This is a genomic window from Caulobacter sp. GW821-FHT11A05 (assembly GCF_058809015.1).
Genome location: NZ_JBXASF010000006.1, coordinates 114,567 through 172,237, shown reverse-complemented (window position 1 = coordinate 172,237; position 57,671 = coordinate 114,567). Strand labels below are relative to the sequence as shown.

Annotated in this window: 45 protein-coding genes (2 of these 45 cut by a window edge); 20 read left to right on the top strand and 25 right to left on the bottom strand. The window is 69.9% G+C overall.

Annotated elements, in window-relative coordinates:
• From AC1RSK_RS10965 to uraH, 8 genes are all read right to left on the bottom strand, one after another.
• Positions 1-237, bottom strand: the beginning of a protein-coding gene (locus tag AC1RSK_RS10965; protein ID WP_492907561.1) for an acyl-CoA dehydrogenase family protein. 963 nt of this gene lie to the left of the window's left edge; only the first 237 of its 1,200 coding nucleotides appear in the window; its start codon is at positions 235-237; its stop codon lies off the left edge, out of view.
• A 139-nt stretch (positions 238-376) separates the two neighbouring features.
• Entirely contained in the window at positions 377-2,071 is a 1,695-nt protein-coding gene (locus AC1RSK_RS10960) for an alpha/beta hydrolase family protein (protein WP_492907560.1), read from the bottom strand.
• Between the two features lie 327 nt (positions 2,072-2,398).
• On the bottom strand, positions 2,399-2,896 hold the full coding sequence (locus tag AC1RSK_RS10955; RefSeq protein ID WP_492907559.1) for an ureidoglycolate lyase: 498 nt from the start codon (positions 2,894-2,896) through the stop codon (positions 2,399-2,401).
• Positions 2,893-4,074, bottom strand: coding sequence for a urate hydroxylase PuuD (locus tag AC1RSK_RS10950; RefSeq protein WP_492907558.1), 1,182 nt, complete (start codon positions 4,072-4,074; stop codon positions 2,893-2,895). Before AC1RSK_RS10950 ends, AC1RSK_RS10955 begins: the two co-directional genes overlap by 4 nt.
• A 187-nt stretch (positions 4,075-4,261) precedes the next feature.
• Positions 4,262-5,218 (bottom strand): xanthine dehydrogenase accessory protein XdhC, encoded by a 957-nt coding sequence (xdhC, locus tag AC1RSK_RS10945; protein ID WP_492907557.1) that lies wholly within the window; start codon positions 5,216-5,218, stop codon positions 4,262-4,264.
• The gene (xdhB, locus tag AC1RSK_RS10940; protein WP_492907556.1) at positions 5,215-7,533 is read right to left on the bottom strand and encodes a xanthine dehydrogenase molybdopterin binding subunit; all 2,319 of its coding nucleotides are present in this window, start codon (positions 7,531-7,533) and stop codon (positions 5,215-5,217) included. The genes xdhC and xdhB overlap by 4 nt, the downstream gene beginning before the upstream one ends.
• Positions 7,526-8,941: a xanthine dehydrogenase small subunit gene (xdhA, locus tag AC1RSK_RS10935; RefSeq protein WP_492907555.1), complete on the bottom strand. Its 1,416-nt coding sequence runs from the start codon at positions 8,939-8,941 to the stop codon at positions 7,526-7,528. The genes xdhB and xdhA overlap by 8 nt, the downstream gene beginning before the upstream one ends.
• A complete protein-coding gene (gene uraH / locus AC1RSK_RS10930; RefSeq protein WP_492907554.1) occupies positions 8,941-9,282 on the bottom strand; it encodes a hydroxyisourate hydrolase in 342 nt (113 codons plus the stop codon). The genes xdhA and uraH overlap by 1 nt, the downstream gene beginning before the upstream one ends.
• 137 nt (positions 9,283-9,419) lie before the next feature.
• On the opposite strand from uraH, the gene puuE reads away from it, so the two are divergent.
• The 5 genes from puuE to AC1RSK_RS10905 all read left to right on the top strand — a co-directional run bounded on the left by puuE (position 9,420) and on the right by AC1RSK_RS10905 (position 12,765).
• Positions 9,420-10,325 carry an allantoinase PuuE gene (gene puuE, locus AC1RSK_RS10925; protein ID WP_492907553.1) on the top strand — a complete coding sequence of 302 codons (906 nt, stop codon included), beginning with the start codon at positions 9,420-9,422 and terminating at the stop codon, positions 10,323-10,325.
• Complete coding sequence (uraD, locus tag AC1RSK_RS10920; RefSeq protein WP_492907552.1) at positions 10,318-10,797, top strand: 2-oxo-4-hydroxy-4-carboxy-5-ureidoimidazoline decarboxylase; 480 nt, start codon at positions 10,318-10,320, stop codon at positions 10,795-10,797. The genes puuE and uraD overlap by 8 nt, the downstream gene beginning before the upstream one ends.
• Positions 10,794-11,780 carry an allantoicase gene (gene alc / locus AC1RSK_RS10915; RefSeq protein ID WP_492907551.1) on the top strand — a complete coding sequence of 329 codons (987 nt, stop codon included), beginning with the start codon at positions 10,794-10,796 and terminating at the stop codon, positions 11,778-11,780. The genes uraD and alc overlap by 4 nt, the downstream gene beginning before the upstream one ends.
• A gap of 221 nt (positions 11,781-12,001) precedes the next feature.
• Positions 12,002-12,232 carry a hypothetical protein gene (locus AC1RSK_RS10910; protein WP_492907550.1) on the top strand — a complete coding sequence of 77 codons (231 nt, stop codon included), beginning with the start codon at positions 12,002-12,004 and terminating at the stop codon, positions 12,230-12,232.
• A gap of 71 nt (positions 12,233-12,303) precedes the next feature.
• Positions 12,304-12,765, top strand: coding sequence for a hypothetical protein (locus tag AC1RSK_RS10905; RefSeq protein ID WP_492907549.1), 462 nt, complete (start codon positions 12,304-12,306; stop codon positions 12,763-12,765).
• Here AC1RSK_RS10905 and AC1RSK_RS10900 read toward each other — a convergent pair whose 3' ends face one another.
• The 9 genes from AC1RSK_RS10900 to AC1RSK_RS10860 all read right to left on the bottom strand — a co-directional run bounded on the left by AC1RSK_RS10900 (position 12,766) and on the right by AC1RSK_RS10860 (position 18,522).
• Positions 12,766-13,164, bottom strand: coding sequence for a hypothetical protein (locus tag AC1RSK_RS10900; protein ID WP_492907548.1), 399 nt, complete (start codon positions 13,162-13,164; stop codon positions 12,766-12,768).
• Positions 13,165-13,226: 62 nt separating this feature from the next.
• Positions 13,227-13,853 (bottom strand): urease accessory protein UreG, encoded by a 627-nt coding sequence (gene ureG, locus AC1RSK_RS10895; protein ID WP_492907547.1) that lies wholly within the window; start codon positions 13,851-13,853, stop codon positions 13,227-13,229.
• Positions 13,850-14,515 (bottom strand): urease accessory protein UreF, encoded by a 666-nt coding sequence (locus AC1RSK_RS10890; RefSeq protein ID WP_492907546.1) that lies wholly within the window; start codon positions 14,513-14,515, stop codon positions 13,850-13,852. The genes ureG and AC1RSK_RS10890 overlap by 4 nt, the downstream gene beginning before the upstream one ends.
• Before the next feature lie 171 nt (positions 14,516-14,686).
• On the bottom strand, positions 14,687-15,139 hold the full coding sequence (locus tag AC1RSK_RS10885; RefSeq protein ID WP_492907545.1) for an urease accessory protein UreE: 453 nt from the start codon (positions 15,137-15,139) through the stop codon (positions 14,687-14,689).
• Positions 15,139-16,845, bottom strand: a complete 1,707-nt coding sequence (gene ureC, locus AC1RSK_RS10880) for an urease subunit alpha (protein ID WP_492907544.1) — start codon at positions 16,843-16,845, stop codon at positions 15,139-15,141. Before ureC ends, AC1RSK_RS10885 begins: the two co-directional genes overlap by 1 nt.
• Entirely contained in the window at positions 16,846-17,151 is a 306-nt protein-coding gene (locus AC1RSK_RS10875) for an urease subunit beta (protein WP_492907543.1), read from the bottom strand.
• The gene (locus tag AC1RSK_RS10870; protein WP_492907542.1) at positions 17,148-17,387 is read right to left on the bottom strand and encodes a hypothetical protein; all 240 of its coding nucleotides are present in this window, start codon (positions 17,385-17,387) and stop codon (positions 17,148-17,150) included. The genes AC1RSK_RS10875 and AC1RSK_RS10870 overlap by 4 nt, the downstream gene beginning before the upstream one ends.
• Before the next feature lie 8 nt (positions 17,388-17,395).
• Complete coding sequence (locus tag AC1RSK_RS10865; RefSeq protein WP_492907541.1) at positions 17,396-17,698, bottom strand: urease subunit gamma; 303 nt, start codon at positions 17,696-17,698, stop codon at positions 17,396-17,398.
• Positions 17,698-18,522, bottom strand: coding sequence for an urease accessory protein UreD (locus AC1RSK_RS10860; protein WP_492907540.1), 825 nt, complete (start codon positions 18,520-18,522; stop codon positions 17,698-17,700). The genes AC1RSK_RS10865 and AC1RSK_RS10860 overlap by 1 nt, the downstream gene beginning before the upstream one ends.
• Positions 18,523-18,696: 174 nt before the next feature.
• Between AC1RSK_RS10860 and AC1RSK_RS10855 the strand changes: the two genes are divergently transcribed.
• The 3 genes from AC1RSK_RS10855 to AC1RSK_RS10845 all read left to right on the top strand — a co-directional run bounded on the left by AC1RSK_RS10855 (position 18,697) and on the right by AC1RSK_RS10845 (position 21,898).
• A complete protein-coding gene (locus AC1RSK_RS10855) occupies positions 18,697-19,554 on the top strand; it encodes a TauD/TfdA dioxygenase family protein (RefSeq protein WP_492907539.1) in 858 nt (285 codons plus the stop codon).
• 137 nt (positions 19,555-19,691) lie between these two features.
• Entirely contained in the window at positions 19,692-20,969 is a 1,278-nt protein-coding gene (locus tag AC1RSK_RS10850) for a surface lipoprotein assembly modifier (protein ID WP_492907537.1), read from the top strand.
• Positions 20,970-20,989: 20 nt separating this feature from the next.
• A complete protein-coding gene (locus AC1RSK_RS10845) occupies positions 20,990-21,898 on the top strand; it encodes a FecR family protein (protein ID WP_492907536.1) in 909 nt (302 codons plus the stop codon).
• Positions 21,899-21,902: 4 nt separating this feature from the next.
• Here the strand turns inward: AC1RSK_RS10845 and AC1RSK_RS10840 are convergent, their stop codons facing one another.
• Positions 21,903-30,908: a cadherin domain-containing protein gene (locus AC1RSK_RS10840; protein WP_492907535.1), complete on the bottom strand. Its 9,006-nt coding sequence runs from the start codon at positions 30,906-30,908 to the stop codon at positions 21,903-21,905.
• Between the two features lie 303 nt (positions 30,909-31,211).
• Here AC1RSK_RS10840 and AC1RSK_RS10835 point away from each other — a divergent pair, with 303 nt between their 5' ends.
• From AC1RSK_RS10835 to AC1RSK_RS10805, 7 genes are all read left to right on the top strand, one after another.
• Positions 31,212-32,513 carry a multiheme c-type cytochrome gene (locus tag AC1RSK_RS10835; RefSeq protein WP_492907534.1) on the top strand — a complete coding sequence of 434 codons (1,302 nt, stop codon included), beginning with the start codon at positions 31,212-31,214 and terminating at the stop codon, positions 32,511-32,513.
• Positions 32,510-34,504, top strand: coding sequence for a heme-binding protein (locus tag AC1RSK_RS10830; protein ID WP_492907533.1), 1,995 nt, complete (start codon positions 32,510-32,512; stop codon positions 34,502-34,504). Before AC1RSK_RS10835 ends, AC1RSK_RS10830 begins: the two co-directional genes overlap by 4 nt.
• 2 nt (positions 34,505-34,506) lie before the next feature.
• Positions 34,507-36,387 (top strand): hypothetical protein, encoded by a 1,881-nt coding sequence (locus AC1RSK_RS10825; RefSeq protein ID WP_492907532.1) that lies wholly within the window; start codon positions 34,507-34,509, stop codon positions 36,385-36,387.
• Between the two features lie 4 nt (positions 36,388-36,391).
• A complete protein-coding gene (locus tag AC1RSK_RS10820) occupies positions 36,392-40,288 on the top strand; it encodes an LVIVD repeat-containing protein (protein WP_492907531.1) in 3,897 nt (1,298 codons plus the stop codon).
• 14 nt (positions 40,289-40,302) lie between these two features.
• Positions 40,303-40,743, top strand: coding sequence for a TonB family protein (locus AC1RSK_RS10815; protein ID WP_492907530.1), 441 nt, complete (start codon positions 40,303-40,305; stop codon positions 40,741-40,743).
• A 465-nt stretch (positions 40,744-41,208) separates the two neighbouring features.
• Positions 41,209-41,646, top strand: coding sequence for a CBS domain-containing protein (locus AC1RSK_RS10810; protein ID WP_492907529.1), 438 nt, complete (start codon positions 41,209-41,211; stop codon positions 41,644-41,646).
• A 50-nt stretch (positions 41,647-41,696) separates the two neighbouring features.
• Positions 41,697-41,870: a hypothetical protein gene (locus AC1RSK_RS10805; protein WP_492907528.1), complete on the top strand. Its 174-nt coding sequence runs from the start codon at positions 41,697-41,699 to the stop codon at positions 41,868-41,870.
• Positions 41,871-41,899: 29 nt separating this feature from the next.
• On the opposite strand, the gene AC1RSK_RS10800 is transcribed toward AC1RSK_RS10805, so the two are convergent.
• From AC1RSK_RS10800 to AC1RSK_RS10780, 5 genes are read right to left on the bottom strand one after another with little or no spacing between them, the layout of a single operon-like run.
• Positions 41,900-42,769, bottom strand: a complete 870-nt coding sequence (locus AC1RSK_RS10800; protein ID WP_492907527.1) for a phosphodiesterase — start codon at positions 42,767-42,769, stop codon at positions 41,900-41,902.
• 53 nt (positions 42,770-42,822) lie between these two features.
• A complete protein-coding gene (locus AC1RSK_RS10795) occupies positions 42,823-45,087 on the bottom strand; it encodes a CHASE2 domain-containing protein (RefSeq protein WP_492907526.1) in 2,265 nt (754 codons plus the stop codon).
• Positions 45,084-46,925, bottom strand: a complete 1,842-nt coding sequence (locus AC1RSK_RS10790) for a hypothetical protein (RefSeq protein WP_492907525.1) — start codon at positions 46,923-46,925, stop codon at positions 45,084-45,086. The genes AC1RSK_RS10795 and AC1RSK_RS10790 overlap by 4 nt, the downstream gene beginning before the upstream one ends.
• Before the next feature lie 7 nt (positions 46,926-46,932).
• A complete protein-coding gene (locus AC1RSK_RS10785; RefSeq protein WP_492907524.1) occupies positions 46,933-47,805 on the bottom strand; it encodes a hypothetical protein in 873 nt (290 codons plus the stop codon).
• Position 47,806: 1 nt separating this feature from the next.
• Positions 47,807-50,254: a cyclic nucleotide-binding domain-containing protein gene (locus tag AC1RSK_RS10780; protein ID WP_492907523.1), complete on the bottom strand. Its 2,448-nt coding sequence runs from the start codon at positions 50,252-50,254 to the stop codon at positions 47,807-47,809.
• 131 nt (positions 50,255-50,385) lie between these two features.
• Between AC1RSK_RS10780 and AC1RSK_RS10775 the strand changes: the two genes are divergently transcribed.
• Genes AC1RSK_RS10775 through AC1RSK_RS10755 form a run of 5 tightly spaced genes read left to right on the top strand, consistent with a single transcriptional unit; the run spans position 50,386 to position 55,745 of the window.
• Entirely contained in the window at positions 50,386-52,362 is a 1,977-nt protein-coding gene (locus AC1RSK_RS10775; RefSeq protein WP_492907522.1) for a heme lyase CcmF/NrfE family subunit, read from the top strand.
• The gene (locus AC1RSK_RS10770) at positions 52,359-52,898 is read left to right on the top strand and encodes a DsbE family thiol:disulfide interchange protein (protein WP_492907521.1); all 540 of its coding nucleotides are present in this window, start codon (positions 52,359-52,361) and stop codon (positions 52,896-52,898) included. Before AC1RSK_RS10775 ends, AC1RSK_RS10770 begins: the two co-directional genes overlap by 4 nt.
• Positions 52,895-53,353, top strand: a complete 459-nt coding sequence (locus AC1RSK_RS10765) for a cytochrome c-type biogenesis protein (RefSeq protein ID WP_492907520.1) — start codon at positions 52,895-52,897, stop codon at positions 53,351-53,353. The genes AC1RSK_RS10770 and AC1RSK_RS10765 overlap by 4 nt, the downstream gene beginning before the upstream one ends.
• A complete protein-coding gene (ccmI, locus tag AC1RSK_RS10760) occupies positions 53,350-54,546 on the top strand; it encodes a c-type cytochrome biogenesis protein CcmI (protein WP_492907519.1) in 1,197 nt (398 codons plus the stop codon). Before AC1RSK_RS10765 ends, ccmI begins: the two co-directional genes overlap by 4 nt.
• A 32-nt stretch (positions 54,547-54,578) precedes the next feature.
• The gene (locus tag AC1RSK_RS10755; protein WP_492907518.1) at positions 54,579-55,745 is read left to right on the top strand and encodes an aromatic ring-hydroxylating oxygenase subunit alpha; all 1,167 of its coding nucleotides are present in this window, start codon (positions 54,579-54,581) and stop codon (positions 55,743-55,745) included.
• A gap of 173 nt (positions 55,746-55,918) precedes the next feature.
• On the opposite strand, the gene AC1RSK_RS10750 is transcribed toward AC1RSK_RS10755, so the two are convergent.
• Both AC1RSK_RS10750 and AC1RSK_RS10745 read right to left on the bottom strand, forming a co-directional pair.
• On the bottom strand, positions 55,919-57,355 hold the full coding sequence (locus AC1RSK_RS10750; RefSeq protein ID WP_492907517.1) for an aldehyde dehydrogenase family protein: 1,437 nt from the start codon (positions 57,353-57,355) through the stop codon (positions 55,919-55,921).
• Between the two features lie 78 nt (positions 57,356-57,433).
• Positions 57,434-57,671: the end of a peptidoglycan-binding domain-containing protein gene (locus AC1RSK_RS10745; protein ID WP_492907516.1), read on the bottom strand. Its footprint extends 899 nt past the window's final position; the window shows 238 of its 1,137 coding nt (coding positions 900-1,137); its start codon lies off the right edge, out of view — the gene reads right to left on this strand; the stop codon is at positions 57,434-57,436.

Here is a 57,671-nt window from a genome sequence, read left to right as displayed (position 1 = left end):
GAAGATGTGGCGCTGCATCTCGTCCCAGCCCGTGCCGCCATGCTCGACCGGCCAGCCGGGGGCGACCCAGCTCTTGGCGTGGAGGATCTTCTGCCATTCGAGGCTGTAGCGCGGCTCGACGAAGACGCTGGTGACCAGCCTGCCGGCCTCGGCCAGGCGCGGGGTGAGAGCCTGGTCCAGGAAGGCGCGGACCTCGTCGCGGAAGGCGAGGTCGCGGGGGCTGAGGGCGAGGTCCATGCGGCGAAACTCCGGGCGATGGCGGTCACCCTCTCAGCCGGAGGCTGCGGCGGCAACCGTGACCCGACGGCAAGGCGGCTAGCTTTCTCATTGTCGCGCGTTTGTTCCGATAACCGGGTCCCACTTATCGGAACGCGCTTTAGAGCGCCTGGGTGGCGGTGCCGGCCACCACGTACCAGGTCACCACCAGGCCGCAGATGAGGGCGCCGGGGATGACGCTGCCGGTGCGCCGCCAGGTGAAGGTCGAGACGATGGCGGCGGCGGCCAGCAGCGGCAGGAACTGGATGGCGATGACCGTCGACAGCGGGTCGAAGTCGGTCGGCAGCCGGCCGGTGGCGAAGAAGACGCCGTAGTCGACGGCCAGGAACAGCAGGAAACCGCCGGCCATGGCGAAGACGGCGGTCACGTACTGCCGCAGGGCGCTGTCGTCTGGCGCGATGAGACTCCGGTGCAGGGCGGCGAAGGCGACCAGGAAGAACAGGGTGAAGGGCACGACATAGGTCAGCGCCACGACCGCCTGATGCGGGCTGAACAGTTTCAGGGCCAGGACCCAGAACCGGAAGTCGACCTTGAACAGGGCGTCGACCAGCAGCAGCGCGCCATAGCCGACGGCGACGACGAAGAGGGGGACCAGGACCTCCTGCCAGCCGGGGCGGCGGGGCTCCCGCGGTCCCTTCGGCTCGAACAGGCCGAGCAGCAGGGTGATGGCGGCGTTGATCGCCATCCAGGCCAGGACCTGGTTGCTGACGGTCTGCGGCAGGGCATGGCTGGGCGGCAGGAAGAGGGTGACCAGGATGAAGGCCGGGAAGTAGGTGAGGATGGGAATGAGGGCGGTCAGGGCCAGGGTCAGCCGCCGGCGGCCGGGGCCGTGCTGGGCGGTCGGAGCCGGGGCGCCGCGCAGGGGGGCGAACAGCGGGACCTGCAGCAGCAGGGCGAAGGTTCCGAGCAGCAGGACGACGAAGCCGACCAGGGCCAGGCCGGTGCCGGCCTCCTTCCACAGCCAGATCTGGTCGCCGGGCGGGCGGGGCGTGCCACCCTCCAGGGTCTGGCCGAACCAGTCGAGGCTGGCCGCGACGGCGGCCGGCGAGATGTGGTCGCCGGGGTGGGTGGTGGCCGGCGTGTAGAGGCGCCGGGCCGTGCCGGCGGCGATGTCGCCATAGAGGCGGCTGGTCTCGATGTTGGCGGCCGTGCCGAACAGGGTCTTGGCCTTGGGGCTGGTCCCGACGTCGGCGGCGCGGGGCGGGCCCCACATCAGCTTGGCGAACTCGTCGTACTGGCTGAACACCAGGGCGGTGTTGCGCGGCCAGGCCGGCGTGCCGTCCTTGGCGAACGGGGCGCCGGTGGAGGAGCCCTCGAGCACCACGGCCTTGTAGGCGTCCGGCATGACGGCGGCGGCGGCCAGGACCGTCCAGCCGCCCATGCTGTGGCCTTCGAGGCCGATGTTGGCCTTGTCGACGGTCGGCAGGCCGCGCAGGTAGGTCAGGCCGTCGGGGCCGCCAAAGCCGTTGGAGAAGGCCGCCCCGCCGCTGTAGCCGTGGCCGGTCTGGTCGAGGGCCAGGACGACGTAGCCGCGGCGGGCGAACTCGATGGCGAAGGCGGACTGGGTCTCGCGACTGTTGATGTAGCCGTGGACGGCGAGGACGCCGGGGGCCGGTTTGGCGGCGGTGGCGTTTGGCGGGGTGTAGAGCAGGCCGCTCATGACGACGCCGCCGGTCCCCTTGAACCGGACGTCCTCGACCTTGACGCCGCCGCCGGTCTGGATGGCCGAGGCCAGCCACGACCCGCCGAGGATCAGAAGCCAGCCGATCGCGAACAGCAGCCATGACTTGCGCATTGTCGTTTCCCGCCCCTTGCCGCCGTGCTCGGCGGTCTGTTGGGGTCAGTGTCACACCGGTTGGGCGGCGCCGCAATCGGGCGGGCGGCTATCGAAGCGGCTCCATTGTACCGCATCGGCGCCTTGGCGGCAAAAAATACTGTGCAAAATCAACGGTATAGGTCCAATCTGGAACCGCCTTGGGGACCCCCTTGCGAGGCGGATTGACCACCCTTTGCGCCCCTTCCGACCACCCTCGCACCACCCACCGGCCGGGGCGGCGGGCAGGGCGGGGTCTCGTCCGGCCTGGCCCAAGGTGAGCGGCTTTCCAATGTCGGGTATGCCGGCTCAGGTCCCTGGCGGGAGGACCTCGATCCAGTCGCCTTGCGCCAGCTCGATCTCGTCGAGGTTGGCGCCCGGGCCCTGGCGGTCGACGACGAGGAAGTCGCTGACCTCTCCGAGCGCCAGGGAGTAGTGGTGCCAGGTTCCAGCGGCGTAGTTCACGCCTTGGGCGCCGTCCGCGAGGAAGACCTCGATCCTGGCCGGGTCGAGATCGCCGGCCGGGGCGACGGCAACCAGGTAGGGGCGGCCGCTGAGGGGCATGAAGGCCTGGCTGCCGTCGGGGTGGCGTTCCATGATCTTCAGGACCAGGGCGGCCAAGGGCGTCGAGCGGAAGATGCTGAGGATGACCTCACCGTCCTTGGCGGTGGCATGGCCGAGGGCGTGGTAGCGGGTCGTGGCGCCGTAGTTGATCGGGTAGTGGTGGGCCTCGTCGCGGGCCGAGATCACCTCGCCGAAAGGGGCGAAGGCTTCGGGCGTCAGGGGGCGGGGGCGGACGGTCCTCATTTGGCGCCGGCCTTGATCCAGGCGCCGAGCCTGGCGCGCTCCTCGGGAGTCATGCCGGTCTCGTTGCCGAGCGGCATGGAATGGTTGGCGACGGCGCGCTGGTAGATGCGCGGGGCGTAGCTGCGGATCTGCTCGGGCGTGTCGTAGGCGACGCCGTTCGGCGGGGCGGTGAAGCCCTTGTGGGTCGGGTGGGCCGAGTGGCAGGCGGTGCAGTGTTTGCCGATCATCGCCTGCACCTCCGGGAAGGTGGCCGGGGTAACGCCGGCCTCGGCCGGCTTGGGCGTGGTGATCAGGGCGAAGATCATCACCCCGACGAACAGGGCGACGCCGTTGACCAGGATGATCGGCTCTTTGCGGCCGGCGTTCTTCTCGTTGAAGAAGTGGCGGATGACGGCGCCCGACAGGCCGATGCCGGCGATCAGCAGCCAGTTGAGCGGATGGTCGGTGACGATCGGATAGTGGTTGGAGATCATCAGGAAGAGGACCGCCAGGGTCATGTAGTTGTTGTGGACGCTGCGCAGCTTTCCCTTCTTGCCGAGGGCCGGATCGACGGGCTGTCCGGCCAGCATGGCGGCGACGATTCGGCGCTGGTTGGGGATGATGACGAGGAAGACGTTGCCGACCATCGCCGTGCCGATCAGCGCCCCCAGGTGGATGAAGGCGCCGCGATTGCTGAAGATGTGGGTCAGGCCCCAGGCGGCGGCGACCAGGACGGCGAACCAGACCACCGCGAACAGCCGGGTGCGGTGGGCGATGGCCTTGCAGAGGGCGTCGTAGACCAGCCAGCCGCCGACCAGGAAGCCCGTGCCGAGGGCTATGGCCTGCCAGGGGGTGAGGGGGAGTTTGGCCGGATCGATCAGGTAGATGGAGGCGCCGGCGTAGTAGATCAGGGTCAGCAGCAGGATGCCGGAGAGCCAGGTGGTGTAGGCCTCCCATTTGAACCAGTGCAGCTCGGCCGGCATGTCCGGCGGGACCGAGAGGTACTTGCGCTTGTGGTAGAAGCCGCCGCCGTGCACGGCCCACAGGTCGCCCTGCACGCCCTTGGGGGTCTCAGGGCCGGCCCGCAGGCTGGCGTCCAGCCACATGAAGTAGAAGGACGAGCCGATCCAGGCGATGCCGGCGATGACGTGCAGCCAGCGGGTGGCCATGTTGGCCCAGGCCAGGAGGTCAGCGAGCATCAGTGGACCTGAGGGTTAGAGGCGGAGGGCTTCACCCCAAAATCCGATCTCCCCGACGAAAGTCGGGGCCCAGTGTCCACCTGGTATGAGGGACAGCTCTGATCAGCGCCAAGGCCTTTGCCGGCTTGCCAGCTGGGCCCCGACTTTCGTCGGGGAGATCGGAGGGAGGGGGGCGAGGTTTTCAGGGTCAGGCCTCGATGATCTCAAGAAGCTGGGCCGCCACGCTGACCGCAATCACCTCCGGCGCCTTGCTCTTCAGGCCCGGGATGCCGATCGGGCAGGTCAGGCCCTCGGCGCCGACACCCTCGTCCCTCAGCCTGCGGAGGAAGCGGGCCTTCTTGGTCTCGGAGCCGATCAGACCGACGTAGGCCGGGGCGGCAGACAGGGCCGCGCGAGTCAGCAGGTAGTCGAGGTCGTGGTTGTGGGTGAGGATCAGGACGAGGTCGTCGGGGCCGGCCTGGGCGGCCAGTTCGATGAGGCGGGCTTCGTCCTGGATGGCGACGCCGGGGGCGGCGGCCTCGGGACGGCTGTCATGCCAGTCGAGGCGCAAGGGCAGGGGGGCGAAGGCGCGGGCGATGGCCTGGCCGACGTGGCCGGCGCCGAAGAGGAGGAGGCGCGGACGGCTGGTGTCGATGCGTTCGATGAGGGCGTCGCCTTCGGAAAGGGTCGGGCGGCGGCCGGCGAGCGGGGCGCCGGCGGCGTCGACCATGGCGATCGCACCGACCCATTGGGTCTCGTCGGTGAAGAAGGCGCGGTGCAGGTGGGTTCCGCAGACGCGGGCCTGCAGGGCGTAGGGCTGGCCAGCGGCTTCGGCGCGGGCGGCGGGTTCGAGCCAGGCGCGGGCGTCGGCGTCCAGCCGTTCCAGCAGCAGGCGGACGTGGCCGCCGCAGCACTGTTGCAGGAAGGGGCCGAGGGGGTAGTCCTGCATCGCCCAGGCGCGGTCCGACTGGAGCAGGCGGCGGGCCTGCTGTGTGGCGCGGTATTCGAGATTGCCGCCGCCGATGGTGCCGGACTGGCTTAGCCGCGTGACCAGCATGCGGGTCCCGGCCTCGCGCGGGGTCGAGCCCTCGGCGGCCACGACGGTGACCAGGGCGAGCGGTTCGCCGCGCGTGACGGCGCTCAAGGCTTGGGCGGCCCAGGTCATTGCGCGCCTGCCCGGCGACGGACCTCGGCCACAGCCATGAGGATGCGCTCGGGCGTGGCCGGGGCGTCGAGGTTGGGCATGACCTTGCGGTCGACGACAGCGGCCACGGCGTCGGTCAGGGCGCTGAACACGCTGATCGCCAGCATCAGCGGCGGCTCGCCAACCGCCTTGGCGCGGTGGATGGTGTTTTCCGGGTTGGGCTGGTCCCATAGGTCGATGTTGAGCACCGGCGGGCGGTCCGAGCAGGCCGGGATCTTGTAGGTCGAGGGGGCGTGGGTCTTGAGGGCGCCGTGTGCGTCCCAGACCAGTTCCTCGGTGGTCAGCCAGCCCATGCCCTGGATGAAGCCGCCCTCGATCTGGCCAAGGTCGATGGCCGGGTTCAGGGAGGCGCCGCAGTCGTGCAGGATGTCGGCGCGCAAGACACGGTTCTCGCCGGTCAGGGTGTCGATGGCGACCTCGGCGCAGGCGGCGCCCCAGGCGTAGTAGAAGAACGGCCGGCCCTGGTGGCGGCTGCGGTCGTAGTGGATCTTCGGCGTGCGGTAGAAGCCGGCGGCCGACAGGCTGATGCGGTTGAACCAGGCGCGGCGGGCCAGTTCAGTGAAGGTCAGGACCTGGTCGCCGGCGTGGACATTGCCGTTCTCGAAGCGGACGACGGCGGCATCGACCTTGAACTCCGTCGCCATGAAGGCGGCGAGGCGGGCCTTGATCTGGTTGGCGGCGTCGAGCGCCGCCATGCCGTTGAGGTCGCTGCCCGAACTGGCGGCGGTGGCGCTGGTGTTGGGCACCTTGTCGGTGGCCGTGGCGGTGATCTTCACCCGCTCGATGCCGATGCCGAAGGCCTGGGCCACGACCTGGGCGACCTTCTGGTAGAGGCCCTGGCCCATCTCCGTGCCGCCGTGGTTCAGCATCACCGAGCCGTCGGTATAGACGTGAATCAGAGCCCCGGCCTGGTTGAGGTGGGTGGCGGTGAAGCTGATGCCGAACTTGACGGGGGTCAGGGCGAGACCGCGCTTGAGGTGCGGCGAGGTCGCGTTCCAGGCGTCGATGGCGGCGCGGCGGCGGCGGTAGTCGCTGGTTGCCTCGAGGCGTTCGATCAGGGCCAGGGCGGGGGAGTGGTCGACGGTCTGGCCGTAGGGGGTCTGGTCGCCGGCGACGCCGTAGAGGTTGGCCTTGCGGACGTCGAGCGGGTCCTTGCCCAGCTCAAGCGCAATGGCGTCCATGGCCCGCTCGATGCCGACCATGCCCTGTGGACCGCCGAAGCCGCGGAAGGCGGTGTTGGAGACGGTGTGGGTCCGGCATCGGTGCGAGATGATATGCGCTGTTTGCAAAGCATAGGCATTGTCGCTGTGGAACATCGCCCGGTCGTTGATGGCCATGGAGAGGTCGGCGCTGTAGCCGCAGCGGCTGGCGTGCTCGACGGCGTAGCCGGCCAGGCGGCCCTCGGCGTCGAAGCCGACCTGCCAGCCGGTCTCGAAGTCGTGGCGCTTGCCGGTCATCACCATGTCGTCGTCGCGGTCGAGGCGGACCTTGGCCGGGCGCCCCGTGCGGCTGGCGATCAGGGCGGCGGCGGCGGCGAACAGGGCCGGCTGGCTCTCCTTGCCGCCGAAGCCGCCGCCCATGCGGCGGACGCTGACGGTGACGCTGTGGTCGGGGACGCCCAGCACCTTGGCGACGTTGTGCTGCACCTCGGTCGGGTGCTGGGTCGAGCACCAGACATGGACGTCGCCGTCCTCGCCGGGGGTGGCGATGGAGATCTGGCCCTCGAGGTAGAAATGGTCCTGGCCGCCGATGGCGACCTGGCCCGCCAGGCGATGCGGCGCGGCGGCGATGGCGGCGGGGGCGTCGCCCAGCGTCATGACCTGGGCGTCCTCGATGACGCTGCCGGCGGCGCGGGCGGCGGCGATGTCGAGGAGGGGGGTGAGGTCTTCGTATCTAATTTGGGCGAGGGCGGCGGCGGCGCGGGCCTGGGCAAGGGTCTCGGCGGCGACGGCGAACAGGGACTGGCCGACGTATTGCACCAGGCCGTCGGCGAAAAGCGGGTCGTCGCCGACCACCGGGCTGACATCGTTCTTGCCGGGGATGTCGGCGGCGCAGACGACATCGACGACGCCGGGGGCGGCGCGGACGTCCCACAGGTCCATCTCGAGGATGCGGGCATGGGCGCGGGGGCTCATGGCCATGAAGACGTGCAGCAGATCCACGGGCTCGGGCAGGTCGTCGATGTAGGTGGCCGAGCCGGCGACATGCTTTTCGGCGCTGTCGTGCTTGAGGGGGCGGTGGACCACACCGGGGAGAGGCGCGCCGGCGTCAGGCATCGACAGGCTCCAGGCTCAGGACGCTGGGGCTTTCGACGAGCAGCTTGCGCAGCAGGTTCTGGGCGGCGGCCAGGCGGTAGGCGGCGCTGGCCCGCATGTCGTCGATGGGCTGGAAGTCCTGCGCCAAGGCGTCGGCGGCGGCCTCGACGGTTTGATCCGTCCACGGACGGCCGGTGAGGGCGGCTTCGCAGGCCGCGGCGCGCTTGGGCGTGGCGGCCATGCCGCCGAAGGCGATGCGGGCCTCGGTGACGACGCCGTCCTCGATCTTCAGGGAGAAGGCGCCGCAGACGGCGGAGATGTCCTGGTCGAAGCGCTTGGAGAGCTTGAAGATGGCCACCCGGCGGCCAGGGTCCGGGCGCGGGATGGTGATGGTCTCGATGAACTCACCCGGGCGGCGGTCCTGTTTGCCGTAGGCGAGGAAGTAGTCCTCCAGCGGCAGGACACGGACGCTGTCCAGGGACCGCAGGGTGATGCTGGCCCCCAGCGCGATCAGGGCCGGCGGCATGTCGCCGATCGGCGAGCCGTTGCCGATGTTGCCGCCGACCGTGCCGCTGTTGCGAACCTGGACCGAGCCCAGGCGGCGGAGCAGTTCGCCGAGGTCGGGATGCAGGCGGCTGAGGGCCGGCAGGGCGTCGCTGTAGCGGACGGCCGAACCGATGGTCAGGGCCTCGTCGGTTTCGGTGATGGTTTGAAGCTCGGGTATGGCGCCCAGCCAGACGACGATCGGCAGCTGGCGGTGCTGCTTGGTGACCCACAGGCCAACGTCGGTGGCCCCGGCCAGCAGGGTGACGGCGCCGCTGTCGCCGGCCATCTTCAGGTCGGCGGCCAGCTGCTGGACGGTGCGCGGCGCGAACCAGTGGAGGTTCTTGCGCTGGATGATGAGGGGTTCGTCCTGGGCCAGCTCGCGCAGGGCGGCGATGAGATCGGCTTCATCCTCGGGCGGAGCGGCGGCCGCGTTTGCCGCGGCGACGATGGGGCCGTAGCCGGTGCAGCGGCAGAGATTGCCGGCCAGGCTGTCGTTGACCGGCGGCGGGGCGGCCTCGCGGCCGCGCACCCACAGGCTCATGACGAAGCCCGGCGTGCAGAAACCGCACTGGCTGGCGTGATGCTCGACCATGGCGGTCTGCACCGGGTGATGGTCGCCGAGGCTTTCGACGGTCTTCAGCGCCTTGCCGTCCAGCATGGGGGCGAACAGGATGCAGGCGTTGACGGCCCGCCATCTGACCTGCTCGCCCTCGAGCTCGCCGAGCGCCACGGTGCAGGCCCCGCAGTCGCCCTCGGCGCAGCCTTCCTTCGTGCCGGTGCGGCGCAGGTCGTAGCGCAGCAGGTTGAGCACGGTGGTGGTCGGGTCGATGTCCTTCAGCTCGACCGTCTCGCCGTCCAGGATGAAGCGGACCGTATCGCGCATCAGCTGCCCCGGTAGGTGGAATAGCCGAACGGCGAGACCAGCAGCGGCACATGGTAGTGGGCAGCCGGATCGGCGACGCAGAAGTCGAGGCCGACGGTCTCCAGGAAGGCGGGGTCAGGCAGGGTCAAGCCGAGGCTGCGGAAATAGGCGCCGATCTCGAATTCCAGGCGATAGGGGCCGACCGTCATGGTTTCGGCGGTGAGCAGGGGCGCGTCGCAGCGGCCGTCGGCGTTGGTGCGGGTGTGGGCCAGGACCTGGCCGTCGCGGATCAGGCGCAGGGCCACTCCGGCGGCCGGGCGGCCGTGGGTGGTGTCGAGGACGTGGGTCGTCAGACCGGTCATTGGCGCTCCAATCGCCGCCGAAACGCGGCGGAGCAGTCCAGAATTCTCTCTTGAGGCGCCGAATGCAACCGTTGTGGCCCGCGACATGACGCCAAGCCTTGACGTTGGGCGCCCACAGCGCTCCGAATGGGCGTCCCATGAGCGACAGCTATTCCAGAAACCTGATCGGCTACGGCCGAAACCCACCGCACGCGGGCTGGCCCGGCGGGGCGCGGATCGCGGTGCAGATCGTGCTGAACTACGAGGAGGGCGGCGAGCGCTGCATCCTGCACGGCGACGCCGGGGCCGAGACCTTCCTGTCGGACATGATCTTCCCCGGCCCGGTCGAGGCGGCCGAGCATATGAGCATGCAGTCGATCTATGAGTACGGCTCCCGGGCCGGGGTCTGGCGGCTGCTGCGGCTGTTCGAGAAATACGACGTGCCGCTGACGGTGTTCGGGGTGGCGATGGCCATGGAGCGCAATCCGGCCGTGGTCGAAGCCTTCCTCGAGGCCGGGCACGAGATCGCCAGCCACGGCTGGCGTTGGATCAACTACCAGGACATCCCCGAGGCCATCGAGCGCCAGCACATGGCGCGGGCCATTGAGATCCACACACGCCTGACCGGGGAGCGGCCACTGGGCTGGTATACCGGGCGCACCAGCCCCAACAGCCGGCGCCTCGCGGCGGAGGAAGGCGGTTTCCTCTACGACGCCGACGACTACAGCGACGACCTGCCGTTCTGGACGACCGAGGCCGGGCGGCCGCACCTGATCGTGCCCTACACCCTGGAGGCCAACGACATGCGGTTCTCCGGCACCGGGCTGAACACCGGCGACCAGTTCTTCAGCTATCTGAAGGATGCCTTCGATGTGCTCTACGCCGAGGGGGAGGAAAGCCCGAAGATGATGTCGGTCGGCCTGCACTGCCGGCTGGCCGGGCGGCCCGGCAAGATGCTCGGGCTGGAGAAGTTCCTGCGCTATGCGCTGGGCCATAAGGATGTCTGGTTCGCCCGCCGGATCGAGATCGCCCGCCACTGGCGCGAGCGGCATCCGCATGGCTGAGCCCGATTTCACGACGCGGTTTGGGGCGATCTACGAGGACAGCCCCTGGGTCGCCGACGGGGTCTGGGCCCATGCGGCCGAGCTGACCACGGCCGAGGCGATGGCCAGGGCCATGGCCGAGGTGGTGGATACGGCCTCGTACGAAAAGAAGCTGGCGCTGATCCGGGCCCACCCGCAACTGGCCAGCCGGGCCCGGATGGCCGACGCCTCGGTCAAGGAGCAGTCGGGGGCGGGGCTGGACCAGTGCAGCCCGGAGGAGTTCGCCGCCTTCCAGCGCCTCAACGCCGCCTACAACGACCGCTTCGGCTTTCCCTTCATCGTCGCCGTCAAGGGCATGAGCCGGGCCGACATCCTGGCCGCCTTCGAACAACGCCTGGCCAACGACGCGGAGACGGAGTTCGCAACCGCCATCGCCCAGATTCACCGCATCGCCCGCTTCCGCCTGGACGACCTCTTCAAGGACCTTTCGTGACCCATCCCTACGCCGGCCTGATCGACCTGGCCCAGCCGCGCCTGGGCGGCGCGGTGGTCTACGCCACCGACGACTTCTTCGCCGACAAGAGCCGGATGATCGACCCGGCCGAGCCGGTGTTCATCCCCGGCAAGTACGACGACAACGGCAAGTGGATGGACGGTTGGGAGAGCCGCCGCAAGCGGGTTCCCGGCCACGACTGGGCGATCGTCAGGCTGGGCGCGCCGGGCCAGATCGCCGGCTTCGAGATCGATACGCGCAACTTCACCGGCAACTACCCGCCGGGCGCCTCGGTCGAGGCCTGCGTCTCGGACGCCGAGGTTCCGGGCGAGGAGGCCGGCTGGACCCTGCTGGTCCCCCAGATCGACCTGCAGGGCGACAGCCGGCGGTTCGTCAACGCCGTGCACGAGGGGGTCTGGACCCATGTGCGGCTGAACATCTTCCCCGACGGCGGGGTGGCGCGGTTCCGCATCTTCGGGACCATCCACAAGGACTGGTCGAAGGTGGCGGCCGATACGGTGCTCGACCTACTGGCCATGGAGAACGGCGGTCGCGGCCTGATCGCCAACGACGAACACTTCGGCCGGGTCGAGAACCTGACCGCGCCCGGCCGCGGCAAGGACATGGGCGACGGCTGGGAAACCCGCCGCCGCCGCGAGCCCGGCCATGACTGGGCGGTGCTGGAACTGGGTCATGCCGGCGTCATCGAGGAGATCGTTGTCGACACCGCCCACTTCAAAGGCAACTACCCCGATCGCTGCTCGATCCAGGCGACGGCCGAGGCGCACGGGACAGTGGAAGAGATCGCCGCGGCGGCCGAGGCCTGGCCGGTGCTGCTGGGCGAGGTGAAGCTGTCGATGGACCACATCCACGTCTTCAAGGCCGAAGTAGCGAAGCTGGGTCCGGTGAAGTTCGTGCGGCTGAACATCTATCCGGACGGCGGCGTCAGCCGGCTGCGGCTGAAAGGGCGGATCGCGGGGTGACCTGGCGGCGAGGAACCTACCCCCACCACATCGACCTATGCTGGCTCGCCTGTGACCGCGAAGGGCGACTGGCCGCCCTCACGACGGGCGGGCAGGGGCCCGTCCCAGTCAGGGTTTTGGAGGCCTCCGGTCCTCCAGATATCGATGTCGAGTTTGCTCTTCGCGGGCTTCCGGCACGGTCCGCTCCACCGAACGACCAAGGTCTCTGTGAGAGCTTTCAGATGCTGTGCGCGCGCGGGCTGTTCGTCTTTGACTGGTCCGATGTCCATCGCCCGTCGGAGTACCTATTGGCCTATGAGCTTCAGGCGCGGCCGCAGGTCACGCTGCGGTTTGCGGACCTGCCAGCGCCCTTGGCGCGAATGGCGGACCTGGCAAGGCTGGACCTTTCGTTTGAAGGAACGACGCTGATCGACCCGCACCCACTCCTGCACTGCCTGGACGGCCTGGGCTGACCATTCCGCCAGCTGCTTGCCGCTCAACCGGGCCTCGGCCATCCTGCCGTTGAGCGGGATGGAGGATGGGAATGCGCGTCTGGACAATCGCCCTGCTATTGGCCGCCCTCGCCAGCCCCGCGACGGCGATGTCCTGCGACGAGGCCCTGGCGCGAGTGGACACCTTCGGGCGGCTGCGCTGGAAAGACCCGGTCAAGGCGCCGCCGGCCTGGGCGGTCGAGGTCGACTGCCAGTTCGAATGCTATTTCGCCGAACCGGAAGGCACGCGCTACGCCCTGGGTGATGGCTTCATGATGGACAAGGAACTGGTTGCCGGGACCGGGACGCCTTGGCCGTGGGGGCTGGACAGCCATGACGGGCCGGCCGAAGCGAAGGCCAAGCTGGCCCGGCTGTTGCCGAACGAGGGGTCCATGAACGTCCGCGAGGGCGGTCCGACCTACAATCTCGACATCGCCGACTGCATGGTCTGGATCGAGGTGACCTTCGAAGGCGAGCGGGGCGTCAAGGCCGTCAGCCTGAACGCCCAGCCCTGATCAGCTGGTCGCCGGGCACCGCGGCAGCTTCCGTTTCCGGGCCAGTTGGTCGACCCGGGCGCGGGTCAGCAGGCCGCGGCCGTCCAGCTGTTCCCGCCCGGCCGTGCTGAGGACGCCGAAGTAACCGCCCCCCAGCCGCTTCAGGTAGAAGACGGCGTCGCGGTGATAGGGGATGCTGGGAACGGCGCCGTACTCGGTGTCCATGAAAACCGCGATGTGGCTCGGCGTCCGGCCGCCGACATAAGTTTTCGACACCGAGACCCGATAGCCCTCGTTGGTGTTGCGCAGGGTGCCGAGGACGGCGACGTCATAGCAGAACTCGGCCGGCTCGGCGGCGATGGCGGGCGCGCTCATCGGGGCGGCGAGCAACAGAAGCGCGGGCAACAGAACAGGGCGCACGGCGGATCCTCCCTTGTTGTCCGGGCAGGCTGCGCCCGGACCGGAGAGGCGTCAACTGACGGTCAGGCCGGTGTGCGTTCGACAAGGCCGCCCTGCCGCTCGATGAAGCCGACGATGTCGTCGACGCCCTTGAGGCGGGTGAGGTCGCTCATCACCGTCGGCCGGGTTCCGCGCTGGACCCTGGCGTCGCTCTCCATCACCGACAGGTCGGCCCCGACATGCGGCGCCAGGTCGGTCTTGTTGATGATCAGCAGGTCGCTGCGGGTGATGGCCGGGCCGCCCTTGCGGGGGATCTTCTCGCCCTGGCAGACGCTGACGACGTAGAGGGTCAGGTCGGCGAGGTCGGGGCTGAAGGTGGCGGCCAGGTTGTCGCCGCCGCTCTCGATGAAGATGATGTCGAGGCCTGGGTGGCGCTGGTTCATCTCGTCGATGGCGCGCAGGTTGATCGAGGCGTCCTCGCGGATGGCGGTGTGCGGGCAGCCTCCCGTTTCGACGCCCATGATGCGGTCCTCGGGCAGCGCCTGCAGGCGGTTGAGGATGAGGGCGTCTTCCCGGGTGTAGATGTCGTTGGTGATGACGGCGAGCGAGTAGCGGCCCCGCATCGCCTTGCAGAGCTTCTCGGTCAGGGTGGTCTTGCCGCTGCCGACGGGGCCGCCGATGCCGACGCGCAGGGGTCCGTTTGTGCTCATGAGATGAACAGCCGGACGGGCTGGGTTTCGTGGCGCATGGAGGCGATGTCGCTCATCAGGGCGCAGGCTCCGAGGTCGTCGAGGGACGAGGCTGCGGCGCGGGCGGCGGTTTCGAGGATCAGAGGTTCCAGAGCGGCCAGCACGGCGACGCCGTCGGTCTGGCCGAGCGGCACGGCGCGCAGGGCGATGCTGGTCAGGTTGCTGGCGAAGGCGTGGAGCCAGGCGGTCAGGGCGGGCTCCAGCGGCACGGAATGGGCGGCGGCGGTGGCGCCGACGGCGACGCAGTAGGGGGCGGGGTCGCCGTAGGCTGGGATCAAACCCAAGGGCCGCCAGGCGCGGGCGGCGATGAGGAAGGCGGCGCCCTGGCTGAGGGACTCCCGGCGGCGTTCGAGGGAAGGGGCCATGGCGTCGGCCAGCTCGGCGGCGTCGGCGAGGCGCTGGCTGTCGGCGCTGGTCGAGGCGCGCCAGGCTTCAGTCAGGAGGACGGCGTCGGTCCAGCCCGAGCCGTGGGCGAGCAGGGCGGCGATCCAGGCGTGGAGGCTGGCGCGGTCGTGGACGGCGCCGTCGGCGATGGCGGTCTCCAGGCCGTGCGAATAGCTGAAGCCGCCGACCGGGAAGGCGGGCGAAAGCCAGGTCAGGAGCTTGAGAAGCGGCGCGCTCATATCCTTCTCCCGCTTGTCGGGAGAAGGTGGCCGCGAAGCGGTCGGATGAGGGCACCGCCGGCGGTCAGGGAGTTATTGTGGAAGCGGCACGCCAACCGTCCAAGGCTGGCGCTGCCCTCATCCGACCCCCTTCGGGGGCCACCTTCTCCCGACAAGCGGGAGAAGGGACGGTTAGTGTTCGTGAACATGGTGGGCTCCGCCGTATGCGCCGCCCTCGGGGTCGAAGCGCGCCGTCACCCGATGCACATGGGCGCCCAGATGCTCCAGCATGTGGGCGATGACGTGGTCGTAGCGGATCAGCAGGCGCTGGCCGTCGATCTGGGTGGCCAGGTGGCGGTTGCCCAGGTGCCAGGCGAGTTGCAGCAGGTGTTCGGGGCTGTGGGCGGTGATTTCCAGCAGGTCCTCGGGGGCGGCCAGCACCTCGAGGATGCGGCCGTCGTCGAGCTTCAGGCCGTCGCCATGCTTCAGCTGCACCGCGGCGGGTTCGTCCAGCAGCGCGTCGATGCCCAGGTGGTCGCTGGTCAGCACGGTGCGGCGGCGATGGCGGCCGTCCTGGTCGAGGGTGACGTGGTCGGCGGCGGACGACCAGGTTCCGGCGGGGAGGATGGCGGCGACTTTCAGCATCAGAACAGGAAATACCGTTGGGCCATCGGCAGGACCGTGGCGGGTTCACAGGTGAGCAGCACGCCGTCGGCGCGGACCTCATAGGTCTCCGGATCGACCTCGATGTGCGGCAGGGCGTCGTTGTGGATCATGTTGGCCTTGGAGAGGCCGCCGCGCACGTTCTCGACGGCGACAAGCTGCTTATCCGTGCCGATGCGGCCGCGCAGGCCGCCGTCCAGCGCCGCCTTCGAGGTGAAGACCACGGACGACCGGGTCAGGGCCTTGCCGAGCGCCCCGAACATCGGCCGGTAGTGGACCGGCTGCGGCGTCGGGATAGAGGCGTTGGGATCGCCCATCGGCGCGGCGACAATCGAGCCGCCGAGCAGCACCAGGTCGGGCTTCACCCCGAAGAAGGCCGGGTCCCACAGCACCAGGTCGGCCCGCTTGCCGACCTCGACGCTGCCGATGTGGCGGCTGACGCCCTGCGCAATCGCCGGGTTGATCGTGTATTTGGCGATGTAGCGTTTGACCCGCGCGTTGTCGGCCGCCCCGTCGCCGGGCAGCGGCCCCCGTTGGCGCTTCATCTTGTCGGCGGTCTGCCAGGTGCGGATCAGCACCTCGCCGACCCTGCCCATGGCCTGGCTGTCGCTGGAGATGATCGAGAAGGCGCCCAGGTCATGCAGGATGTCCTCGGCGGCGATGGTCTCGCGGCGGATGCGGCTCTCGGCGAAGGCGATGTCTTCCGGGATCGACGGATCGAGGTGATGGCAGACCATCAGCATGTCGAGGTGCTCGGCCAGGGTATTGACCGTGTACGGACGGGTCGGGTTGGTCGAGCTGGGGATCACGTTCGGCAGCCCGCAGACCTTGATGATGTCCGGCGCGTGGCCGCCGCCGGCCCCCTCGGTGTGGAAGGCGTGGATGGTGCGGCCCTTGATGGCGGCCACCGTGTCCTCGACGAAGCCGGACTCATTGAGCGTGTCGGTGTGGATCATCACCTGGACGTCGTAGGCGTCGGCGACGGTCAGGCAGTTGTCGATGGCGGCCGGGGTGGTGCCCCAGTCCTCATGCAGTTTCAGCGAACAGGCGCCGGCCAGGATCTGTTCCTCCAGCCCGCCGGGCAGGGAGGCATTGCCCTTGCCGCTGAAGGCCAGATTCATCGGCAGGCCGTCGGCCGCTTCGATCATCCGCTGCAGATGCCAGGGCCCGGGGGTGGCGGTGGTGGCTTTCGTGCCCGTCGCCGGTCCGGTGCCGCCGCCCAGCATGCAGGTGACGCCGCTCATCAGGGCGTCCTCGACCTGTTGCGGGCAGATGTAGTGGATGTGGGCGTCCATCGCGCCGGCGGTGAGAATCTTGCCCTCGCCGGCGATGGCCTCGGTGCCGGGGCCGACGATGATGGTGACGCCGGGCTGGGTGTCGGGATTGCCGGCCTTGCCGATGGCCGCGATCAGGCCGTCCTTGAGGGCCACGTCGGCCTTGACGATGCCCCAGTGGTCGATGATCAGCACATTGGTGATGACGGTGTCGACGGCGCCCTGGGCGCGGGTCTGCTGGCCCTGGCCCATGCCGTCGCGGATCACCTTGCCGCCGCCGAACTTCACCTCCTCGCCATAGGTGGTGAAGTCCTTCTCGACCTCGACGAACAGCTCGGTGTCGGCCAGGCGCACGCGGTCGCCGGTGGTCGGGCCGAACATGTCGGCGTAGAGGGCGCGGCCGATGCGGGCCATCTAAAGGTCCCCCATCACCGACTGGCGGAAGCCGTAGATGCGCCGGCCGCCGAGGATGGGGACCAGGGTCACCTCGCGGGTCTGGCCGGGCTCGAAGCGCACCGCCGTGCCGGCGGCGATGTCGAGCCGCCAGCCGCGGGTGGCGTCGCGGTCGAAGGCCAGCGCCGGGTTGGTCTCGAAGAAATGGTAGTGGCTGCCGACCTGCACCGGCCGGTCGCCGGTGTTGGCCACCTCCAGGGTGATGCGCGGGGCGCCGGCGTTGAGCTCGATATCGCCCTCGGCCGTGATGACTTCGCCCGGAATCATGAACGGCTCCGGTAGCGGGCGATCAGCCGGACCAGCGGCGCCGTCAGGCGCTCGCCCATGCGGGTCAGGGGAGTCCGGAACCAGACGGTCAGGCCCATGATGCCGACGGCGGCGAGCAGGGCCAGGCCGTGCTCGCCGCTGAAGCCGTGCAGCAGGCCCGGAGCGCCGTGCCCCTCGTGGGCGGCGGCGGGGGTGGCGACGCTGAGGATCAGCAGGGCGGAAAGCATGCGGGTCATCGGACCTCTCAGCGGATGGGGTGGTGGACGGTCACCAGCTTGGTGCCGTCGGGAAAGGTGGCCTCGACCTGGACGTCGTGGATCATCTCGGCGATGCCGCTCATCACCTGGTCGCGGCTGATGACGTGGGCGCCGGCCTCCATCAGCTCGGCGACCGAGCGGCCGTCGCGGGCCCCCTCGACGACGAAGTCGCTGATCAGGGCGATGGCCTCGGGGTGGTTCAGCTTGACGCCGCGCTCCAGCCGCCGCCGGGCGACCATGGCCGCCATGGAAATCAGCAGCTTGTCCTTTTCGCGGGGGGTCAGGTTCATCAGAGGGTCCAGACGGCGGGCGGGGCGGCGCCGAGGGCGGCGAGGGCCGGGATCAGGGCGCGGCGCAGGCTGAGGCCGTCGGCGGCGGCGAGGCGGACGACCAGCTTGCCGTCGAAGGCGCTGGCTCCGCCCAGGTCGCCAATCGCGGCGCGGACGGCGTCCAGGCGGGTGTCGGCCTCGGGCGCGACGAGCAGCAGGGTGGCGAAGGCGCCGGCCCCGGCCAGCAGGGCGGGCTGGTGGATCAGGTGCGGGATGTCGTCGTCCAGTTTCAGGTCGTCGGCGAACACCAGGCGGCCGCCCCGGCGGATGCGCCAGCGGTCGTGGAAGGCGCCGCGCGCGAAGGTCTCGCCCATGGCGTGGCGGCCGAGGATCACCGCCTCGGCGACGAGCAGGCTGGCGTCTTCGGCGACCTCGGCGGTGATGCGGCGCGACAGGGCCGAGCCGTCGAACAGGATGGTTTCCTGCGGCAGCCAGTCGAGCCGGGCGCCGGCTTCGAGGGTGAGGCTGGTCTCGACCCGGGCAACATCGGCGCTGGCCCGGTAGATGCGCTCGCAGGCCTGGGTGGTGAGGACGGCGTGGGCCCCGGCCCCGGCCTCGACCGTCCAGGCGAAGCGGTCGCCGCCGGTCATGCCGCCGGCCGAGTTGATCATCACCGCCTCGAGCGCGGCGCCCCGCGCGCGTGGCAGGCGCAGCTTGGCCGAACCCTCCTGGTAGAGGCGCGACAGCCGGGTGCGGCCATCCTCCGACCGGACCACCAGCCGCGCGGTCCCCCGCGCCCGTTGCGGGACGGCGGCGGCCGGAAGGTCGAGGGTCGCAAGGTCCATGGCCGCACTGTCGGCGGCGGGTTGGCAAGGTCCAACGGGCGCGGCCGTCCGCCGGCGCGCTTTCGGACGAACGCCTGTTTTTTAGGCGCCGTCCTCCACGGGGGCGGGATGACGCGCGGGCGGAATTGGAGGAAGCTGCCGCCAAGAGCGCGACAGCGCCGATGGGAGACGCCGATGGCCTACCAGAGCATCCAGGTCGAACCGCGGCCGCACGGCTTCGGCGCCGCCGTAACCGGGCTCGATCTCACCCGGCCGCTGCCGGCCGACGTCCTGGCCGAGGTGCGCCAAGCCTGGGCGGCGCACTCGGTGATCTGTTTTCCCAATCAGCCGATGGACCTCGACGCCCTGGAGGCCTTCACCCTGCAGCTGGGCCCGTTCGGCGAGGACCCCTTCATCAAGCCGATGCCGGGCCGGCCCAATGTGCTGGAGCTGCGCCGCGAGCCGGACGAGACGGCGACCAACTTCGGGGCCGGCTGGCATTCCGACTGGAGCTTCCAGAAGACGCCGCCGGCCGGCACCCTCCTGCATGCCCAGGTCGTGCCGCCGGTCGGGGGCGACACCCTCTATGCCGACTGCTACCGGGCCTGGGAGACCCTGTCGGACACCATGAAGGCGATGCTCGCGCCCTTAAGGGCCGTGCACAGCGCCCGGCAGGCCTATGGGCCGTCCGGGGTTTTCGCCAAGGAAACCGGCAAGCGGACCATGCAGATCGTGGTCAGCGAGGAGGCGGAGGCGACCGTCGCCCACCCGCTGGTCGTCACCCACCCGGTCAGCGGCCGCAGGGCGCTGTTCTGCAGTCCGGTCTATACGGTCGGCATCGAGGGCATGACCCGGCCCGAGGGCATGGCCATCCTGCGCTTCCTGTTCGAGTACATCACCCAGGACGACTTCGTCTACCGCCACCACTGGGCGGCCGACATGCTGACCCTGTGGGACAACCGCTGCACCCTGCATTTCGCGGATGGCGGCTATGACGGCCACCTGCGGGTGATGCACCGCACAACGGTGGCCGGCGACGTCCCCCAGGCCTAGGCTGCCCCATCTGGGTGCAACAGGCATTTGCCTTGACCCATCAACGCCCTAACTCCAAGGTCGAGGCGGAAAGTCGCCGTGATTTGGCGCGAGGGGGCGCTGTCTTGGTCAACAGGTTTTCAAGGGCGTTCGCCCCGGTGCTGCTCGCGCTGCCGCTGGCCCTGGGGACGGCCTCTGGGGCCGGCGCCCAGGACTTCGACGCGGTCATGGCGGCGCCGGACGATGTCGAGCTGAACCTCGCCTATGCCCGCGACCAGGCTTCGCAGGGCAACCTGTCGGCGGCCGCCTCGGCGCTGGAGCGGGTGCTGATCCAGGAGCCCAATCGCCACGCCGACCGGCTGTTCTACGCGGTGCTGCTCTACCGGCTGGGCGACTACCAGGGCGCCAAGGCGGAACTGGACCGGCTGAAGGGCGCCAACCTCTCGCCGCTGCAACGGGCCGAGGCCGACCGCTACCTGTCGCGCATCAAGGAAAAGACCGCCGACCACGCCGTCTCCGGCCGGCTGACGGCGGGTGTGATCTACGAGGACGACGCGGCCGGCGCCTATTTCACCGCCTTTGACATCTTCGGCGCGCCGCCGAAGGAAGAGGGGACCTCCAGCGAACTGTCCCTGGCCCTGAACGGCCGCCTCGACCTGGGCAACAGCAAGAGCTGGGAGCTGTACGGCTCGGGCCTGGCCTATGACCGCTCCGCGCTGTCCGGCGCGGCCGTCGACTTCCAGCGCTTCGAGGGCGAGGGCGGCGTCGGCCATCGCACGCGGCTGACCAGCCTGCGGGTCGGTGTGGTGGCGCGGCAGGTGCGGCTGGAGGGCGACCCGCAGCTGACCGAACTGGGCGTCCGCGGCGCCTTCAACTGGCGGGTCGCCAACCGCACCACGTTCGGCCTGCGGGCCGAGGCGGTCGACCAGAACTACGACGAGCCGGCCATCGATGCGGTGTCGGGCCTGATCGGCGGCGACCGCGACGGCGAGCGCTACAGCCTGGATGTCACCCTCAGCCACAAGCTGGCCGCCCGCACGACCGTCACTGGCGGCCTCGGCTACGAGGTCAAGACCGCCTCCTACGAGCCGTTCGGCTATTCGGGCCCACGCCTGTCGCTCGGCCTCGATCAGCGCTTCAAGCGCGGCGTCTACCTTTCGGGCACGGGCTCGGCGCGGTGGCTGGAGTACGACGAGGCCGATCCCTTCTTCCTGCTCGGCCGCCAGCGCGAGGACACCCGGCTGAACGGCCGCCTCGCCGTCGGCGCGCCGCTCAGCGCCTTCTCCGGCAGGGGATCGACCGGCGACCTGCGCGAGGACATCGCCCTGGAAGGGGCGCTGACCTACGCCAGCCGTGAAAGTGGCTTCCCGCTCGCCGACTACGAAGGCTGGGGGGCGGAGCTTCGCCTGATCTGGCGCTTCGGCGCGCGTAATTAGAGCTGTCAGGAACGCATCCGATGAAGACGCTCAGGATCCTCTCCCTCGCCGCCGCCAGCTGGCTGGCCCTGTCGGCCGGGGCGCTCGCCCAGGAGCAGGTCGGCGTCAACGCCGCCATCCGCAACCAGGTGCAGCAGAAGAGCGGCCCCGCCCCCCTGCGGCCGGCCGTGGTGCGCGGGCCGGTCAAGCTGGGCGACCAATATGTCACCGGTCCGGCCAGCCAGGTGCAGGTGCTGCTGCGCGACCGCTCGACCTTCACCGTCGGCGCCAACGCCCGGATGACCGTCGACCGTTTCGTCGCCCCCGCGCCGAACAATCCGGGCGGGGTCAGCGCCAGCGTCGCCAAGGGGGCCTTCCGCTTCGCCTCCGGCAAGACCTCCCGGGGCCCCTCGCGCCAGGCCATCACCACACCGGTCGCCTCGATCGGCGTGCGCGGCACCATCGTCGAAGGCCTGGTCGGGCCCGAGGCCCTGGCCCTGCTCAAGGAGCAGCCCGGCGTGCCGCCGTTCACCGGCGATCCGGAGACCATGCTGCTGGTTGTGCTGCGCGGCCCGGCCGGCTCGTCCGACAGCTTCGACACCCCCGGGGCCATCGATGTCGAGCGCGGCGGGCGGACGACGGTCCTCGACCGTCCGGGCCTGGCGCTGATCGTCACCGACGCCGGGGTGTTCGGACCGTTCGAGCTGACCGACGAGGTCTCGGCCCAGCTGATCGCCCTGTTGCTGCCGCCACCCAGTTCGGCGGACGACAGCGGCCGGGGCGGCGACACTGAACCGGCCTATGTCGCCTCTGGCGACGCCGCCGACGGGCCGGACGGGCAACCGCCGGCCGACGGCTCGGAGAATTTCGAGCCGACGCCGGACGTGCGCGACAATCCGGCCGGCGACGGTCCGTTCCCGCTGTTCCCGCCGGTGGACCCGATCCCTTAGGGGGCTAGAACAACCAACCGCCTTCGACCCCGGTCGGAACCTCCTCCGGCGGCGCGAGGGCCGGGGCGTTCATCGGTTCGCCATCGCCCTTGGGCGCGACGATGATGCCGCCGGCGACGTCGTTGACCGTGACGAAGATGGTCTGCCGGTCTTCGCTGCGGCCGTCGCTGACCAGGACCTCCACCGCATAGATATTGTCGCCGTCGGCGTCGGACGGGATTTCGAAGTCCGGCGGGATGTTGAAGGTCAGTTCGCCGGTCGCGGAGTCGATCTGGAAACTGCCGGAGTCGGCTCCGTCGAGGATGGCGAAGCTCAGCACGGCGCCGGCGTCGTTGTCGGTCGCGGTGATGAAGGCGATGAAGGTGACGTTCTCGTCGACGGTGATGAAGGCCTCGTCGCCGCCGCCGTCGAAGGTGAACTGCGGGATGTCGTTGCTGACATCGATGGTGGTGTCGGCGAACTCCAGGAACTCGATGTCGAACAGGTGGTCGGTGAAGCCGCCCGGACCAGTGACGAAGATGTCGTTCTCGTCGCCGAAGGCCACCGTGTATTCGGTGCTGGCGTTGACGTAGACCACGGTGTCGACGTCGACATCGTCGCCGCCGTCGATCTCGTCGGTGTCGCCGTCGCCGCCCTGAATGCGGTCGTCGCCCAGTTCGCCGAACACCTTGTCGTCGCCAAAGCCCCCGTCGAGGGTGTCGTTGTCGTCGCCGCCGCGCAGGGTGTCGTCGTCGTTGCCGCCGTCGAGGTCGTCGGCCCCGCTGCCGCCGCTCAGGAAGTCGTTGCCAGAGTCGCCGCGCAGGCTGTCGTTATCGCCGCCGCCGTCCAGGCTGTCGTCGCCGGCCTCGCCGAACAGGCTGTCGTCGCCCGCGCCGCCGTCCAGCTGGTCATTGCCGTCGAGGGCGAACAGCTGGTCGTCGCCGGCGTCGCCGTGCAGCAGGTCGACGTCAAGGCCGCCGTAGACCAGGTCGTTGTCGTCGCCGCCGAACACCAGGTTGAAGCCGTCGCCGGTGATGATGGTGTCGTCGCCGGCCTGGCCATAGAGGGTGTCGTCGCCGTCGCCGCCGTCGAGGCTGTCGAAGCCGTCTCCGGCGTAGATGATGTCGTTGCCGACATCGCCGAACAGGTTGTCGGCTCCGGCGAAGCCGTTGATCGTGTCATTGCCGCGCAGGCCGTTGAGGGTGTCGGACCCGGGGGTGCCGTTCAGCACATCGGCATTGAGCACGATGCGCACCCCGGCGCTGGCCGACTGGGCCAGGGGATCGACGATTTCGATGGTCAGGGTGTGGGGCGAGACTGGAACGTCCGAGGTCGAGCGGTAGCCGAGCGCCTCGACCACCGCCTCGATGGCCTGGCGGGTGGCGTTGCCGTTGAAGATGATGACCAGGTCGGTCCCGGAGCCGCCCGTGCCGGTGCCGATCGGCGAGCCCTGGAAGGAGACGGTGAAGGTACTGCCGGCGCTGACCCCGACCTGGCCGGGGCCGCCGCCGAAGTTGATCACCGACACCAGGTCGGCGGCGTCCAGGCCGCTGACCCGCAGGGTGGCGCCGTTGTAGTTCGCCACGCCGTTCGAATAGGCGACGTCGAAGTCGATGCGCTTGACCGGGTCGGCCTCATTGACCGTGAAGATGCCGATCAGGTTGGTCAGCGTCGGGCCGGGCGCTTCGCCGGCGTCGTCGGTGACGGTGACGGTGATGGTCTGCTGGCGGACCTCCACCCCGTCCGAGGCCTGGACGACGACCTCGTATTTGTTGTCGCCGTCGAAGTCCTGCGGGCTTTCGAAGTCCGGCGGAGTGGCGAAGCTGAGGAAGCCGGTGGCCGGGTCGATGTCGAACAGCGCCCCGTCCGGGCCGCCGACGATGCTGTAGGTGACGGTCTGGCCCTCGGGGTCGACGGCGACGACGGTGGTGACGTCGGGCTCGTTCTCCTGGAGGCTGATCGAGGCGGTCGGGCCGCCGCCGTCGGAGGTGATCACCGGCCGCTCGTTGTCGTCGGTGACGGTGACGGCGATGGCCTGGGCGTCGCTGAAGGTCCCGTCGGAGACCTGGACGACGACGTTGTAGACGCCGTCGGTTCCGGAATCGGTCGGGGTCTCGAAGTCGGGGGCGGTGACGAAACGTAGCTCGCCACTTGTCTGGTCGATGGTGAACAGCGACTGGTCGACGCCGCCGACGATGCTGTAGGTCAGCGCCGCCCCGGCGTCCGGGTCCGTGCCGCTGACGAAGGTTACCAGGTTGGTGTTCTCGTCGACATTGACGGCGGCGTTGGTCCCGCCGCCGTCGGAGACGATGGCCGGGCCTTCGTTGACGTTGGTGACGGTGACCGAGATGGCCTGGCTGTCGAACAGGGTCCCGTCGGTGACCAGGACCACGACCTCGTAGACGCCGTCGAGGTTGGCGTCGGTCGGCGCTTCGAAGTTGGGCGAGGTGATGAACTCCAGCGCCCCGGTGGCGGTGTTGATGGTGAACAGGCCCGCGTCGGCGCCGCCGGCCAGGGCGAAGGTCAGGGTTGAGCCGGCGTCGGGGTCGGTTGCGGTGATGTTGGCGACGAAGGCCGGGACGAGGTTTTCGGCGACATTGAAGCTGGCCGTCGGCCCGCCGCCGCCCGAGGTGATGACCGGGGCCTCGTTGACGTTGGTGACGGTGACCGCGATGGCCTGGGTGTCGGACAGGGCCCCGTCGAAGGCGCGGACGACAACGTCGTAGACGCTGTCGAGGCCGGAGTCGGTGGGGTTTTCGAAGTTCCGTCCACTGATGAACGACAGCACGCCGGTGTTGGCATCGATGGTGAACAGGCCAGCGTCGATGCCGCCGACGATGGCGTAGGTCAGGGTGACGGTGTCGGGATCGGTGGCCGTGACGGTAGTCACCGCCGTGCTGTTCTCGGCGATGTTGATGGCGGCGGTCGGGCCGCCGCCGTTGGAGGTGATGGTCGGCGGGATGCCGACCTCGCCGATGTCGGTGACGAAGACGTTGAGCGTCTGGACGTCGGCCAGCTGGCCGTCGCTGGCCCGGACCAGGACGATGTAGCGGTTGTCGCCGTTGCTGTCGGTCGGGGCCTCGAAGTCGGGCGGGGTGACGAAGCTCAGGTTTCCCGTCGTGGCGTTGATGGTGAAGCGGGCCGCATCGGCCCCGCCGGAGATCGAATAGGTGACCACAGCGCCGGCGTCCTGGTCGGTCGCGCTGACGGTGGTGACGAAGGTGGCGCCGTTCTCGGCCCGGGTGATGTTGGCCGTCGCGCCGCCGCCGTTGGAGGTGATCACCGGGGCGTCGTTGCGGTTGGTGACGGTGACGTTGATGGCTTGGGTGTCGGTGTTGGTCCCGTCGCTGGCCTGGACGACGACGTTGTAGACCCCGTCGCCGTTGCTGTCGGAGGGGGCCTCGAAGTCGCGGCCGCTGACGAAGGCCAGGACGCCGGTGTTGGTGTCGATGGTGAACAGCGCCTGGTCGACGCCGCCGACGATGCTGAAGGTCAGCGGGGTGGCGACGCCGTCGGGGTCGGTGGCGGTCACCGTGGTCACCGCCGTGCTGTTCTCCAACACGCTCTTGGTCGCCGTGGCGCCGCCGCCGTTGGAGGTGATGGTCGGGGCTTCGTTCTGGTTGGTGACCGTCAGGTTGATGGTCTGGGTGTCGGTCAGCGTCCCGTCGCTGGCCTGGACGATGACGGTGTAGACGTTGTCGGCGTTGGCGTCGGCGGGCGCTTCGAAGTTGGGATTGGCGGCCAGTTGGATGACGCCGGCCGCGTTGATGACGAAGCGGGCGGCGTCGGCCCCGCCGATGATGCTGTAGGTGATGGTGGCGCCGGCGTCGGGATCGACGGCGACGATCGAGTTGGGGCCCAGCGTGTTCTCGGAAATGGTGTAGCCGCCGACCGCGCCGCCGCCATTGCTGGTGATGACCGGCGCCTCATTGAGGTTGGTCACCGCGACATTGATCACCTGGCTGTCGCTGAAGGTCCCATTCGAGGCCTGGACGACGACCTGGTAGCTGTTGTCGGTGTTGCTGTCGGTGGGGGCCTCGAAGTTGGGCGGGGCGACGAAGCTGAGCACACCGGTCGTGCTGTTGATCGTGAAGCGGGCCTGATCGAAGCCGCCGACGATGCTGTAGGTCAGGGTCGCGCCGTTCGGATCGTTGGCGGTGACGGTGGTGACGGCGGTTCCATTCTCAGCCCGGCTGAGGCTGGCGGTCGGTCCGCCGCCGTCGGAGGTGATGGCCGGGGCCTCGGGCGCGTCGGTGACGGTGACGGCGATGGCCTGGGTGTCGGTGTTGGCCCCATCGGAGACCTGGACGACGACGTCATAGATGTTGTTGGCCCCGGCGTCGGCGGGGGCCTCGAAGTTGGGGGCGGCGATGAAGCTCAGCGCCCCCGTGGTGGCGTTGATCGTGAACAGGGCCGCGTCGGCCCCGCCGGCCAGGCTGAAGGTCAGGGTGGCGCCGGCGTCGGGATCGGCCGCGGTGACGGTGGTCACGGCGGTGGTGTTTTCGGCCAGGCTGGCGGTGGCGTTGGCGCCGCCGCCGCCGGAGGTGATGGCCGGCGGCTCGTTGGTGTTGGTCACCGTCACGGCGATGGCCTGGGTGTCGCTCAGCGTACCGTCGGAGACTTGGACGACGACGTCGTAGACGTTGTTGGCGCCGGCGTCGGCCGGCGCCTCGAAGTTTCGTGTGCTGATGAAGGCCAGCAGCCCGGTCGTCGGGTTGATGGTGAACAGGGCCTGGTCGGCCCCGCCGACGATGGAGAAGGCCAGGCTGGCGCCGGCGTCCGGGTCGCTGGCGGTCACCGTGGTGACGCCCAGCATGTTCTCAGGGATGCTGGCGGTGGCGCCCGCCCCACCGCCGCCGGAGGTGATCGCCGGCGCCTCGTTGCCGTTGGTCACCGTCACGGCGATCGCCTGGCTGTCGGTGATCGTTCCGTCGGAGACCTGCACCGTCACGTCGTAGACATTGTTGCCGCCGGCGTCGGTCGGGGCCTCGAAGTCGCGGCCGGAGATGAAGGCCAGGGCGCCGGTCGTGGCGTTGATGGTGAACAGGCCCTGGTCGGCGCCGCCGACGATGGAGAAGGTCAGGCTGGCCCCGGCGTCGGGATCGGCGGCGGTGACGGTGGTGACGGCGGCGGCGCCTTCGAGGACGCTGGCCGTGGCGGACGGGCCGCCGCCGTTCGAGGTGATGACCGGGGCCTCGTTGGTATTTAGGATCGTCAGGCTGATGGTCTGGGTGTCGCTCAGCGTGCCGTCGAAGGCGCGGACGATGACTTCGTAGACGTTGTTGGCGCCGGCGTCGGCGGGGGTCTCGAAGTCGCGCGGCGCGGCCAGCTGCAGCAGGCCGGTGGTCCCGTTGATGGTGAAGAAGGCGGCGTCGGCGCCGCCGATGATGCTGTAGGTCGGGGTAGTGCCGTCGGGATCGGTGGCGCTGACCGTCGTCGGGCCGGTGGTGCCTTCGAAGATCGAATAGGCCCCGGTCGGTCCGCCGCCGAGCGAGTTGATCACCGGCGCGCCGTTGGTGTCGGTGACCCGGATGTTGAGGGTCTGGGTGTCGGTGCGGGCCCCGTCACTGACGCGGATCTGCACCTGGTAGATGTTGTTGGCGCCGCTATCGAGCGGGGTGGAGAAGTCCGGCGGGTTGGCGAAGTCGAGCACGCCGGTCGCCGGATCGATGACGAAGAAGCCCTGGTCGGCGCCGCCGATGATGGCCCAGGTCAGGGTGGAGCCGGCGTCCGGATCGACGGCGGTGTTGACCAGCGAACCGGTCGTGCCCTCGGTGACGTCATAGGCCGCCGAGCCCGCGCCGCCGCCGGAGGTGATGGCCGGCGCCTCGTTGGCGTTGGTGACGGTGATGGTCAGGGCCTGCGTATCGACCAGGGTCCCGTCGCTGGCCTGGACGACGACCTCGTAGGCGTTGTCGGCATTGGCGTCGCCGGGAGCCTCGAAGTTGGGGGCGGTGACGAAGCTGAGGGCGCCGGTGGTGGCGTTGACGCTGAACAGGGCCGCATCGGCGCCGCCGACGATGCTCCAGGTCGGGGTCGTGCCGTCGGGGTCGGTGGCTAGGTTGGTGGTGACGGCCGTGAGGTTCTCCGCCACCGACCGCGTCGCCGTCGCGCCGCCGCCGTTGGAGGTGATGACCGGGGCTTCGGCGACGTTGGTGACGGTGACCGCCAGGGCCTGGGTGTCGAACAGCGTGCCGTCGCTGGCCCGGACGATGACGTCGTAGACGTTGTTGGCGCCGACGTCGGTGGGGGCCTCGAAGTTGGGGGCGACCTTGAATTCGAGCAGGCCGGTGGCGGCGTTGATCTTGAATTTGGCGGCATCGGCGCCGCCGACGATGGCGAAGGTCGGGGACGTGCCGTCGGGGTCCGTGGCGGTGACGGTGGCGACGACGGTCGAACCTTCGGCCGTCGAAGCGATGGCGCTGGTCCCGCCGCCGCCGGAGGTGATCACCGGCGTTTCGGCGGCGTTGGTGATGGTCACGCTGAGGGTCTGGGTGTCGGTCAGCGCGCCGTCGGAGACCTGGACGATGACGTTGTAGACGTTGTCGAGGTTGGCGTCGGCGGGGGCCTCGAAGTTGGGGGCGCTGACGAAACTGAGGACGCCGGTCGTGCTGTTGATGGTGAAGCGGGCGGCGTCGGCGCCGCCGGCGATGCTGTAGGTCAGCAGGGCGCCGGCGTCGGGGTCGGCGGCGGTGACGGTGGTGACGGCAGCGCCGTTCTCGGCCTGCGACAGGGCGGCGGCGGTTCCCGCGCCGTTGGAGGTGATGGCGGGCGCCTCGCCCTGGTTGGTCACCGTGACGGCGAAGGCCTGGGTGTCGCTCAGGGACCCGTCGCTGGCCTGGACGATGACGTCGTAGACGTTGTTGGCGCCGACGTCGGTCGGGGCTTCGAAGTCGGGGGCGGCGACGAAGCTCAGGGCGCCGGTCGTGGCGTTGATGGTGAAGCGGCTGGCGTCGGCGCCGCCGGCGATGCTGTAGGTGATGACCGCGCCGTTATCGATGTCGACGGCGGTGACGGTGGCGACGCTGGTCCCGTTCTCGACGCGGCTGGCCACAGCGTTGGCGCCGCCGCCACCCGAGACGATGGTCGGGGCGTCGTTGGCTCCGGTGATGGTGACGGTGACGGTGGTCGGACTGGTCAGCCGGGCGATGTTGGCGCCGCCGTACAGCAGGTAGGAGACGCCGGCGTCGGTGCGGCCGCTGGGGTCGGCGTTGGGCGAGCCGATCAGCAGGTCGGCGATCCCGTCGCCGTTGACGTCGCCGACGGCCGAGACCGCCTGGCCGCTGAAGCCGCCGCTCGCCCCGCCGCCGACCAGGAAGCCGTTGATGCCGTTGAGGGCGGTGAGATCCAGGCTGGCCCCGAAGCCGCCGGCCTTGCCGAAGATCAGGTAGGTCTCGCCGGAATCGGTCCCGCCGGCCCCGTCGGCGTAGAGAGCGCCGATCAGCAGGTCGTCGATGCCGTCGGCGTTGACGTCGCCGGCCGAGCTCACCGTGTGGCCGGTCAGATTGCCCGCCGCCGAGCCGGTGATGACGAAGCCGGTCGTGCCGGCCAGGCTGGAGAGGTTGACGCTGGCCCCGAAGCCGCCGCTGCGGCCGTAAAGGATGTAGACCGAGCCGGCGCTGGTCCGGCCGGCGGGGTCGGCATAGAGGGCGCCGATGGCGACGTCGTCGATGCCGTCGGCGTTGAGGTCGCCGGCCGAGGCCACCGACCAGCCGGCGTTGTCGCCCGCCGTCACGCCATTGATGGTGAAGCCGTTGGTCCCGTTCAGGCTGGCCAGGTCGATGTTGGCCGCGAAGCCGCCGGTGTGGCCGAACAGGACATAGGCCTCGCCGGCCGCCGTCCGCGCGCCGGGATCGCCGCCGGCCGCGCCAACGATCAGATCCGCGATACCGTCGTTGTTGAGGTCGCCGGCCGAGGCCACCGAGATGCCGGCCACGTCGCCCGCATCGATCCCCGACAGCGAAAAGCCGTTGGTCCCGTTGAGCGAGCCTGCGTCGATCGAGGCGCTGAAGGCGCCGGTATGGCCGAACAGGACATAGGCCTTGCCGGCCGAGACCCGGCCGCCGGGATCGGCCTCGCGGGCCCCGACCACCAGGTCGGCGATGCCGTCGTTGTTGAGGTCGCCCGCCGCTGAGACGGCGAAGCCCAGGCCATCGCCGGCCCCGGCCCCGCGCAGCACGAAGCCGGTCGAACCGTTGAGGCTGGAAAGGTCCAGCGATCCGGAGAAGCCGCCGGCCGCCCGGCCGAACACCACATAGGCCGCCCCGGCGTTGGCGCCCGGCGCGCCGTCGGACCAGGGCGAGCCGATGACGAAGTCGGCCCGGCCATCGCCGTTGACGTCGCCGATGCCGTCGATGACCGTGCCGCTGTAGTCGACGGCGGCGACGCCGTTGATGGCGAAGCCGTTGGCGGTGCTCAGGGTCGCCAGGTCGATGGGCGAGGCGTAGCCGCCGGCCCGGCCGTAGATGACGTAGCTGGTCCCGGCGTTGGTGCGGCCGCCGGGGTCGGCCTGCAGGGCGCCGATGAGGATGTCGTTTCGCCCGTCGCCATTGACGTCGCCGATGCCGCTGACCGCGTAGCCCGACAGGTCGCCGGCCGCCGCCCCGATGATCGAGAAGCCGTGGGTGGCGGTCATCGACCCGGCGGCGAAGGCCCCGTCGGGGGCGATCCAGGAGGCGCCGCCGTCGGTGGCGACGTAGGTGAAGCTCTCGGTGGCCGTCTGGCCGGCGGCCAGGTTCTGGTAGGCGGCGCTGACCAGGAAAGTCAGCGTGCCGTTGGCGTTGACCTGGATCTGGGCGCCGGAGACCAGGGTGATGACCGAGCCGGGGGTGACGCTGGTTCCGTTGATCTGGACGATGCCGACGACGCCGGTGTCGTTGCTCAGGACCGGCAGGACGACGGCCCCGCCGTTCTCGGTGGCGGCGCCGGTGTCGGCGGCTCCCGAGACGATGCGGGGCGCGGCCAGCGGCTCGCTGTCCCCCGGGATCAAGGCCGCAAGGGGGGCGTCGCGAGAACTGGTTTTTACGGCCACGATGTCTTCCCCTGAAACCCCAATCGGCCCCTCCGACCGACTGACGCGCCGCAAGCGGCCTTCGTCAGATACGCAGCTTCGGCGCGTTTGGTTTTGGCGTCAAATTTGAAGGGGTTAACCGGACCGGGTAGCGGCGCGATTGGCTCCCCATCCGCTTGCATTCCGTTTGGTCGACCGGTGATTGGTGTTATCGTTGGTGGTTCGGGGATGGACCCTGGCCGGGGAGGCTGGGGACGCGTGTTCAAAGGGGGCCGGGTGGAGCGTTTGCTCGCGGGCAAGGTCGGTGCGGGTGCGGCGTGGGCGATGCTCGCGGCCCTGCTGCTGCTTGCCGCCCCGGCCGCCGCCCAGGCCGTTCACAATGGCGTTGGCAGCTGCGCCGGCTCGACCTGCCACGGGCGTCCGGGCGGCGACGGCCCGGTGGTGCGGCAGAACGAGCTGGTCGTCTGGCAGGACTTCACCAGCGCCGCCGGGGCCCACTCCAAGGCCTGGCGCAGCCTGCAGACCCCCTGGGCCCAGAAGATCGCCGACCGCCTGGGCATGGGCGAGGCCTCCAGGGCGCCGGCCTGCCTCGGCTGCCACACCGACAACGCCGCCCGGCGCGGGCCGACCTTCCAGGTCTCGGACGGGGTCGGCTGCGAAGCCTGCCACGGCGGCTCGGGCGACTGGCTGGCCAGCCACTACACCGCCACCGCCAGCCGGGCCGATAATCTCAGCCGGGGCATGCGGCCGCTGGACGACCCCAAGGTCCTGGCCAGCACCTGCCTGGACTGCCACTTCGGCAGCAGCAAGCCGGGCCAGTTCGTCAGCCACCGGATGATGGCCGCCGGCCACCCGCGGATGAGCTTCGAGCTGGACCTGTTCAACAGCTTCCAGCGCCACCACACCGTCGACGCCGACTACCTGGCCCGCAAGCGGTCGGCCGGCGGGGTGACCACCTGGGCGGTGGGCCAGGCCATGGCGCTGGAGCGCTCCCTGACCCTGTTCGCCTCTTCGAAAGGCAGCGAGGGGGTGTTCCCCGAATTCTACTTCTTCGACTGCCACAGCTGCCACCGGGCGATCAGCGACGAGGCCAATCCGCCGGTGCGTTTCGGGACCAATCCCGGCCGGCCGATCGTCTGGGGCGCGCCGCCCTACAATGACGAGAACATGATCCTGCTCAACGCCGCGGCCCGGGTCGCCGCGCCGGAGCTGGCCGAGCGCTTCGCCGCCGACTCCAGGGCCTTCCACCAGGCGATGGCCGGCGACCGGGCCGGCATGCTGGCGGCGGCGGGCCGGCTGAACGCCACGACGCGGCAGCTGGGCGGACGGTTCGCCGGGCGGGGCTTCAGCGGCGGCGACACCATCGCCATTCTGCGGCTGGTGCTCGGCGACGCGCTGACCGTTCGCTACACGGACTATTCGGGCGGGGCCCAGGCGGTGATGGCCGTCGACACCCTGCTGACCGCCGCCGTCAACCAGGGCAGCGTCTCCTCAGGCGCGGCCGGCGGCATGCGCCGTGACATCGAGGCGGCCTATGCCGCCGTCCGTGACCCCAACGCCTATCGACCGGGTGACTTCCGCGCGGCCCTCGGCCGGGTGCGGAACGCCCTGGAGCGCGCCACATGATCCGGGCTTCTGTTCTGCCCCGTACGATTACCAGCGTCCTCGTCGCTGCCTCGCTTGTCGTCGCCAGCTGTTCCGGCGGCGGCGGTGGCGGCGGTGGCGGCGGTGGGGGCGGAGGTGGTGGAGGCGGCGGCGGGGGGGGAGGCGGCGGCGGCGGTTCCGCGCCGGTCTATCCGGCGCTCGGCCTGGCCGCGCTCAGCGTCGCCGACGTCGAGGGTGTGATCGCCCGCGCGGTGGCCGAGGCGCGGGCCCGCACCCGGCCCTCGGTGATCGCCGTGACCGACCGGGTCGGCAATGTGCTGGCCGTCTACCGGATGACCGGGGCGCCGGCGACCATCACCATCCGCCCGGGACCGGGCGTCAACCGCGACATCCAGGGCGTCGTCGCCCCGGCCGAGGCTGGGGCCATCGCCAAGGCGGTGACCGGCGCCTACCTCTCCTCGGCCGGCAACGCCTTCTCCAGCCGCACGGCCAGCATGATCGTGCAGCAGCACTTCCCGCCGGCCCCCGGCGCGGTCGGCCTGGAGAGCGGCCCGCTGTTCGGGGTGCAGTTCAGCCAGCTGCCCTGTTCGGACCTGTCGCGGCGCTATGCGGCCGGCGGCGGAGCCACCGCCTTCCTCGGACCCAAGCGCTCGCCGCTCGGCCTGGCCGCCGATCCCGGCGGCTTCCCGCTCTACAAGGGCGGGGTGCTGGTCGGCGGCGTCGGCGTCATCGCCGAGGGCGACTACGGCTTCGACCCCAATGTCATCGATGTCGATAACGACCTGGAAGAGATCATCGCCCTGGCGGCCATGAGCGGGCTGGACGCCGCCACCGAGATCAAGGCCGACCGCATCACGGTGGACGGCACGAGCCTGCGCTTCAGCGACGCCACGACCTCCGACCTGATGAGCACGCCCGCCTCGGCGCCGGCGCTTGGCAGCCTGCCGGGCGGCACCGGCGCCTTCGTGGCCGTGACCGGCTACTATCCCGGCGGCGGGGCCATCGCCGGACAGACCTTCGGGACCGAGGGGTCCGGTGTGCGCGACGCGGCCCCCGCCGAGTTCGCCGACCCGGACGCCTTCGTGCTGACCAACGGGGCCGGCGCCAACCGCTACCCGCCGGTCGCCGGGGCCGACGGGGCCAGCGTCACCACCCCCCTGACCGCCGCCGAGGCGCGGGCCCTGCTGGAGCAGGCCTTCGCCGTCATGCGCCATGCGCGGGCCCAGATCCGCCGGCCGCTCGACAGCCGCGCCCAGGTGACCATCTCGGTGGTCGACACCCACGGCGACATCCTCGGCATCGTCCGCTCGCCGGACGCCCCGGTGTTCGGCATCGACGTCTCCCTGCAGAAGGCCCGTTCGGCGGCCTTCGTCAGCAACCCGGTGGCCGGCGCCGACCTGAGCGCCGACCCCAGCGCCGACGTCCGGTCCTTCGTGCCGGCGACCCGCACCTTCCTGGGCCGTCCCGACGCCTTGACCGGCACCGTCGCCTTCTCGGTGCGGGCCATCGGCAACCTGCACCGGCCCTACTTCCCGGACGGCGAAGTCGGCCGGCCGCCGGGCCCGCTGTCGCGCTCGATCGCCGAATGGAGCCCCTTCTCGACCGGCCTGCAGTCGGCCCTGGTGCTCGGCAATCTCGGCCAGCACCTGACCTTTGTGAATGGCGGTGGGGCCGACACCCCGGCCCGCTGCACCGCCCTCCCGGACGCCCGCCCCGGCCAGAACCGGCTGCAGAACGGCCTGCAGATCTTCCCCGGCGGCGTGCCCATCTACCGCGGCGGCCAGCTGGTCGGGGCGATCGGCGTCTCCGGCGACGGCATCGACCAGGATGACATGATCAGCGCGCTGGGCCTGACCAATGCCGGCGGCGCCATCGGTCACGCGGCCCCGGGCATCCGCTCCGACACGGTCGTCGTGGTCCAGGGCGCGACCTCCACCCGCCTGCGCTACGTCAACTGTCCCTTCGCGCCCTACATCGACAGCGGCGCCTCCAACGTCTGCTCGGGGATCTGACCATGGTCGCCCGCCGCCTTGCCCTGCTGCTCGGAAGCGTGGCCGCCGCCTCGCTGCTGGCCGGCGGAGCCTGGGCGGCGGAAGAGACGGTGCTTGACCGGGCGGTCGACGAGGCCATGCAGCAGGCCGCCGACCCGCCGCCCGAGGCGACCGCGCCGGCCCCGGCGGTCGAGGCCCAGCCCGAGTCGATGTTCGAATGGCTGCCCTGGCGCCGCCGGCCCGGCCGTATCGAGACCTATCCCGAGCGTGACCCGCAGGAGAACCCCGGCGCCGTCAACGCCCCGCCGCCGGAGGCCTTCCCGGCCGACCACTTCCCGATCCCCGACCGCTGGCGGCTGGCCGACCAGTTCGGGGTCAAGGACAATTGGTTCGACCCCTACAATCAGAACAGTTTCAAGGGCGACCGGCCGATCCCGGGGACCGACGACCGCTTCCTGGTCTTCACCGGCATCATGGACACGGTCCTCGAACCGCGCAGCTTCCCCGTGCCCGTCGGTGTGCAGACCACCGCTGGGCCCGGCAGCAACGACGTCTTCGGCCGCGCCGACAGCTTCGTCGCCTCGCAGACCTTCATCGCCGGCCTCGCCTTCATCGAGGGCTCGACGGCCTTCAAGCCGCCGGACTTCGAGGCCCGGGTCACCCTGGCCTTCAACTACAACTACGCCGACATCAACGAGCGCCGCGTCCTGTCGGTCAAACCCAGCCGCGGGACCGACCGCGAGGACGGGTTCATCGGGGTGCAGGAAGCCTTCGTCGACTACCACCTGCGCAACGTCTCCGACCGTTACGACTTCGATTCCATACGGGTCGGTATCCAGCCCTTCAACGCCGATTTCCGGGGCTTCCTGTTCCAGGACAACCAGCTGGGCGTCCGGCTGTTCGGCAACCGCGACAACAATCGCTGGCAGTACAACCTGGCCCTCTTCTGGCGGGTCGAGAAGGACACCAACTCCGGCCTCAACGACGTCACCCAGACCCTGCGCGATGACCAGCTGCTGGTCGCCAACCTCTACCGCCAGGATTTCCCGGTCCCCGGCATGACCTCCCAGGTCACCGCCGTCTACAACCGCAACGACGAGGCCGACGAGATCCAGGTCGACGACAACGGCTTCCCGGTGCGGCCGGCCCTGATCGGCAATTTGCGGCCCCGCGACTACGATGTCCTCTATCTCGGATACTCCGCCGACGGACGGATCGGGCGGCTGAACCTGTCAGGCAGCCTCTATGGGGCGTTCGGCGAGGACCGCAATTCCATCTTCACCAGCAAACCGGCCGACATCCGCGCCTGGTTCGCGGCCATCGAGCCGTCGATCGACTTCGACTGGGTGCGGCTGCGTGGCTCGCTGCTCTACGCCTCGGGGGACGACGATCCCTACGACAACGTCGAGAAGGGCTTCGACGCCATCTTCGAGAACCCGCAGTTCGCCGGGGCCGACACCAGCTACTGGATCCGCCAGTCGATCCCCTTCGCCGGCGGCGGCCGGGCGGTGGGCATCAATGGCCGCAACGGCGTCCTCAACTCGCTGCGCTCGTCGAAGGAAGAGGGGCAGTCGAACTTCAACAATCCGGGCACGGTGCTGCTCGGCGTCGGGGCCGACTTCGACATCACGCCGCAGGTGCGGCTGAGCACCAACCTCAACCACCTGTGGTTCGACGACACCATCGTCGTGCAGGTGCTGCGCAACGAGGGCTCGATCCCCAAGGAGCTGGGCCTGGACATGTCGCTCGGGGCCATCTGGCGCCCCTGGATGACCCAGAACATCGTCTTCCGCGCTTCGGGGGCCGTGTTCGAGCCGGGCGACGGCTTCGGCGACCTGTTCACCAACTCCGAGGACGACGACCGCTACTATTCGATCCTGCTCAACGCGACCCTGGCGTTCTGAGGCCATGACGCAGGGGGGCATCAGGCGCTGGCTGCTCGGAGCCCTGGCTATCGCGGCCTCTGCTCTTGTGGTGGGCGGCCTGACCACGGCCTCGGCCCTGGCCGGCGGCGAGGAGCACGAGGAGGCGGTCGCCCGCAGCTACGCCGTCGCCCCGGCCGCCAAAGCCGGCCAGACCCCCGCCGAGGCCAAGGCCAAGAGCGCCGGCTGCATGAGCTGCCACAGCCCCGTCGACTCGGTGTCGATGCACGCCTCGGAGGCGGTGGTCATCGGCTGCACGGATTGCCACGGCGGCGATGCGGCCGCCGCCCTGCCGGCCGGAACGCCCAAGGACGGCGCGGCCTATGTCGCCGTCCGCGATCGGGCCCACGTCCTGCCGCGTTACCCGAAGGCCTGGGGCTGGCCGGGGTCGGCCAATCCCAAGCGCAGCTACAGCCTGCTCAATCGCGAGTCGCCGGAGTTCATCCGCTTCGTCAATCCGGGCGACTACCGGGTGGCGCGCCAGGCCTGCGGCGCCTGCCACATGGGGCTGATCGAGGCCAATGAGCGGTCGTTGATGGCCACCGGCGCGATGTTCTACGGCGGGGCCAGCTACAACAACGGCGTCCTGCCGTTCAAACGCTACATGGTCGGCGAGTCCTATACCCCCGAGGGCGAGACGGCGAAGATCGTCTCCCCCGGCGCCCCGCCGGGCACGGTCACCGAGGCCCAGGCCAAGCGCGGCGCCCTGCCGGTGCTCTATCCGCTGCCGACCTGGCAGGTGACGCCGCCGGGCGATGTGTTCCGGGTGTTCGAGCGCGGCGGCCGCAACATCGGCACGCAGTTTCCCGAGATCGGCCTGCCCAACCCGACCGGCCAGACCCAGCGGCTGGAAGAAGCCGGCCGGCCCGATATCCGCCAGTCGAACCGGGGCCCGGGCACCGGCCTGCGCATCGCCGTGCCGGTGCTCAACATCCACAAGACCCGGCTGAACGATCCCTACACCTGGTTCCTCGGCACCAATGATCAGCCGGGAGACTATCGCTCCTCCGGCTGCGCCAGCTGCCATGTCGTCTACGCCAACGACCGCGAGCCGCGTCACAGCCTGACCTACGCCAAGTTCGGCCGCGACGGTCAGAGCCAGACGGCCGACCCGACCATCGACAAGGCCGCGCCCGGCCACCCGCTGAAGCATGTGTTCAGCCGCGCCATCCCGACCAGCCAGTGCATGAACTGCCACATGCACCAGCCGAACATGTTCCTGAACAGCTACCTCGGCTACACGATGTGGGACTACGAGTCCGACGCCCCGGCCATGTGGCCGAAGAAGCAGAAGTACCCGTCGGACAAGGAAATCCGCGAGGTCAATGACCGCAATCCCGAGGGCGCCGCGCCGCGCGGCCTGTGGGGCGATCTCGATTTCATGCGCGAGGTCTATGGCCTCAACAAAGGGCTGAAGGACACCCAGTTCGCCGACTACCACGGCCATGGCTGGAACTTCCGGGGCGTGTTCAAGCGCGACCGGGCCGGCAACCTGCTGGACAAGGACGGCAAGGTCGTCAGCCCGGACGATCCGGAGAAGTGGCGCCGCAAGGGTGAGGGCGAGTTCGTCCAGCCCGGCGTCAATCCCGGCAAGACCGTCCACATGATGGACATCCACGCCGAGAAGGGCCTGCAGTGCGCCGACTGCCACTTCGCCCAGGACAGCCACGGCAACGGCCTGATCATGGGCGAGGTCGCCTCGGCCGTGGAGATCAGCTGCAAGGACTGCCACGGCAACGCCCGCAAGTATCCCAACCTGCGCACCTCCGGACCGGCCGCGCCGCCCGGCGGCACCGACCTGATGCTGCTGCGCAATCCTGACGGCCAGCGGCGTTTCGAATGGCTGGAGCGCGATGGCCGCCGCGTGCTGATGCAGCGCTCGATCATCGACCCCAAGCTGGAGTGGGAGGTGTCGCTGGTGAAGGACGTGGTCGATCCGACCAGCCCGCGCTTCAACGCCAAGGCGGCCCGCGCCAAGCTGATGAGCAAGGCCGTGGCCGGGCGCAAACCCTTCGCCTTCGGCGGCGGCGTGCCCGACAAGGACCTGGCCCACCCCGAGGCCGAGATCGCCTGCTTCACCTGCCACACCAGCTGGACGCCCAGCTGCGGCGGCTGCCACCTGCCGATCGAGGCCAACTGGAAGGCCGACAGCCACAAGGACAAGGGCGGCGAGAGCCGCAACTTCGCCACCTACAATCCACAGGTGGCGCGCGACGACATGTTCCAGCTGGGCAGGCACCAGCTGACCCGGGGCGGCGTCATCGCACCGGTGCGCTCAAGCTCGGCCCTGGTGCTGTCGTCGACCAACATCAACCGGGAACGGATCTATGTGCAGCAGCCGCCGGTCTCGGCGGCCGGCTTCTCCAGCCAGGCCTTCGCGCCCCACTTCCCGCACACGGTGCGGACCACCGAGACCAAGACCTGCACCGACTGTCACGTCTCGGCGGCCGAGGACAACAACGCCATCATGGCCCAGCTGCTGACCCTGGGGACCGGCACGGTCAACTTCGTCGGCATGCATGCCTGGGTCGGGGCGAAAGACGGCTTCGAGGCCATTCGCGTCACCGAATGGGACGAGCCGCAGGCGGTGTTCGGCTCCTACCTGCAGAAGTACGCCTACCCCGATTTCTATGGCCTGCATGTCAGCAGGAACCGGCTGCAGCTGATCAACTGGACCCGCAAGGCCAAGGACGGCGCGGTCGAGGAGATGGCCAATGTGCGGCAGGGGGCCGGCGGCGATGTCCGCTGCCTGCAGCTGCGCGGGGAATACATGTACGTCGCCGAGGGGCGCGGCGGTTTCCGCGTCTATGACGTGGCCAACATCGGCAACAAGGGCGTCTCCGAGCGCATCGTCACCGCCCCCTTCTCCGGGGCCGGGCACGACACCCATGTGGCCAGCAGCAACGCCACCTGCATGGCCCTGCCGACCAACCAGCCGATCAATCCCCTGCGCAACACCCCGATGATGCAGCAGGAGAACCTCGAGCAGCCCTTCCACCCGATCTACCACTACGCCTTCATCACCGATGCCAGGGAGGGGCTGATCGCCGTCAACGTCGACACCCTGGCCGACGGCGAGCCGCGCAACAACAAGCTCAAGAGGGCGGTGACCTGGAACCCCGGCGGCGTGCTGAACGGCGCGCGGCATATCACTCTGGCCGGCCACTACGCCTACATCGCCGCCACGGCCGGGCTGGTGGTGGTCGATCTCGACGACCCGCTCAAACCGCGCCACGTGACCACCGTGCCGCTGGCCGACGTGCGGGCCAGCGCCGTGCAGTTCCGCTACCTGTTCGTCACCGACAAACAGGGCGTCCGCGTCCTCGACATCACCCGCCTGGACCGGCCGACGGCCATCCCCGGCGCCGTCGTGCCGCTGGCCGATGCGCGGCGGCTCTATGCGGCCCGCACCTACCTCTATGTGGCGGCCAAGGCCGAGGGCCTGGTCATCCTCGACATCGAGCGGCCGCGCAGTCCCCGCATCGTCCAGCGCCTGACCTTCGACGGCCGGCTGAACGACGCCGAGGACGTCATCATCGGCTCCACCAACGCCAGCCTGTTCGCCTACGTCGCCGATGGGCGGAATGGCCTGAAGGTTCTGCAGCTGACCAGCCCGGCGACCCAGCCCAACTTCTACGGCTTCTCCCCCGCGCCGGTCCCCGAACTGATCGCCTTCGCCAGGACCAGGACCCCGGCCCTGGCCCTCTCCCGCGGCCTCGACCGCGACCGCGCCGTCGACGAGACCGGCTTCCAGATGGCGGTCTTCGGCCGCCTCGGCTCGCGGCCGTTCAACCGCCCGGAGATGGAGCGGCTGTTCCTGCGGCCCGACGGCGAGGTGTACAGGGTGACCGACACCCCCAGCATGGCCGACTGGCTGCGATAAGTCCGGAGTTCGATGTGCGCAGGCTTCTGCCGATCCTGGCCCTTGCCACCCTCGCGGCGCCACCCGTGTTCGCCCAGGACCTGGTCCTTCCCTATCCGCCGCTGATCCAGCAGCCGACGCCGGTCATGGCCCCGCCAGCCCCGCCTCGCAGCCCCGTCCTCACCCCTCCGGACTGGGTGCGCAAGCCGGCCTGGGGGGCCGTCCTCCGGGCCTATCCCAAGGCCGCGCTGGCGGCAGGTCAGGGCGGGCGCGTGATACTGTCCTGTCTGGTGAATGCGGACGGGACACTCCGGGACTGCAGGGTCGTCTCGGAGAACCCCGCCGACTGGGGCTTCGGCGAGGCCGCCATGAGCCTGACGGCTCAGTTCCGCATGCGCCCGACGATGGCTGACGGAACGTCTGCCGAAGGCGCCACGGTTCGCCTCCCGCTGACCTTCACTCCCCCGGAATCCTGAACCGCCACTGGTCGGCGGCGAGTCGATGTTCACGCTGCAATCCGAAGGTTGGGCGCGCCATAAAAGCAGTTATATTTCAATAGCTTGAGAAATATGTCTAGACATATTCACCCCCTCGGACGGCCCCTTTCGCCGACCCGCCGAAGGCCGTAGGCCGCGGCGGCGCGTTTTCGACCAACAAACCCGGCGTATCGACCAACGCCGCGACCCACGCCGCGGGCCACATCCTCGCGGCCCCCACCAACGCCAAAACCAACGGGGCCAAGGGGTCTGGCCCGTCTTCCAGGTCGTTTGCGCGGTGCCGGGATTTTCCGTTGGTCGATCGGCCGGTGGTATACTGGCTGGCCGCTTCGATAGCCGCCCTCCGCAATCGTGATCAGCCCGCGGGGAACACCGCCGTCCGGGACCGGTTTCCCTGCTGTTCGGCCGGGCGTTCGGACCCCGCCGTCCCTCCAGGAGGTTGTGATGAGAGTAGGCGAATGCATGACCCGCGAGGTCGAGATGGCCAATCCTCGGGAAACCCTGCGCGAGGCCGCCCAGGCCATGGCCCGGGTCGACGCCGGCATCCTGCCGGTCAGCGACCATGACCGGTTGGTCGGAATGATCACCGACCGCGACATCGCCGTGCGCGGTATCGGCGGCGGCAAGGGCCCGGAGGCCACCGTCGGCGAGGTGATGAGCGAAGAGGTGATGTACTGCTACGAGGACGAAGACGCCGACTCCGTGCTCAAGAACATGGCCGACCTCCAGGTCCGTCGCCTGCCGGTGCTGGATCGCAACAAGCGGCTGGTCGGCATCATCTCGCTCAGCGACTTGGCCACCAACGGCGAGGCGGCGGCGGCCGGCGAGGCCTTGGGCGACATCGCCCGGCCCGGTGGCCAGCACACGCAGTCCGTCCATTAGGGCGTTCGCGCGCAACAGGGCATAAGGGGGTTCCACTCGGAGCGACGCCCGTGAAATCCCCGCCTGCCAAGACCCGCCTGTCGGACCTCAAGGGCGGATCGGGCCCGGTCGGCAAGTTCGAACCGCCGACCCCGAAGGTCAGCCGCCAGAAGAAGGGCCATGTGCTGACCCCGGCCGAGAAGGCGGCGTTCCTGGCCTCGCGGCCGGACTTGAAGGGATCATAGCGCCAACGGTGGCGGTCTCGGTAGCGGCCTCAGTGCCCGCCCGCCCCCTCGCCCCGCTCATGGGCCAGGTGCTTCAGGAACCCCTGCATCTTCACCGTATAGCGGGCGAGGATCTTGGCGCGGCTCTGTTCGTCGGTGTCGGTGTAGTGGCTGACCAGGGCCTTGCCGTTCCACCAGTGCAGGCCGATGCCGGGCGGGCCGGCGACGATCATCGGGCGGTCGTCGGGGTGGTCCAGGTCGATGGGATCAAGGTCGAGGACGACCTGCGGCTGGGTCGAGGGACAGACCCGCACCGTCGTGCCCGCGAACGCCGAGATGATCGGCCGGTGCACATGGCCGGCCAGGATGGCGACGATGTTCCGGTGGCGGGCGACGACGGCCTCGAAGCGGGCGACCCAGGCCTCGGCCGGGCCGATGCTCATCCACTCGATGCCGGTGTCGATCGGCGGGTGGTGCATGACGATCAGGGTGGGGCGGTCGGACTCGGCCAGCCGCTGCTCCAGCCAGGCGGCGCGGGCCTCGTCGAAGCCGCCGCCGTGGCGGCCGACCTCAAGCGTGTCGAGCACCAGGATGCGCAGGGGCAGGTTGTCGACGGCGTACTGGTTGAAACCGTCGGAGAAAGGGGCGCTTGGATAGACCTGCCGGAAGGCGTCGCGGTTGTCGTGGTTGCCCATGCAGAACAGGGCCGGCATCGACAGCTTGTCGAGGGTCTTCTTCAGCCGTTTGTAGCTGGGCAGGTCGCCGTGGTCGGCCAGGTCGCCGGTGACCAGCACCAGGTCGGGCCTGGGGACCAGTTCGTTCAGCGTCTTGACCACCAGGCGCAGGCGCTTGGCGTTGTCCTCGAAGTCCCCGCCGGAGCCGAAGCCCAGGTGCAGGTCGGTGATCTGGGCGATCAGCATCGGTGCCCCTCAAACTGCTGTCGTCATCCGGCCCGTACGCGGCCCTCCCAACACTATTTGTCTTCAGCCTGATAAACCCCGTCCCAGTCAGGGGGCGGATTGTTAGCGCTATAACGTGCGATACGTTCGGCGAAGAGTCCCGCAAGTTTTTCGATGCCGAACACCGCGCCGGTCTCCCTCACCCGAGTTAGGGCGATTTGCGCCTCTGCCCACCGCTGGCCGCGATAGGCGGCGAGCATCTCGGCGAAGGCGGTTTTCATGGCCTTGAAGTCCTTGTCGCCGGCCATCACCGGCCGGCCCAGCAGGGCGAAGATGCGCTCCGGCGCATCGCGGCCTACGACCCGTACCTGGTCGATCTCGAGCTGGGCGAACTCCGGGATTTCCCGGCTGAGGGTCTGACCCATCAGGATCGGCACGCCATAGACCTTGGTCAGGCCCTCCAGCCGCGAGGCCAGGTTCACCGCGTCGCCGATCAGCGAATAGCTCAGCCGCTGGCGCGAGCCCATGTTGCCGACGCAGCAGCGGCCGGCGTTGATGCCGATGCCGATGGCGATGTCGCCCGGCCAGGGCCCGACAAGACCGCTCTGGCGGGCGTTCATTTCCTTCATGGCGTCGATCATGTCGAGCGCGCCATTGGCGGCGTTCCTGTACTGGTCCGGATCGTCCAGCGGCGCGTTCCAGAAGGCCAGGACGGCGTCGCCGATGTATTTGTCGATGGTCGCCTTGCGGGCCAGCAGGGCGTCGGTCAGCGGGGTGAGCAGCTCGATCAGGAAGCTGATCAGTTCCTGCGGGGCCATCTTCTCGGAGATGCGCGAGAAGCTGCGGATGTCGCTGAACAGCACGGTCATGTCCCGCTCCTCGCCGCCCAGCTCCAGCTGGCCGGGGTCGCGGGCGATGCGCTCGACCAGCTCGGGCGAGAGGTAGCGGTCGAAGGCGCGGCGGATGTAGGCCCGGGAGCGCTCTTCGCGATAGAAGCTGAAGCTGGTGACCATGGTGTAGACCAGGGCGGTGGTCAGCACGGGAGTCGTCGGATCCAGCAGGATGGCGCCATAGCGGAAGGCGGCCCAGCTGCCGGCGATGGCGCCGACCACCGACAGCGCGGCGATCACCCCGCTGCGCAGGGCCCCCAGGGCCGGGGACAGGATGGCCAGGCCAACCCCGAAGAAGATCAGAAGATAGAGTTCGGAGCCGAGCGCCCAGTCGGGCCGTGACAGGAACTTGCTGAGGATCATCTGCTCGGCGGCCTGGGCGTGGACGATCACCCCCAGCTCCCGCTCATGCAGGGGGGTTGAGACCAGATCGCGCAGACCGACCGCGCCGGTCCCGACGAACACCACCTTGCCATCGAACTTCCGCCTCATCTCCTCGGGGCTGAACTCGCCGGTCAGGATGCGCCAGGCCGGCACGATCCGCTCGGGGCGGTCGGCGGTGTAGTGCATCCACAGCTCGCCCTCCTTTGTGGTGGGCACCGCCAACTGGCCGACCTTGACGGCGATCACCCCGACCTGGCCGCCGGAGAACTGGCCGCTGGCGTCGGCCCCCTTGACCATGATGGCCCCGGCCCCTTGGGCCACACGCAGGGCCTCCAGCGACAGGGACGGCACGATCCGGTCGCCGATGCGGGCGACCAGGGGCGCGCTGCGGATGACGCCGCCCTCCAGGTTCACCACATTGACGAAGCCGGCCCCGGCCGCCTTTTCGGCAATGGCCGGCAGGGTCGGGATGGCGCCGTTGAAGGCCGGCAGGGCGCTCATCGGCGGGGTGCCGACCGCCACCACCCCGGCCCGTTCGAGCGGGCGGGCGGTGTTGGGCGCCTCGGTCATGAAATAGCCGGCCACGGTCGGGGCCTCGCCCATGGCCTGGCCGAACAGGGCGTCGTGGTCGGGCAGGGCGGCGATGTCGGCGTAGTCGCCTTTCGCCGCCGGGTTCTGGCGCAGGATCTCGGCGGCGCGCGAGGGGCTGGTGCGATCTGGCTCGGAGAAGACCACGTCGAAGGCGATAGCGGCGGCCCCGGCGTCTGCCAGGGCCTGGGTCAGGCGGGCGGTGTCGGTGCGCGGCCAGGGCCATTGGCCGAGGCGTTTGATCGTCTCGTCGTCGATGTCGACGACCCGCACGTTGGCCTCTTCATACGGGCGCGGATAAAGCCGCTGGTAGTTGTCGAACACCAGGTTGCCGAGGGTCGCCAGGGGAGCCGGCTGCGCGAACTGGATGACGGCGATGATCAGGGTGACCACCAGCCCGGGGGCGGCGGAGGTCAGGGTCTGGACCCAGCCGGCGCTCTGGCCGGCGCGAGGCTTGCGGGCCTTCTTCTCGCTCATTGGCCTGTTCCCCATGAGATGGTTCGACCGCCCGCGGCGACAGCAGCAGGAGCCGGCTCCTTGCGGGCCGGCAGTGTCGGCGCGTGATAGCTGTGGCAGTCGGCGCAGTCGGCCCCGGCCGCCTGCTTGATCTTGGCCTTGTCGGCCCCGTGACAGGACTGGCAGGTCGCTAGGCGCGGCAGGAGCAGGTCCTTGGCCGAGCCGGATTTGTCGGCGGCGTGGCAGGTCTTGCAGGCCGGCTGGCCGTCGGGGCCCTTCGAATGCTCGGGGACGTCGTGGTTGAAGGTCCCCTTGGTCAGCCAGGCGTCGGCCAGGTGGACCGGCCCGGCCCGCCAGACCAGCGAGCCGTCGACCGGCGGCGAGGCGCCGTGGCAGCCGTAGCAGGCGCCGTTGGGGCTGAAGAGGCCGCGGATGCGCTGGGCGGCGCTGGCGGTGACGCCGCTGTAGACCTCCGGATCGCCGGGCCGGCGGCGGCCCATGGTCGGGCCGCTGCGGGCGATGACACCGCCGCCGCCCTGGAAGAAGGAGACCAGCCTGCGGGTGTCGCCGTGCGGCAGGGCGCCGATCGAGTGGCAGGCGCCGCAGGCCGCCTCCATCTGGACGGGCCGGTAGTTGCCGCCCTTCGGGTCCTCGGTGTGGCAGCTCTGGCAATCCAGCGGCGCGCCGTAGCCGCGGCCCCGGCCGAGGCTGATGGCCATGCGGGCCGGGCCGCCGGTGGGCGACAGATGCCGATCGTGCGGGAAGATCAGCCCGCTGTTTTCGGCCGGATGGGCGGCCAGCGAGATGCGGCGGACCTGCAGCGGGGCCGGCGAGACGGTGACCAGCGGGCGCAGGTCCGGGTGGCGGCCCCAGTCGGCGACATTGGCCAGCCGGGTGTCCTTCAGCCGGCGGTCGAGGCCGGCATGGCACTGGGTGCAGCTATCGGCGGTCTGCAGGGTCGGCTTGGCGTGGCCGGGGTCGGTCAGCGGGTCGCCGATGTGTTCGACGTGGCAGCTGGCGCAGCGCTGCTGCGGGCGGTTGAAGACCTTGCGGGCGTAGTCGAAGACCTTCTCATGCCATTTGTCCGGCGCCGGCGTGCCCCAGACCAGGCGGCGCAGGCCGGCGTGGTCGGCGACGGTGCGTAGCGGCTCGTCCGGCGCGCCCTTCGCCTTCAGGCGGGCGGCCGTCGTCTGCAGCTGCGCCGGGCTCTGGCTGGCCGAATGGCAGGCCTGGCAGGCGTTGTCGCGCACCGCGACGAAGGCCTGCTGGTGGCAGGCCTGGCAGTCGTTCTCGAGGAAGGCGTGGGTCTTGGACAGCGGGCCCGACGACCACTGGCTGTCGAGGTCGATTTTCGGATGGCTGCCCAGCATGCCGTACACCGCCAGCACCGGCAGGATCAGGCTGAGGACGGCGATCAGCAGGAAGCCGGTCCAGGCCAGGCGGCGCTTGCCCAGCACCCGGGCCCGGGGGATCAGGGTGGCCGGGGTGGCGGCCTCGCCCTGGCCGGGGGCGGCCTCGACGCGGGACAGGGTCAGGATGACCTCGTCGCCGACGCCGGGGCCGATGGTCAGCAGGTGGTCGCCGAAGCTGAGTTCGGGAACGTCGCTGATCCTGACCACGGCGCTGCGGGTAAAGCGGCCGTCGACGCCGAACGGCTGGGCCCCGGCCGCGTCGATGCGCAGTCGGCCGAGCCCCTCCTGGGACAGGGTGGCGTGGTGGATGCTGACCGCCAGGTCGGGGACGCGAATCTCGCAGTCGGTCCCCCGGCCGATGCGCAGCGGCCCTTCGGCATAGGTCCTCTTACGGACGATCTCGCCGCCCGCGGCGCGCTTGGTGATCTGGCGAAGGGTGAAGCTCATCGCCGCCTCACCAGTAGATGAAGACGCTGACGATGTGCGCGGTGAGCGCCATCAGCAGGGCGATGGAGGCGGGGACATGGATGGACAGCCAGGCCCCCAGCAGGGTGCGGATGCGCAGATGCTTGCGCAGCTGCAGCAGGGCGGCGCTCTTGCGGTCCAGCAGGGCGGTGACATTGGCGATGGCGGCCAGTTCGCTCTCGCTGGCCTTGCGCGACAGGCCCTTGAGCTTGCGCAGCGCCCGGCGGGTGCCGCAGTCGCCGGGGTTGGTGCTCAGTCTGCGGAGGAAGCCGCCGCCGACCTTGCTCTTCTCCAGCGACAGCCGCACGGCGGCGGCCTGGCGCTGGTTCAGGGGCTGGGCCGAGTCGTTGAGCTGCCGATCCAGCGAGCGGATGGTCTCGACCATCTGCTTCTGGGTGGTCTCGCGCCGGTTGTTGCTGAGCGCCTTGGGCAGGCCCGCATAGGCGATGATGCCGTAGACGCCCGACAGCACGACCAGGATCATCAACCCATAGGCCAGCGTATGAATGTTCCAGCCGAACTGCAGGCCGCTGTGCAGGGTGGCGATGGCGACCAGGGCGATGCCCAGATAGACGTGGGCCGAGACCCAGGCCTTCAGCGACCAGTCGCCCTTGGTGATCACCCGCTTGCGGATGCCCAGCGCCGTCAGCCAGACGATCAGCAGGGCCCCGATGGTCCCCAGGGTGTAGCCATACCAGCTGCCGCCATTGGGCCGGGGATGGACGTCGGCCAGGACGTAGCCGACCGCCGCGGCGATGGAGAGCGCCAGCCCGACCCAGGCCCAGCGATAGCCGCCATGGCGCAGGAAGCCGACATGGACCTGGGCGTCCGATCGCTGTCCCTTGCGCGGGGCTTTCGCCATGTCAGCCCCCGCCCCGGACGCGGGTGACCGTCAAAAAGTCTTCCGGCGAGACACGGATCGCCGCCCCGGTCGGGCAGGCGCGCACGCAGGCCGGGCCGCCGTCGATGCCGGCGCACATGTCGCATTTGATGGCGACCTTGGGCTTTTCGCCATGCTTCTTCTTGGCCTTGGTCTTCCACTCCAGGTCCGGCTCGCCGGGGCCCGGGCCGGCCCCGAACAGGAACCAGCTCAGGAGACCCGGCTTGTCCGGCGGCGGGCTGTCCATGCGGATCACGCCATAGGGGCAGTTGCGCTGGCAGTTGCCGCAGCCGATGCAGGTCTCGTCGATGAATACCTCGCCGTCGGCCCCGCGCCGGATGGCGTTGGGCGGGCAGTCGGTCATGCAGTAGGGGTGTTCGCAGTGTCGGCAGCTGGTCGGCACATGCAGGTGGGCGTAGGTGCGGCCCGCCTCGCGGTCCAGCCGCGACAGCCCGTCATGGACGTCGGCGCAGGCCTTCTCGCAGTTGTCGCAGCCGACGCAGAGGGTCTCGTCGATCAGCAGGACGTCGGTGGCCTCGCCGATGCCCTGGTCCACGAGAAAGTCGGCCACCGAGGAGTAGAGGTCGACCACGCCGCTGAAGCGGTCCTTCTGCTCCTCGATGTAGCTGTTGATCTGTTTGCGGGACCGCATGTCCTCGCGCATCTTGGCTTCGAGTTCGGGCTTCCGCGCCAGCAGCCGACGGAACAGGTCGCCGTCCAGCCGCACCACCTCCGAGCGGATCGCCGCCCGCACCGTCGCCACCCGCCGGCCGCCGTCGATCAGCGCCATCTCGCCGACATAGGACCCGGCGGGCACATAGTTGAGGAACACCGTCTTGCCGCCGATCTCCTTCTCGATGGTCATCGAGCCGGAGCGGATGATGAAGATGTCGTAGCCTTCCTCGCCCTCGGTGATGATGGCGTCCTCGGCCTTGACCTGGATCAGCTCGGCGCTGGTCAGCACCTCGGCGATGTCCTCCTTGGTCAGGCCCGAGCCGAAGATTTGCAGCACCTGGCGTTCGGTGGTGATGCGGTTGACCGTCTCGCGGGCGTCCTTGTTCTGGGCCATCAGCCGCAGCGAGGCGGTGCGCGGCATTTCCAGGAGGATGCAGGGCTCGGCCGCCCGGATCGTCGCCCCGCGCCGGCGGCCGGAGATCAGCCCGACCTCGCCGAAGATGGAGCCCTGGCCGATGGGCACCGTCTCCCGCCGGTTCTTCGGATTGACCTCGACCTTCACCGAGCCGGCGGCGATGCCGAACATCGACGAGCCGATCGAGTTGCGCTGGAAGATGATCTCGTCGGGCTGGCAGACGCGGACGGTGGAATCGAGCAGGAACTCGCGCATCTGCAGGGTCGACAGGCCGCGCAGGATTTCGATCCGGGTGCGGAGGAACTCCAGCCATTCGGCCACCGACTGGCCGCCGGGCAGAGCCGACAGCTTGGCCTCGAGGATCGGCTCGTCGGCCGGCTTGAGGCCCAGGTTGCCGTCGATGAACTCGATGACGTCATAGCCCTGGTTCATGCAGTGCTTGATCAGCGGATAACCGGCCAGGGCGCCGATCACATAGACGCCCGGCACCGTCGTCTCGAAGGTCGGCGACAGGCGCGGGAAGGCTTCGCGGTCGGGGCCGGTGAAGGCCACGCCCATCGATTCCACGAACTTGCGCGGCGGGGCCGAGCCCATGCGGGCGATGATCCGGTCGCAGCGGATCGACTGCTGGCCTTCCGGCGTGTCGATGGTGATGAAGCCGGGATCGACCCGGGCCGGGCTGGAGCCGGCCAGGATGGTGATCCGCCCCGCCGTCGCCGCGTCGGTCAGCGCCTTGACGTTGGCCTCCTTGGCGCGGGCGAAGTCCATCGACTTGTTGAGCAGGGTGACGACGTTGCCCTGGGCCTGGTCGGCGATCAGGCCCAGCGCGTTCTCGATGCCGGCGTCGCCACCGCCGACCACGGTGATGTGCTCGTCGACGTACTCGGTGGGATCGTCGAGGGTGTACTGGATGTGCTTCAGGTCGCTGCCCGGCACGGTCATGACGTTGGGGTTGCCCTGGGTGCCGATGGCCAGCACCACCGTCTCGGCCTTGAGCACCCGGCCGTCGGTCAGGGTGATGGTGAAGTCGCCGCGCTGGCCGGTGACCGAGGCGGCCTCGGCCCGGTAGGCGACGTTGACCTTGTGGCCGGTGGTGTCGTCGGCCCAGCGGCCGAGGATGGTTTCCCGCTTGCCGGCCTCGAAGCCGATGTCCGAGCGCAGCACCAGCTGCGTCGGCGTGGCCATGATGTGCTTGCCGCGCTGGTAGCGGAAGATGGTGTCGGAGAGGCGGTCGGTCTTCTCCAGGAGGACGTGACTCATCCCCCGGCGGGCGGCGCGCGCGGCGGCGCTGAGGCCGGCCGGCCCCGAGCCCAGGATCGCAACCCTGTAGACTCCCTCCATCGTTTGCCCCGTTTGCCGAAAGACCCGGCTACCCCTCGGGATACGGCCCCCTGCCGCCCCCGGATTGCTTTACCAGTACAGCCGATTGCGACTAACGTATATCGCGTGGATGGGGAGCGTGTGGGGGGACCATGAGCGCCGAAATCGGCCAGTTCGCCCTGATCCTCGCCTTCGTTCTGGCGCTGGTGCAGACGGCCGTCGCCATGTGGGGCGCCCACCGCCGCGATGACGCCCTGATGGGGCTGGGCCGCATGGCCGCCCTGCTGCAGCTGTTGTTCGTCGTCATCGCCTTCGGGGCCATCGCCTGGGGCTATGCGACGCTCGATTTCTCGGTCGAGCTGGTCGCCCGCCACAGCCATACGACCCAGCCGCTGGCCTACCGCCTGGCCGCTGCGTGGGGCAGCCATGAGGGCTCGATGGTGCTGTGGATCCTGATCCTGGCGCTGCATGGCGGGGCGCTGGCCGTGTTCGGCCGCACGCTCAGGGCGACCTTCCTGGCCCGGGTGCTCGGCGTGCAGGGGCTGCTGGGCGCCGCCTTCCTCGGTTTTTCGCTGTTCACCTCCAATCCCTTCACCCGGCTGTTCCCGGCCCCAACCGAAGGGACCGAGCTCAATCCCCTGCTGCAGGACCCCGGGCTGATCAGCCACCCGCCGCTGCTCTACCTCGGCTACGTCGGCTTCAGCGTCGCCTTCGCTTTCGCCGTCGCCGCCCTGATCGAGGGCCGGGTCGATGCGGCCTGGGCGCGGTGGGTGCGGCCCTGGGTGCTGTTCGCCTGGACGGCCCTGACCCTTGGCATCGCGCTCGGCAGCCACTGGGCCTACTACGAGCTGGGCTGGGGCGGCTGGTGGTTCTGGGACCCGGTGGAGAACGCTTCCCTGATGCCCTGGCTGATGGGCACGGCCCTGCTGCACAGCGCTCAGGTGCTGGAAAAGCGCGGGGCCCTGATCAGCTGGACCCTGCTGCTGGCCATCCTGACCTTCTCGCTCAGCCTGATCGGCACCTTCCTGGTCCGCTCGGGCATCCTCAACAGCGTCCACGCCTTCGCGGTCGACAGCGCCCGGGGCGCCTATGTCCTGGCCTTCTGCGTGGCGGCGACGGGGACGGCGCTCGGCCTCTACGCCTGGCGGGCCCCGGCCATGCGGACGGGGGCTTCCTTCGGCGTGGTGTCGAAGGAATCGGCGATGACGGTCAACAATCTGATCCTCGTCGTGGTCACCTTCGCGGTCTTCGTCGGCACCTTCTATCCGGTGTTCTACGACCTGATGGGCTATGGCGCGATCAGCGTCGGGCCGCCCTTCTTCAACCTGATCTGCGGGGTGCTGCTGGCCCTGCTGCTCTGCTTCGTCGGCTTCGGGCCGATGATGCACTGGAAGCGGGACCAGATGGGCGCGTTGCTCGGCCGCCTGCGCTGGCCGCTCGGGCTGTTCGTTCTCGCCCTGGTCGTCGGGGCCTTCGCTTTTGGCCTGGGCAAGACCCTGGCCGCCTTCGGCATCGCGCTCGGGGTCTGGCTGATGGCGGCCGGCGGCCTGGTCCTCGTCCGTCGCTGGGGCCTCGGATCGAAGACCCTGGCCGGCAGCTGGGTCCTGGTCCGCACCACCCCGGTCGCCCTCTGGGCCGTGGCCCTGGCCCATGCGGGCCTGGGCGTCACCTGCGTCGGGGTCACCGCCATGGGCGGCTTCGAGGCCAGCAAGGTGCTGCGGATGGGGGCCGGCGACCAGGTGGAGTTCGCCGGCCGCACCGTCGTCCTGGAGAGCCTGGGCCAGGTCGTCGGCCCCAACTACCAGGCCGATCGCGGCGTGTTCCGCATCGTCGGCGGCCGGGGGCCGAAGGTGCTGACCTCGGAGCGGCGCTTCTACCCCTCCAGCCAGAGCCAGACCATCGAGGCGGCCATCGGCCCCTCCCTGATCGGCAATCTCTACATCTCGGTCGGCGAGCGGGACGAGGCGGGCAAGGCGGTCATCCGCCTGTGGAGCCATCCCTTCGTCGGCTGGATCTGGGGCGGGGCGGTGTTGATGGCGCTGGGCGGCCTGGTGTCGCTCAGCGACCGCCGCCTGCGGCTCGGCGCGCCGCAGCCTTCACGTCTGAAGACGGCGGGAGCGGCGGCGTGAGGCGGCTGGTCTTCATCGTCCCGGTGCTGGTTTTCCTGGCCATCGCCGGGGTGCTGGCCTTCGGCCTGGGGCGCGATCCGAAGATCCTGCCCTCGATGCTGATCGGCAAGCCGCTGCCCGCCTTCGACCTGCCCGACATGCGCGGCAAGACCGGCGGCAAGGGCCTGGCCTCGCGCGACTTCCAGGGCCGGCCCGGCCTGATCAACGTCTTCGCCAGCTGGTGCGTCTCCTGCCGCGTCGAGCACCCCTTCCTGATGCGGCTGCGGGCGCAGGGCGTGCCGCTGCACGGCCTCAACTGGAAGGACAAGGGCGACGCCGGGGCCCGCTGGCTGCTGCAGTTCGGCGATCCCTACGACCGCGTTGGCTATGACCCCACCGGCCGCACCGGCGTCGACCTGGGCGTCACCGGCGCCCCGGAAACCTTCGTCATCGACGCCAAGGGGGTGGTCCGCTATCGCCACGTCGGCCCGATCGACGCGCAGGTCTGGACCGGCACGCTCAAGCCGCTGCTCGACAAGCTGGAGGCGGAATCGTGAAACGTCTGCTGCTCCTCATCCTGGCCCTGACCTTCGCCGCCGGTCCCGCCCTCGCCGTCCTCCCCGAGGAGCAGCTGAAGGACCCGGTGCTGGAGGCCCGCGCCCGGCATCTGAGCCAGGAGCTGCGCTGCGTGGTCTGCCAGAACCAGACCATCGACGACTCCGACGCCCCCCTGGCCGCCGACCTGCGCGCCATCCTGCGCGAGCGCCTCGTCGCCGGCGACACCGACGACCAGGCCAAGGCCTACCTCGTCCAGCGCTATGGCGACTTCGTGCTGCTGAAACCGCCGATGACGGCCGCCACCCTGCTGCTCTGGTTCGGCCCGGTCCTGCTGCTGCTCGGCGGCGGCTTTGGCCTCTGGCGCTACTGGCGCGGCCGCGCGGTCGCCGCGCCCCAGCCGCTCGACGCCGACGAACAGGCCCGGCTCCAGGCCCTGCTGAGTGAGAAATCATGATCCTCTGGATGGTCCTCACCCTGCTGGTGGCGCTGGCCGTGGTCGGCCTGGTCATTCCGCTGGCCCGTCCGCGCCCCGCGAAGGACGTCGCCGCGACGCCGACCGGCATCCTCGCCGACCAGCTGGCCGAACTGGCGGCCCAGGCCGCCGCCGGAACCGTGACTCCCGACGAGGCCGCCCGCCTGAAACTGGAGATCGAGCGGCGCATGCTGGCCGAGGCCAAGGGACCCGAGGCGCCGGCCCGGCCGCTCGGCGAGAAGGGCCTCCTCTACCTCGCGCTCGGGCTGGCGGCCGTGGTGGCGCTGGGCGCGACCGGCCTCTATGCGGTGATGGGCAAGCCGGACCTTCCCTCCGCCAACGCCGCCGCCGCCCAAACCCGCGAAGGAGGGGTCCCGGAGGGCTCGGCCGCCCTGCCGGAGGGCCACCCCGGCGGCGACCTGCCAGCCATGATCGCCCAGCTGCAGGCCCAGGTGGCGCGCAATCCCGCCGACGCCGAGGGCTGGCGCATGCTCGGCTGGTCCTACTTCCAGACCGGCCAGTTCAGCGAGTCCGCCGAGGCCTACGACAAGGCCGCCGCGCGCGATCCGGCCAACCCCGAGCACCGCTCGGCCCAGGGCGAGTCCCTCGTCCAGGCCGCCCAGGGCCAGATGACCCCGGCCGCCTCCGCCGCCTTCCGCCAGGCGTTGAAGCTCGACCCGAACGATCCCCGCGCCCGCTACTTCCTGGCCGTCGAGAAGGACCAGGCCGGCGACCGCGATGGGGCCATGGCCGACTGGATCGCCCTGATCAATTCCGCCCCCGACGGCGCCCCCTGGGCCGGCGAGGTCCGCCGCTTCGTCGAGGACCTGGCCCGCGAGCGCGGCATCGACCTGACCGGCAAGCTGAAGCCCGCCAGCGGCGGCTCCGCGCCCCGCGGCCCGACCCCCGCCGACATCGCCGCCGCCCAGACCCTGGCCCCGGACGACCAGCAGCAGATGATCCGCGGCATGGTCGAGGGCCTCGAAGGCCGCCTGCAGGAACAGCCCCGCGACGCCGAAGGCTGGGTCAGGCTGATGAAGGCCCGCATGGTGCTGGGCGAACCGGCGGCGGCGGCGCGGGCGCTGAAACAGGGCCGGGCGGCGTTCGCGGACTCACCGGCCGAACAGGCGCGGATCAGCGAGGCGGCGCGGGGGCTGAAGGTTCCGGGGGCGTAGAGAAACGCCGCCGAACTCGCTAGACTGCCGCCATGAGCGCCGCCCAGCCCCTGCATCCGAACACCGACCCGGACCTCGCCAACCTCGGCCTGCCCGGTTGGATCTATCACGACGCCGACTTCTTCGAGGCCGAGAAGGCGGCGGTTTTCCGCACCAGCTGGCAGGTCGTCTGCCACCTGTCGGATATCCCCGAGGCCGGTGATTTCCACACCCTCGACTTTCTCGGCGAGAGCCTGGTCGTCGTGCGTGGCGACGACGACAAGGTCCGGGCCTTCCACAACGTCTGCCGCCACCGCGCCTCGCGGGTGGTCGACGGGCCGAGCGGCAACTGCGGCGTCCGCATGACCTGCCCCTACCACGCCTGGAGCTACGACCTGCGCGGGCGCCTCGCCGGCGTGCCGCACGCCAAGGCCTTCGGCGACTTCGACCGGGCGGCCCACAACCTCGTCCCCGTCGAACACGAGATCTGCCTGGGCTTCGTCTTCGTGCGGCTGCAAGGCGGCCTGCCCAGCGTCAAGGAGATGCTCGGCGACTATTATTTCGAGCTCGAACACTACCGCATGGAGGAGCTACAGCCGCTCGGCCGCGTCACCCTGCGCGAGCGGGACGTCAACTGGAAGAACGTCTCCGACAACTACAGCGACAGCCTGCACATCACCGTCGCCCACCCCGGCCTGACCCGGCTGTTCGGCGTCGGCTACGGCCTGGAGGCCGGGCCCTGGACCGACAAGATGTGGGGCGCCTTGCGGACAAGCCCCTCCGACAACTGGTCGGAGCGGATGTACCAGCGGTTCCTGCCGGAGGTGGATCATCTGCCCACGGATCGAAAGCGCCTGTGGACCTATTTCAAGCTCTGGCCGAACGTCGCCTTCGACGTCTATCCCGACCAGATCGACTTCATGCAGTTCCTGCCCGTGTCGCCGACCAGGACGGTGCTGCGCGAGATCGCCTACGTCCTGCCCGACGAGCGGCGGGAAATGAAGGCGGCGCGCTATCTCAACTGGCGGATCAACCGCGTGGTCAACATCGAGGACAAGGCGCTGATCGAGCGGGTGCAGGCCGGCATGGGCTCGTCGAGCTACGCCATGGGCCCGCTCAGCGAGAACGAGGTGGCGCTGAAGAGCTTCGCCCGGCGGATGCGGACGCTGATCCCGGAATCGAAGCTGCCGACCCCGCCGGCCAAAGGCTGGGCGCGGTAACCTCCCTCCCCGAATGGGGAGGGCAGGCGCGCGTTGCGCGCCGGGTGGGGCAGTGGGTCACCGCCACTCGCCCGCTCGGCTTCTCAGTGCGCAATCTCGAAATTCAGTGACCGACTTCCCCACCCGACGCGCGTAACCGCGCGTCTGCCCTCCCCATTCGGGGAGGGAGGGCGCTAGATCGCCGCCCGCCGGATCACCAGGTTCCGGATCTCCGTCATGTCCTCCATCGCGAACCGCACGCCTTCGCGCCCCAGCCCGCTGTCCTTCACCCCGCCGTAGGGCATGTTGTCGACCCGGTAGCTGGGCACGTCGTTGATCAGGACGCCGCCGACCTCCAGCTCGTCCCAGGCGGCCATGGCCCTGTGGATGTCACGGGTGAAGACGCCCGCCTGCAGGCCGAAGCGGCTGTCGTTGACCTCGGCCAGGGCCGCCTTGAAGTCGCTGAATCTCGACAGGATGGCGACCGGCCCGAAGGCCTCCTCGTCGCGCAGCTTCAGCCCGCGCGGCACGTCCTCCAGCAGGGTGGCGTCCAGCATCGCCCCGTCGCGACCGCCGCCGCACAGCAGGGTGGCCCCCGCCGCCACCGCCTCGGCGATCCAGCCCTCCAGCCGCGTCGCCTCTCCAACGTCGATCATCGGCCCGATGAAGGTGGCCTCCTCGCGCGGGTCGCCGGCCACCAGGGCCTTCGTCCTGGCCACCAGGATGCCCTTCAGCGGCTCGTACAGGCTCTCGTGGACGATGATCCGCTGCACCCCGATGCAGCTCTGGCCCGACTGGTAGAAGGCCCCGAAGATGATCCGGGTCGCGGCGTCCTCCAGGTCGGAGCCCTCGTCGACGATGACGCCTGCGTTGCCGCCCAGCTCCAGCACCACCTTCTTCTTGCCGGCCCTGGCCTTCAGCGCCCAACCGACGTCGGGCGAGCCGGTAAAGCTCAGCAGCTTCAACCGCTCGTCGGTGGTGAACAGGTCGGCGCCGTCCCGCGTCGTCGGCAGGATGGAGAAGGCCCCCTTCGGCAGACCCGTCTCGGCCAGCACCTCGCCGATGATCAGCGCCCCCAGCGGCGTGCGGCTGGCCGGCTTCATCACGAACGGGCAGCCGACGGCGATGGCCGGGGCGATCTTGTGGGCCGCCAGGTTGAGCGGGAAGTTGAACGGCGAGATGAAGCTGCAGGGCCCGATCGGAACCCGCTTCCACAGGCCCTGATAGCCCTTGGCCCGGGCCGAGATGTCCAGCGGCTGCACCTCGCCGGTCATCCGCACGCTCTCCTCGGCGGCGATGCGGAAGGTGTCGATCAGACGGGTGACCTCGCCCCGGCTGTCGCGGATCGGCTTGCCGGCCTCGACGCACAGGGCGTCCGCCAGCTCCTCCTGCCGCTCGGTGAAGCGGGTCACGCAATGGGCCAGCACCGCCTGCCGCTCATAGGCCGCCATCCGAGCCATCGGTTCGGCCGCCTTCACGGCGGCAGCGATGGCCTGGTCGATGATGTCGGGCGTGGCCAGGGCGACGCGGGTGGCGACCTTGCCTGTGTACTTGTCGGTGACCTCCAGGTCCTGGTTTGGCGCCACGGCCTCGTTGGCCAGGTACAGCGGATAGGCGTCCTTGAGCGGCATGGCGGGTTCCCAAAACAAACTCGGCGGCCAAACGTTTAAGTCTGGCCGCCGGTTCGCAGAAGGAAAGATTGCAGGCCGCTAGGGCTGGCCGACCCCGAGCGCCAGCAGGGTCTCGCTGGTCACCCCGCCGGGCAGGCGGCGGTCGGTCTGGAAGCGGCTCAGCGCCGCCTGCGTCTTGGCATTGAACACCCCGTCGCGCTGGCCGGTGTAGTAACCGCGCAGGCCCAGCGCCGACTGCATGTCACGCACCAGCTGCGGGGTCACCCGCACCTGCTGCGGGCCGCTGTCGACATAGGGACGCGGGCCTGTCGCGCCG

What these genes read in the sequence shown, in the direction of transcription:
- uraD (WP_492907552.1), top strand. Translation starts at nt 10,318, where the DNA reads ATGGCTGAGCCCGATTTCACGACGCGGTTTGGGGCGATCTACGAGGAC.
- xdhB (WP_492907556.1), bottom strand. Translation starts at nt 7,533, where the DNA reads ATGCCTGACGCCGGCGCGCCTCTCCCCGGTGTGGTCCACCGCCCCCTC.
- ccmI (WP_492907519.1), top strand. Translation starts at nt 53,350, where the DNA reads ATGATCCTCTGGATGGTCCTCACCCTGCTGGTGGCGCTGGCCGTGGTC.
- AC1RSK_RS10910 (WP_492907550.1), top strand. Translation starts at nt 12,002, where the DNA reads ATGCTGTGCGCGCGCGGGCTGTTCGTCTTTGACTGGTCCGATGTCCAT.
- AC1RSK_RS10950 (WP_492907558.1), bottom strand. Translation starts at nt 4,074, where the DNA reads ATGCTCGCTGACCTCCTGGCCTGGGCCAACATGGCCACCCGCTGGCTG.
- AC1RSK_RS10790 (WP_492907525.1), bottom strand. Translation starts at nt 46,925, where the DNA reads ATGAGCTTCACCCTTCGCCAGATCACCAAGCGCGCCGCGGGCGGCGAG.
- AC1RSK_RS10860 (WP_492907540.1), bottom strand. Translation starts at nt 18,522, where the DNA reads ATGGACCTTGCGACCCTCGACCTTCCGGCCGCCGCCGTCCCGCAACGG.
- AC1RSK_RS10885 (WP_492907545.1), bottom strand. Translation starts at nt 15,139, where the DNA reads ATGCTGAAAGTCGCCGCCATCCTCCCCGCCGGAACCTGGTCGTCCGCC.
- ureG (WP_492907547.1), bottom strand. Translation starts at nt 13,853, where the DNA reads ATGAGCACAAACGGACCCCTGCGCGTCGGCATCGGCGGCCCCGTCGGC.
- AC1RSK_RS10820 (WP_492907531.1), top strand. Translation starts at nt 36,392, where the DNA reads ATGACGCAGGGGGGCATCAGGCGCTGGCTGCTCGGAGCCCTGGCTATC.
- AC1RSK_RS10755 (WP_492907518.1), top strand. Translation starts at nt 54,579, where the DNA reads ATGAGCGCCGCCCAGCCCCTGCATCCGAACACCGACCCGGACCTCGCC.
- AC1RSK_RS10905 (WP_492907549.1), top strand. Translation starts at nt 12,304, where the DNA reads ATGCGCGTCTGGACAATCGCCCTGCTATTGGCCGCCCTCGCCAGCCCC.
- AC1RSK_RS10960 (WP_492907560.1), bottom strand. Translation starts at nt 2,071, where the DNA reads ATGCGCAAGTCATGGCTGCTGTTCGCGATCGGCTGGCTTCTGATCCTC.
- AC1RSK_RS10795 (WP_492907526.1), bottom strand. Translation starts at nt 45,087, where the DNA reads ATGAGCGAGAAGAAGGCCCGCAAGCCTCGCGCCGGCCAGAGCGCCGGC.
- AC1RSK_RS10830 (WP_492907533.1), top strand. Translation starts at nt 32,510, where the DNA reads ATGATCCGGGCTTCTGTTCTGCCCCGTACGATTACCAGCGTCCTCGTC.
- AC1RSK_RS10785 (WP_492907524.1), bottom strand. Translation starts at nt 47,805, where the DNA reads ATGGCGAAAGCCCCGCGCAAGGGACAGCGATCGGACGCCCAGGTCCAT.
- AC1RSK_RS10810 (WP_492907529.1), top strand. Translation starts at nt 41,209, where the DNA reads ATGAGAGTAGGCGAATGCATGACCCGCGAGGTCGAGATGGCCAATCCT.
- xdhC (WP_492907557.1), bottom strand. Translation starts at nt 5,218, where the DNA reads ATGACCTGGGCCGCCCAAGCCTTGAGCGCCGTCACGCGCGGCGAACCG.
- AC1RSK_RS10775 (WP_492907522.1), top strand. Translation starts at nt 50,386, where the DNA reads ATGAGCGCCGAAATCGGCCAGTTCGCCCTGATCCTCGCCTTCGTTCTG.
- AC1RSK_RS10835 (WP_492907534.1), top strand. Translation starts at nt 31,212, where the DNA reads ATGCTCGCGGCCCTGCTGCTGCTTGCCGCCCCGGCCGCCGCCCAGGCC.
- AC1RSK_RS10875 (WP_492907543.1), bottom strand. Translation starts at nt 17,151, where the DNA reads ATGATTCCGGGCGAAGTCATCACGGCCGAGGGCGATATCGAGCTCAAC.
- ureC (WP_492907544.1), bottom strand. Translation starts at nt 16,845, where the DNA reads ATGGCCCGCATCGGCCGCGCCCTCTACGCCGACATGTTCGGCCCGACC.
- puuE (WP_492907553.1), top strand. Translation starts at nt 9,420, where the DNA reads ATGAGCGACAGCTATTCCAGAAACCTGATCGGCTACGGCCGAAACCCA.
- AC1RSK_RS10750 (WP_492907517.1), bottom strand. Translation starts at nt 57,355, where the DNA reads ATGCCGCTCAAGGACGCCTATCCGCTGTACCTGGCCAACGAGGCCGTG.
- AC1RSK_RS10825 (WP_492907532.1), top strand. Translation starts at nt 34,507, where the DNA reads ATGGTCGCCCGCCGCCTTGCCCTGCTGCTCGGAAGCGTGGCCGCCGCC.
- uraH (WP_492907554.1), bottom strand. Translation starts at nt 9,282, where the DNA reads ATGACCGGTCTGACGACCCACGTCCTCGACACCACCCACGGCCGCCCG.
- AC1RSK_RS10780 (WP_492907523.1), bottom strand. Translation starts at nt 50,254, where the DNA reads ATGGAGGGAGTCTACAGGGTTGCGATCCTGGGCTCGGGGCCGGCCGGC.
- AC1RSK_RS10955 (WP_492907559.1), bottom strand. Translation starts at nt 2,896, where the DNA reads ATGAGGACCGTCCGCCCCCGCCCCCTGACGCCCGAAGCCTTCGCCCCT.
- AC1RSK_RS10800 (WP_492907527.1), bottom strand. Translation starts at nt 42,769, where the DNA reads ATGCTGATCGCCCAGATCACCGACCTGCACCTGGGCTTCGGCTCCGGC.
- AC1RSK_RS10870 (WP_492907542.1), bottom strand. Translation starts at nt 17,387, where the DNA reads ATGACCCGCATGCTTTCCGCCCTGCTGATCCTCAGCGTCGCCACCCCC.
- AC1RSK_RS10845 (WP_492907536.1), top strand. Translation starts at nt 20,990, where the DNA reads ATGAAGACGCTCAGGATCCTCTCCCTCGCCGCCGCCAGCTGGCTGGCC.
- AC1RSK_RS10890 (WP_492907546.1), bottom strand. Translation starts at nt 14,515, where the DNA reads ATGAGCGCGCCGCTTCTCAAGCTCCTGACCTGGCTTTCGCCCGCCTTC.
- xdhA (WP_492907555.1), bottom strand. Translation starts at nt 8,941, where the DNA reads ATGCGCGATACGGTCCGCTTCATCCTGGACGGCGAGACGGTCGAGCTG.
- AC1RSK_RS10855 (WP_492907539.1), top strand. Translation starts at nt 18,697, where the DNA reads ATGGCCTACCAGAGCATCCAGGTCGAACCGCGGCCGCACGGCTTCGGC.
- AC1RSK_RS10865 (WP_492907541.1), bottom strand. Translation starts at nt 17,698, where the DNA reads ATGAACCTGACCCCCCGCGAAAAGGACAAGCTGCTGATTTCCATGGCG.